This window comes from Micromonospora salmantinae, assembly GCF_022230905.1.
GTDB classification, from domain to species: domain Bacteria; phylum Actinomycetota; class Actinomycetes; order Mycobacteriales; family Micromonosporaceae; genus Micromonospora; species Micromonospora salmantinae.
On record NZ_JAKKFG010000004.1, the window covers coordinates 283,559 to 341,229 of the forward strand.

37 protein-coding genes and 1 tRNA gene (2 of these 38 running past the window's edge) are annotated in these 57,671 nt (G+C 69.2%); 18 read left to right on the plus strand and 20 right to left on the minus strand.

Going from position 1 to position 57,671, the window contains the following annotated elements; all coding sequences use genetic code 11:
- Both PSH03_RS03830 and PSH03_RS03835 read left to right on the plus strand, forming a co-directional pair.
- Positions 1-239, plus strand: partial view of a sensor histidine kinase gene (locus tag PSH03_RS03830; protein WP_238688261.1) — the final stretch only. 2,299 nt of this gene lie to the left of the window's left edge; the window shows 239 of its 2,538 coding nt (coding positions 2,300-2,538); the start codon falls outside the window, past its left edge; it ends in the stop codon at positions 237-239.
- Positions 236-658: a roadblock/LC7 domain-containing protein gene (locus tag PSH03_RS03835; RefSeq protein WP_088988684.1), complete on the plus strand. Its 423-nt coding sequence runs from the start codon at positions 236-238 to the stop codon at positions 656-658. Before PSH03_RS03830 ends, PSH03_RS03835 begins: the two co-directional genes overlap by 4 nt.
- 79 nt (positions 659-737) lie before the next feature.
- On the opposite strand, the gene PSH03_RS03840 is transcribed toward PSH03_RS03835, so the two are convergent.
- Complete coding sequence (locus tag PSH03_RS03840) at positions 738-2,081, minus strand: GH1 family beta-glucosidase (RefSeq protein WP_210781890.1); 1,344 nt, start codon at positions 2,079-2,081, stop codon at positions 738-740.
- Between the two features lie 848 nt (positions 2,082-2,929).
- On the opposite strand from PSH03_RS03840, the gene PSH03_RS03845 reads away from it, so the two are divergent.
- On the plus strand, positions 2,930-5,836 hold the full coding sequence (locus PSH03_RS03845; RefSeq protein WP_210781889.1) for a glycoside hydrolase family 48 protein: 2,907 nt from the start codon (positions 2,930-2,932) through the stop codon (positions 5,834-5,836).
- A gap of 340 nt (positions 5,837-6,176) precedes the next feature.
- Here the strand turns inward: PSH03_RS03845 and PSH03_RS03850 are convergent, their stop codons facing one another.
- On the minus strand, positions 6,177-6,812 hold the full coding sequence (locus PSH03_RS03850) for a DUF3159 domain-containing protein (protein ID WP_210782008.1): 636 nt from the start codon (positions 6,810-6,812) through the stop codon (positions 6,177-6,179).
- 197 nt (positions 6,813-7,009) lie between these two features.
- Between PSH03_RS03850 and PSH03_RS03855 the strand changes: the two genes are divergently transcribed.
- Positions 7,010-7,897 (plus strand): phosphatase PAP2 family protein, encoded by an 888-nt coding sequence (locus tag PSH03_RS03855; protein ID WP_210781888.1) that lies wholly within the window; start codon positions 7,010-7,012, stop codon positions 7,895-7,897.
- 39 nt (positions 7,898-7,936) lie between these two features.
- Here the strand turns inward: PSH03_RS03855 and PSH03_RS03860 are convergent, their stop codons facing one another.
- Together PSH03_RS03860 and PSH03_RS32345 are read right to left on the minus strand one after the other, a co-directional pair.
- Entirely contained in the window at positions 7,937-8,800 is an 864-nt protein-coding gene (locus tag PSH03_RS03860; RefSeq protein WP_238688262.1) for a DUF1028 domain-containing protein, read from the minus strand.
- A 47-nt stretch (positions 8,801-8,847) separates the two neighbouring features.
- Positions 8,848-8,976 (minus strand): hypothetical protein, encoded by a 129-nt coding sequence (locus tag PSH03_RS32345; protein WP_255750003.1) that lies wholly within the window; start codon positions 8,974-8,976, stop codon positions 8,848-8,850.
- 106 nt (positions 8,977-9,082) lie between these two features.
- Here PSH03_RS32345 and PSH03_RS03865 point away from each other — a divergent pair, with 106 nt between their 5' ends.
- Entirely contained in the window at positions 9,083-10,066 is a 984-nt protein-coding gene (locus PSH03_RS03865) for an LLM class F420-dependent oxidoreductase (protein WP_238688442.1), read from the plus strand.
- Entirely contained in the window at positions 10,063-10,854 is a 792-nt protein-coding gene (locus PSH03_RS03870) for an SDR family oxidoreductase (RefSeq protein ID WP_238688263.1), read from the plus strand. Before PSH03_RS03865 ends, PSH03_RS03870 begins: the two co-directional genes overlap by 4 nt.
- 4 nt (positions 10,855-10,858) lie before the next feature.
- On the opposite strand, the gene PSH03_RS03875 is transcribed toward PSH03_RS03870, so the two are convergent.
- The 6 genes from PSH03_RS03875 to PSH03_RS03900 form a co-directional block, all read right to left on the minus strand.
- Positions 10,859-11,023 carry a hypothetical protein gene (locus tag PSH03_RS03875; RefSeq protein ID WP_238688264.1) on the minus strand — a complete coding sequence of 55 codons (165 nt, stop codon included), beginning with the start codon at positions 11,021-11,023 and terminating at the stop codon, positions 10,859-10,861.
- 46 nt (positions 11,024-11,069) lie between these two features.
- Entirely contained in the window at positions 11,070-13,445 is a 2,376-nt protein-coding gene (locus PSH03_RS03880) for a transglutaminase TgpA family protein (RefSeq protein ID WP_372494703.1), read from the minus strand.
- The gene (locus tag PSH03_RS03885) at positions 13,421-14,620 is read right to left on the minus strand and encodes a DUF58 domain-containing protein (RefSeq protein WP_238688266.1); all 1,200 of its coding nucleotides are present in this window, start codon (positions 14,618-14,620) and stop codon (positions 13,421-13,423) included. Before PSH03_RS03885 ends, PSH03_RS03880 begins: the two co-directional genes overlap by 25 nt.
- Before the next feature lie 14 nt (positions 14,621-14,634).
- Positions 14,635-15,630: an AAA family ATPase gene (locus tag PSH03_RS03890; RefSeq protein ID WP_091404175.1), complete on the minus strand. Its 996-nt coding sequence runs from the start codon at positions 15,628-15,630 to the stop codon at positions 14,635-14,637.
- A 28-nt stretch (positions 15,631-15,658) separates the two neighbouring features.
- A complete protein-coding gene (locus PSH03_RS03895; RefSeq protein WP_238688267.1) occupies positions 15,659-18,280 on the minus strand; it encodes a fibronectin type III domain-containing protein in 2,622 nt (873 codons plus the stop codon).
- Positions 18,281-18,473: 193 nt separating this feature from the next.
- Complete coding sequence (locus PSH03_RS03900) at positions 18,474-21,284, minus strand: fibronectin type III domain-containing protein (RefSeq protein ID WP_238688268.1); 2,811 nt, start codon at positions 21,282-21,284, stop codon at positions 18,474-18,476.
- A 232-nt stretch (positions 21,285-21,516) separates the two neighbouring features.
- On the opposite strand from PSH03_RS03900, the gene PSH03_RS03905 reads away from it, so the two are divergent.
- Positions 21,517-21,603, plus strand: a tRNA-Leu gene (locus tag PSH03_RS03905).
- 198 nt (positions 21,604-21,801) lie between these two features.
- On the opposite strand, the gene PSH03_RS03910 is transcribed toward PSH03_RS03905, so the two are convergent.
- Positions 21,802-22,929 carry a Fic family protein gene (locus PSH03_RS03910; RefSeq protein WP_238688269.1) on the minus strand — a complete coding sequence of 376 codons (1,128 nt, stop codon included), beginning with the start codon at positions 22,927-22,929 and terminating at the stop codon, positions 21,802-21,804.
- Between the two features lie 339 nt (positions 22,930-23,268).
- Here PSH03_RS03910 and PSH03_RS03915 point away from each other — a divergent pair, with 339 nt between their 5' ends.
- The 3 genes from PSH03_RS03915 (at position 23,269) to PSH03_RS03925 (ending at position 27,814) form a co-directional block, all read left to right on the plus strand.
- Positions 23,269-23,571 carry a hypothetical protein gene (locus tag PSH03_RS03915; protein ID WP_238688270.1) on the plus strand — a complete coding sequence of 101 codons (303 nt, stop codon included), beginning with the start codon at positions 23,269-23,271 and terminating at the stop codon, positions 23,569-23,571.
- Positions 23,561-24,634 carry a tyrosine-type recombinase/integrase gene (locus PSH03_RS03920; protein ID WP_238688271.1) on the plus strand — a complete coding sequence of 358 codons (1,074 nt, stop codon included), beginning with the start codon at positions 23,561-23,563 and terminating at the stop codon, positions 24,632-24,634. Before PSH03_RS03915 ends, PSH03_RS03920 begins: the two co-directional genes overlap by 11 nt.
- Before the next feature lie 258 nt (positions 24,635-24,892).
- Positions 24,893-27,814 carry an ATP-dependent helicase gene (locus PSH03_RS03925; protein WP_238688272.1) on the plus strand — a complete coding sequence of 974 codons (2,922 nt, stop codon included), beginning with the start codon at positions 24,893-24,895 and terminating at the stop codon, positions 27,812-27,814.
- Positions 27,815-27,823: 9 nt separating this feature from the next.
- On the opposite strand, the gene PSH03_RS03930 is transcribed toward PSH03_RS03925, so the two are convergent.
- The 7 genes from PSH03_RS03930 to PSH03_RS03960 are packed head-to-tail and all read right to left on the minus strand — an operon-like array spanning position 27,824 to position 40,838.
- Positions 27,824-30,526, minus strand: a complete 2,703-nt coding sequence (locus PSH03_RS03930) for a site-specific DNA-methyltransferase (RefSeq protein ID WP_238688273.1) — start codon at positions 30,524-30,526, stop codon at positions 27,824-27,826.
- 23 nt (positions 30,527-30,549) lie between these two features.
- Positions 30,550-33,609 (minus strand): BPTD_3080 family restriction endonuclease, encoded by a 3,060-nt coding sequence (locus tag PSH03_RS03935; RefSeq protein ID WP_238688274.1) that lies wholly within the window; start codon positions 33,607-33,609, stop codon positions 30,550-30,552.
- Between the two features lie 53 nt (positions 33,610-33,662).
- The gene (locus PSH03_RS03940; protein WP_238688275.1) at positions 33,663-35,009 is read right to left on the minus strand and encodes an AAA domain-containing protein; all 1,347 of its coding nucleotides are present in this window, start codon (positions 35,007-35,009) and stop codon (positions 33,663-33,665) included.
- A 5-nt stretch (positions 35,010-35,014) separates the two neighbouring features.
- Positions 35,015-37,339, minus strand: a complete 2,325-nt coding sequence (locus PSH03_RS03945; protein ID WP_238688276.1) for a GmrSD restriction endonuclease domain-containing protein — start codon at positions 37,337-37,339, stop codon at positions 35,015-35,017.
- 60 nt (positions 37,340-37,399) lie between these two features.
- Positions 37,400-38,914 (minus strand): hypothetical protein, encoded by a 1,515-nt coding sequence (locus PSH03_RS03950; protein WP_238688277.1) that lies wholly within the window; start codon positions 38,912-38,914, stop codon positions 37,400-37,402.
- On the minus strand, positions 38,911-40,041 hold the full coding sequence (locus PSH03_RS03955; RefSeq protein ID WP_238688278.1) for a hypothetical protein: 1,131 nt from the start codon (positions 40,039-40,041) through the stop codon (positions 38,911-38,913). Before PSH03_RS03955 ends, PSH03_RS03950 begins: the two co-directional genes overlap by 4 nt.
- Positions 40,038-40,838 carry a hypothetical protein gene (locus PSH03_RS03960; protein ID WP_238688279.1) on the minus strand — a complete coding sequence of 267 codons (801 nt, stop codon included), beginning with the start codon at positions 40,836-40,838 and terminating at the stop codon, positions 40,038-40,040. The genes PSH03_RS03955 and PSH03_RS03960 overlap by 4 nt, the downstream gene beginning before the upstream one ends.
- Before the next feature lie 103 nt (positions 40,839-40,941).
- Between PSH03_RS03960 and PSH03_RS03965 the strand changes: the two genes are divergently transcribed.
- The 6 genes from PSH03_RS03965 (at position 40,942) to PSH03_RS03990 (ending at position 52,580) form a co-directional block, all read left to right on the plus strand.
- Positions 40,942-43,404, plus strand: a complete 2,463-nt coding sequence (locus tag PSH03_RS03965) for an AAA family ATPase (RefSeq protein WP_238688280.1) — start codon at positions 40,942-40,944, stop codon at positions 43,402-43,404.
- Complete coding sequence (locus PSH03_RS03970) at positions 43,404-43,817, plus strand: hypothetical protein (protein WP_238688281.1); 414 nt, start codon at positions 43,404-43,406, stop codon at positions 43,815-43,817. The genes PSH03_RS03965 and PSH03_RS03970 overlap by 1 nt, the downstream gene beginning before the upstream one ends.
- Positions 43,818-44,244: 427 nt before the next feature.
- Positions 44,245-45,831, plus strand: coding sequence for a TIGR02677 family protein (locus PSH03_RS03975; RefSeq protein ID WP_238688282.1), 1,587 nt, complete (start codon positions 44,245-44,247; stop codon positions 45,829-45,831).
- 1 nt (position 45,832) lies between these two features.
- Positions 45,833-47,068 carry a TIGR02678 family protein gene (locus PSH03_RS03980; RefSeq protein ID WP_238688283.1) on the plus strand — a complete coding sequence of 412 codons (1,236 nt, stop codon included), beginning with the start codon at positions 45,833-45,835 and terminating at the stop codon, positions 47,066-47,068.
- A 17-nt stretch (positions 47,069-47,085) separates the two neighbouring features.
- A complete protein-coding gene (locus tag PSH03_RS03985) occupies positions 47,086-51,270 on the plus strand; it encodes a TIGR02680 family protein (protein WP_238688284.1) in 4,185 nt (1,394 codons plus the stop codon).
- Positions 51,267-52,580 (plus strand): TIGR02679 family protein, encoded by a 1,314-nt coding sequence (locus PSH03_RS03990; protein WP_238688285.1) that lies wholly within the window; start codon positions 51,267-51,269, stop codon positions 52,578-52,580. The genes PSH03_RS03985 and PSH03_RS03990 overlap by 4 nt, the downstream gene beginning before the upstream one ends.
- Before the next feature lie 110 nt (positions 52,581-52,690).
- Here the strand turns inward: PSH03_RS03990 and PSH03_RS03995 are convergent, their stop codons facing one another.
- Positions 52,691-52,888: a hypothetical protein gene (locus tag PSH03_RS03995; protein ID WP_238688286.1), complete on the minus strand. Its 198-nt coding sequence runs from the start codon at positions 52,886-52,888 to the stop codon at positions 52,691-52,693.
- A 1-nt stretch (position 52,889) separates the two neighbouring features.
- Here PSH03_RS03995 and PSH03_RS04000 point away from each other — a divergent pair, with 1 nt between their 5' ends.
- The gene (locus PSH03_RS04000; RefSeq protein ID WP_238688287.1) at positions 52,890-53,273 is read left to right on the plus strand and encodes a hypothetical protein; all 384 of its coding nucleotides are present in this window, start codon (positions 52,890-52,892) and stop codon (positions 53,271-53,273) included.
- A 235-nt stretch (positions 53,274-53,508) separates the two neighbouring features.
- Entirely contained in the window at positions 53,509-55,845 is a 2,337-nt protein-coding gene (locus PSH03_RS04005) for a DUF4365 domain-containing protein (protein WP_238688288.1), read from the plus strand.
- A 200-nt stretch (positions 55,846-56,045) separates the two neighbouring features.
- Here the strand turns inward: PSH03_RS04005 and PSH03_RS04010 are convergent, their stop codons facing one another.
- Positions 56,046-57,671, minus strand: the 3' portion of a protein-coding gene (locus PSH03_RS04010) for a hypothetical protein (RefSeq protein WP_238688289.1). The gene runs 1,305 nt beyond the window's last position; 1,626 of the gene's 2,931 nt are visible here — the last part of the coding sequence; its start codon lies beyond the right edge, outside the window; the stop codon is at positions 56,046-56,048.

A 57,671-nucleotide genomic window follows, 5' to 3' on the forward strand; every position in this document is an offset into this window, starting at 1 on the left:
TGACCGCCGGCACCAATGAGCGGGGATTGCCGGTGCGGGTGCCCATGGCGCAGTTGAGCGCGGTCACCCGTTCGGCACAACCGATGACGGCACCGACCCGCACCGACCCGGACCCGGAGGCGGTCGGCGGCATGCTCTCGCGGCTCTACAGCGGAGTACGGCGCGCCGAGGCTGAGGACACCACCGAGATACCCGTGCCACCGTCCGGGGGGCACGACGAAGGGGGACGACGACAGTGACGACGTTGAGCCAGGAGGCGCGTGACCTGAGCTGGCTGGTGAGCGCGTTCGCGGAGCGGGTGCCGGGTGTGGCGCACGCGGTGGTGGTCTCCTCTGACGGGCTGCTGGTGGCGATCTCCGATCACCTGCCGCGTGACAACGCGGACAAGCTCGCCGCGGTGACCTCCGGGCTGATGAGTATCACCGCGGGCGCGGCATCGATGTTCGACGGCGATGTCGTCAAGCAGACGGTGGTCGAGATGGGCCGTGGCTACTTCCTGGTGATGCAGATCCGTGACGGTTCGATTCTGGCCACGCTGGCCGCCGGTGACGCGGACATCGGCGTGGTGGGCTACGAGATGGCCCGGTTGGCCAAGCAGGCGGGGGAGATGCTCACCCCGGCCCTGCGGGCGGAGTTGCAGCAGGCGCTGCCCCGCTGAGTTAGCCGGCCGAGGCCCGGACGGTCACGGCTCACCCGAGCCGAGCCGTCCGGGCCCGGCCGTCCGGGTGGCGGCGCGGTCAGAAGCCGCCGTCGGCGATGACGGAGCGGTACCAGGTGGCGGAGTTCTTGAGCACCCGACGCTGGGTGGCGTAGTCCACGTAGACCAGGCCCCAGCGTTGGTCGTAGCCCTGGTCCCACTCGAAGTTGTCCAGCAGTGACCAGACGTGGAAGCTCTCCAGCGGCACGCCGTCGGCGATGGCCCGGTGCGCGGCGGTGAGGTGGTCGCGTAGGAAGCTGATCCGGCCGGCGTCCTGGACGGTGTCGTCCGCGCCGAGGGTGTCCGGTGTGGGCAGCCCGTTCTCGGTGATGGTGAGCGGGATCGGCCCGTATTCGCGGGTGATCCTGGTCAGCAGGTCGTACATCCCCTCGGGGTAGATCTGCTGCCATTCGGCCTCGGAGGTCGCCCAGCGGTGCGCGGTGCCGCCGTCGCCGGTGACGTAGATCGGGGTGTAGTACTGCACGGCCAGCAGGTCGATCGGCGCGGAGATGGTCTGCAGGTCGCCGTCGCGGATGCCCTGGACCATCCGGCTCTGCGGGCCCAGGTCGGCCAGCAGGTCCTCCGGGTAGCTGCCCTTGAGCAGGGAGTCGAGGTAGAGGCGGTTCTCGTAGGCGTCGTAGAGGTGGGCGGCCGCGGCAGCCTGCGGGGAGTCGTCGGCGGGATAGCAGGGGTGCAGGTTGAGCGCGGGGCCGATGCGGCTGTCGCTGCCGGTGGCCCGCAGCGCGGCGACGGCGTACCCGTGGGCGAGTTGCAGGTGGTGGGCGACCAGGTAGGCGGCGTCCGGGTCCTGCCGCCCGGGGGCGTGGTGGCCGGTGAGGTAGCCGTTCTGCACCACGGTCTTGGGTTCGTTGATGGTGAGCCAGGCCGGTACCCGGTCGCCGAGGGCGCGGAAGACCACGTCGGCGTAGTCGGCGAAGCGGTGGGCGGTGTCGCGTGACTCCCAGCCGCCGGCGTCCTGGAGCGCCTGCGGGAGGTCCCAGTGGAACAGGGTGGCCATCGGGGTGATTCCGCGCTCGTGCAGGCCGTCGAGGAGGCGGCGGTAGAAGTCGAGGCCGCGTTGGTTGGGCGTGCCGGTGCCGTCGGGCTGGATCCGGGGCCAGGAGATGGAGAAGCGGTAGCTGCGCAACCCGAGGTCGCGCATGAGGTCGAGGTCCTCGGCGTAGCGGTGGTAGTGGTCGATGGCCACGTCGCCGGTGTCGCCGTTGCGGGTGCGCCCTGGGACGCGGCTGAAGGTGTCCCAGACTGATTCGCCGCGCCCGTCCTCCTTGGCGGCGCCCTCGATCTGGTAGGCGGAGGTGGCCGCGCCCCAGCCGAAGTTGTCCGGGAAGCGCAGCGGGCCGGCGGGCCCGATAGGTATCGACATGGATTCTCCTCATGGATACGGGGCCACCGCCGAAAGATTCGGGAGCGCTCCCATGATAGGGCAGACGCTGCCGGCCGGTCTGCCGGCCGTCAGGACGGCCGGCGCTGGCGGGTGGGAGGCGGGTGTGTGGCCCCGGGCAGCGAACGAGGCCGTCCGGGCGGCGCGGCGCGCCTGTCCCGTCGGCCTCTTTTCCTATCGTGTACGGGGGTTTAGTGTGGGGACGGGGGAGGGCAACCCCCGTCCCCACCGTAACTGCACACACACGGGCAAAATTTGGGTCCTGCCGTGCGTGTCGCGCGGGAGCCGGGCCACGCGAGTGGCTCTGGTTCCACCTCCCTCCCTGTGGCGGGACGATGGCTGACGACGGCGTCCGGGCTGGCCCGTCGTCGGCCCTCGGTCTGGTTCCCTGGGCTCGTCAGGAACGACCCCAGCGATCTTCTTGTTGGAACCTTGTCGATGGAAGCGCTCCCATCGACCGATGTTGCGACTGTAACGCCCGTCACGCCTTTGTGAAAGACCCAAAACGAGATCGAAACAAGGAGCTGATCCGGCGCTCCGTGCGCTTGTTGTGGGAGCGCTTCCATGGCACACTGTCGATTCGACGCGACAGGAGCCACATCGCGTGAGTGCGGGTCCACCGAGGGCAGCCGGCAGCACCAGCTCCGGTCACGGTCACCCGAGCGCAGCCGGCGGGACCCCTTCCCGTGCGGGCCGCACGCCCTACCCCGGCCGGGCCCGGGGAAGACCACCTTCCCGGCGCCTCGACATCCCCGCGGACCACCACCACCCTCGCGGGCAGGCGCCTCGCCGGGGACCATCCCGGCCTGGTCCGAGGAGACACCGCGCACATGAGACAACTGGCAATACGCCGGCGCGTGGCGCTCGCCGCCGCCGCGCTGCTCGCCGTCGGCGGGGTGACCCTGCCGGCCGGCGCCGCACAGGCCGCACCCGCCTGCGACGTGGTCTACGCGACCAACGACTGGAACACCGGCTTCACCGCGAACGTCACCATCAAGAACCTGGGTGACGCGGTGAGCAACTGGACGCTCAAGTGGACCTTCCCGACCAGCGGTCAGCGGGTCACCCAGGGCTGGTCGGCCAGATTCAGCCAGACCGGCAGCGAGGTCACCGCCACCAACGAGTCGTACAACGGCAACCTTGCCACCGGGGCCTCCACCACCATCGGCTTCAACGGCGCCCACTCGGGCAGCAACCCGAAGCCGACCTCGTTCACGCTCAACGGCACTCCCTGCAACGGCACCCCGGCCAACCAGCCGCCGACGGTCTCCCTCGGCCTGCCGGCCGGGCCGTTCACCGCGCCGGCCGACGTGCCGCTAACGGCCACCGCCAGCGACCCGGACGGGACGATCAGCAAGGTCGAGTTCTACCGCAACGGCCTGCTGATCAACACCGACACCTCCGCTCCGTACGCGTACACGCAGGAGGACCTGCCGGCCGGCAGCTACACCGTCCAGGCCAAGGCGTACGACAACGCCAACGGCATCGGTGTCGACGAGAAGGCGTTCACCGTCGGGGCCGCCAACGGCCCGACACTGGTCGCCACCCCGTCCGCTGTGAGCGTCACCGAGGGTGGCAGCGCCACCTTCAACCTGAAGCTCAGCGCCGCCCCGACGGCCAACGTGCCGGTCACCCTCACCCGCACCGGTGACACCGACGTCACGGTCTCGCCGGCCACCACCACGCTGACCCCGAGCAACTGGAACACCGGGGTCACCGTCACGGTCGCCGCGGCGGAGGACACCGACACCGTCGGCGGCGCCGCCACCATCACCGCCTCCGCCACCGGTCTCGCTTCGCTGGCGGTCAGCGCCACCGAGATCGACAACGACACCCCCGGCGGCGACAACGCCTACACCGCGAAGTTCCTCGAGCAGTACGGCAAGATCAAGAACTCGGGCTACTTCAGCCCCGAGGGCGTGCCGTACCACTCGGTGGAGACGCTGATCGTCGAGGCGCCCGACCACGGTCACGAGACCACGTCGGAGGCGTTCAGCTTCTGGCTCTGGCTGGAGGCCTACTACGGCAAGGTCACCCAGAACTGGGCCCCGTTCAACAACGCCTGGACGGTGATGGAGAAGTACATCATCCCCACCCACGCCGACCAGCCGACCGCCGGCTCCGCGGGCACCCCGCAGTACGCCGCGGAGTACAACCTGCCCAGCCAGTACCCGTCGGCGCTGAACCCGAACGTCTCGGTCGGCCAGGACCCGCTGCGCTCGGAGTTGCAGTCCACCTACGGCACCGGCGACATCTACGGCATGCACTGGCTGATGGACGTCGACAACACCTACGGCTTCGGCCGCTGCGGTGACGGCACCACCAAGCCGGCCTACATCAACACCTTCCAGCGGGGCACCCAGGAGTCGGTGTGGGAGACCGTTCCGCAGCCCTCCTGCGACACCTTCGAGCACGGCGGTCAGTACGGCTACCTCGACCTGTTCGTCAAGGACACCGGCGCGCCCGCCAAGCAGTGGAAGTACACGAACGCCCCGGACGCCGACGCCCGCGCCGTGCAGGCCGCGTACTGGGCGCTGACCTGGTCCAAGGCGCAGAACAAGCAGGCCGACGTCGCGGCCACCATCACCAAGGCCGCGAAGATGGGCGACTACCTGCGGTACGCGATGTTCGACAAGTACTTCAAGAAGATCGGCAACTGCGTCGGGGCCAGCACCTGCCCCGCCGGCAGCGGCAAGGACTCGGCGCACTACCTGCTGTCCTGGTACTACGCCTGGGGCGGCGCGTACGACGCCAGCCAGAACTGGTCCTGGCGGATCGGCTCCAGCCACAACCACTTCGGCTACCAGAACCCGTTCGCGGCCTGGGCGCTGACCAACACCCCGGAGCTGAAGCCGCAGTCGTCGACAGCTGTCGCCGACTGGACCAAGAGCTTCGAGCGGCAGCTGGAGTTCTACACCTGGTTGCAGTCCGCCGAGGGCGGCATCGCCGGTGGCGCCACCAACAGCTGGGACGGTAGCTACGCCCAGCCGCCGGCCGGCACCAGCACCTTCTACGGCATGTTCTACGACGTCGACCCGGTCTACAACGACCCGCCGTCGAACCAGTGGTTCGGTATGCAGGCCTGGTCGATGCAGCGCATCGCCGAGCTGTACCAGCAGACCGGCAACGCGAAGGCCAAGGCGCTGCTGGACAAGTGGGTGCCCTGGGCGATCGCCAACACCACCCTCGGCACCAACTGGTCGATCCCGTCGGACATGGCGTGGACCGGTCAGCCGACCACCTGGAACCCGTCCAACCCGCAGCCCAACACCGGCCTGCACGTCGAGGTGATCAGCAAGGGTCAGGACGTCGGTGTCACGGCCGCCTACGCCCGGATCCTGATCGCGTACGCGGCCAAGTCGGGCAACGTGGCGGCGAAGGACACCGCCAAGGGGCTGCTCGACGCGCTGTCGGCCGCCAGCGACGCCAAGGGTGTCTCCACCACCGAGAAGCGTGGCGACTACCGGCGCTTCGACGACGTCTACAACGCGTCCACCGGGCAGGGCCTCTACGTCCCGTCGGGCTGGACCGGGACGATGCCGAACGGCGACGCCATCGCCGCCGGCAAGAGCTTCCTCGACATCCGGTCCTTCTACAAGAACGACCCGGAGTGGCCCAAGGTGCAGGCGTACCTGGACGGTGGTCCGGAGCCGAGCTTCAACTACCACCGGTTCTGGGCGCAGGCTGACGTCGCCATGGCGTACGCCGACTACGGCAGCATGTTCCCGAACGGCTGAGACGACCCGGGGTGGGTGGCGTGGACCGCCCACCCCGGGATCCGGCCCGGGTCCGGGGAACGACGGACCGGGGCCGGCGGGACGGCCTGACACCCACGGTCAGGCCGGGGTGGGCCGGCCATCTGGCCGACGCAGCGGATCGGCTGGCCCACCCCACCGCCCGGACTGAAGCCAGCCGCGAAAAAGCCCAGAAATTCGGGCCCTCGCGGGATCACACCGAGGTCCGTGACGGAGTAACGTACGTCACCGGAGAGGCCGCTCCCCCCGTGGCGGCCTCTCCACCTTTTTGCCCCGAGTCCGGCCGCTTCCCGGCCCCGAGTCCGGCCGCGCGGGGCCGGTTTCAGCGAGGCGGCGGGGCCACCGGGTGACGCAGCCCCGGGTGCCCGGCCGGCAGCGAGCGACGCAGCACCACCCAGCTCAGCGCCAGCGCCGCGGCGACCAGCGGCCAGGTCAGCGCCACCCGGGCCACCACCAGCGCGAGCACCTGCCCACCCAGGTAGAGCGGCACGAACACGGCGAGCCGCAGCAGGTAGGTCGCCGTCCACACCCAACTGGCCCGGCCGTAGCCGCGCAGCAGCGCCGGATCGCGCCGCCACCGGGCCCGTTGGCCCAGCACCGCGCCGACCAGCACACCGAGCAGTGGCCACCGCACCACGATGCTGACCGTCCACGCCAGAGCACTCGCGGCGTTCGACAACACCTGGATCAGGAAGAAGTTCTCGGCCCGGCCGGTGCGCACCGCGATCAACGCCGCCACGCAGACGGCCAGCAGCCCGATCAGCACCGAGCGCGGCCGGTCACCCCGACGCAGCCGTACGCCGGCCACCACCGCGCCCACGGCCAGCGCCGCGCCGACCCCGCCCCACAGCGACTCGCCGCCCAGCAACCAGCCCACCGCGAACGCCAGCGGCGGCAGGGTGGCGTCGATGGCACCGCGTCGCCCGCCCAGCAGATCCGTCAGCGACTCGGCCCGCACCGGCCCACCCGGACCGGCGTCGGCGCCGGCCCGCACCGGCCCCGGATTGTCGCCTTCACGCTGCTCCGGACCGGGTTCGGCCGGGCCGCTGTCGCGCTCCGGTGTTCCACTCACCACCGCCTCCTCGCCTCCGGCACAACCTAACCGGCGATTGGCGGCGGGCCACCGGTCGGACCGCCGACACCTGCCGCTACGGTGTGCGGATGCGCGCGACGGCACGGGGTTGGACCGCGGTCTGGTTGGTCGTACTGGCCCTCGTCCAGGCGGCCGCCTTCCTCGCCGTGTGGCGGGTGGCCGTGCACCTCGAGATCGGTCAGTGGGTGGACACGGTCGCCCTCACCGGCAACCGGATCGGGCAGGACACCATCGACGGCCCGGTCGACCGGATCCTCAACGCGATGTCGGTGGTCTCGCTGCTGGCCGTCACCGCGACGATCGGGTTCATCGCGCTGATCCGGGGGCGGATCGCCCTGGCGATCACCGCGACCCTGCTGATCGCCGGAGCGAACGTCACCACCCAGCTTCTCAAGTACGGGCTGAACCGGCCCGACTACGGCGTCGACCCGGAACGCGCCGCAGTGGGCAACAGCCTCCCGAGCGGGCACGCCACGGTGGCCGCCTCGGTGGCGGTCGCGCTGATGCTCGTGCTGCCGCGCAAGGTGCGGGCCGTCGGCGCCTTCATCGGTGCCGGCTACGCCGCCGTCGCCGGGGTCGCCACCCTCTCCGCCGGCTGGCACCGGCCCAGCGACGCCGTCGCCGCGTACCTGGTGGTGGGTGTGTGGGCGGCGTTGGCGGGGTTGCTGCTGCTGGTCACCCAGCGGGAGCAGGCCGAGATCGCCCCCGGTGACGCGCACCGGGTCGCGGCACTCGTGCTCGGGCTCGGTGGTGTGCTCGCCCTGGTGGTCTGCGGACTCTCCCTGACCTGGTTGCTCGACCTGCGCGGCACCGGGCCGGAGGAGCTGGCCCGCCGCCCACTGTTCGTCGGGTACGCGGGCAGCGCCGCCGGGATCGCCGGCACGATGGCGGTGGTGATGGCGTTGGCGCTCACCGTCGTGCACCGGCTGGTGCCCCGGGTCAAGGGCTGAGCCAGCCGGTGTAGCCGCCTCGGGTCAGGGCGGCCGGGGTCAGCTCGCGGCGCGGGGTGCGGGGACGTGCGGGGCGACACCGCGCAGGTGCGTCAGCACCACCGGGTCGATCCGCCCCGGCACCAGCCGCTCCTCCAGGTTCTCCAACCCGGCCCAGGAGATCAACGCCGCTTCCGTGCCGTCCTCGTGCACCGGATGGCCCAGCGCGCCGAGCAACGCCGCCACCTCGGCGGCGACCGCGCCGCTCAGGTCGAGCAGTGTGGCCGGGTCGGGCCGTCCGAACAGCATGGTGTGCACAGTGAGCAGGCGCCCCAGCTCGGCGACGGGGTCCGGGTGGTCGTCCACACGCAGGTCCACCACCACGTCGCTGGTGCCGCCGTACCCGCCGCCACGCTCGACCACCAGCAGGCCGGCGCTCTGCCGGCCACGCCGGTCGCCGCCGGCCTCGTCACCGGACCGCAGCGCGGCGACCAGCCGCTCGGCGAACGGCAGCGCCGATCCCGCCAGCCAGGCCTCACCAAGGGCGTCGACGACCTCCGGGCCGGTGAGCACGTTGCCCTGCGCGGCCCAGCCGTCGCCGGTCCGCCCGCCGGCCCACGGGTGGCAGGCCGGCCCGGTCCAGGTGGCGCCCGCGCCGGTGGCCCCCACGACGCCGAGCTGGCGGTGCTCCCGCTCGGGGTCCGCGGCGATCAGCCCGGCCACCACGTCGGCGGCGGCCACCCCGGTGCGCAGCAGGGTGAGGCCCTGCGGGCGGTAGGCCAGGTTGACGTGCGCCTGGGTGGCCAGCGCGCCCACCTCGGCGGCGGCGGCCGGCACCAACGCCCCGGCGGCGAGGAACTTGCTGGCGACTGCCACACCGTGCAGGCGGCCGTCGGCGGAGCGGGCGACGAGCGAGAAGGTCACCGGCCGAGAGTAACCGTCCACGCCGACGCGACATCGACGCGCGAGTCTCAGAACGGTGGCGCGGCGGCCTCCGGTGCGGCGCCGTGGGCGCGACGGGCGTCGACCACCGCGACCGCGGCCAGCACCACCATTCCGACCGCGGTCGCGATCACACCGGGCAGGTACAGCAGCGGCACCTCCCACCGGCGCGCACGGCCGGAAACCGGCGATTCTGCCCAACCCGGGGATCTTGCTCGGGCCCGCGTCAACGGGCACGATCGACCGGTGACGAATCGATGGGGCATGACGGTGCCGCTGGGCGGAATCGCGCTGGCGCAGCACGACGCGGCCTACGCGGCCCTCGACCGGGCCGGGTTCACCGACGTCTGGTCGTCCGAGGTCGCCGGGACCGACGCGTTCACCCCGCTGGCGCTCGCCGCGGCCTGGCAGCCAGGGCTGCGGCTCGGCACCGCGATCACACCGGTCTTCACCCGGGGCCCCGGGCTGCTGGCGATGAGCGCGGCGGCGCTGGCCGAGGCCGCGCCGGGCCGGTTCTCGCTCGGCATCGGCGCGTCCTCACCCGTGCTGGTGCGGGACTGGAACGCGGTGCCGTTCGACGAGCCGTTCCGCCGCACCCGCGACGTGCTGCGCTTCCTGCGCGCCGCGCTGGCCGGCGAGACCGTCGACGAGGCATACGACACGTTCACCGTCCGCCGGTTCACGCTGGAACGACCGCCGGCGGTGCCGCCACCGATCCTGCTCGCCGCGCTGCGCCCCGGGATGCTCCGGCTGGCCGGCGCGGAAGCCGACGGGGTCATCCTCAACTGGCTCAGCGCCGACGACGTGCCGCGCGCCCTCGCCGAGCTGGGCGAGCGCCGCGCCGGGTTCGAGGTCGCCGCCCGGATCTTCGTCTGCCCCACCGAGGACGCCGCGTACGCCCGGGCGCTGGGCCGCCGGCTCATCACCAGCTACCTCACCGTTCCGGCGTACGCCGAGTTCCACCGTTGGCTCGGCCGCGACGAGACGCTCGCGCCCATGTGGGCGGCCTGGGCCGCCGGTGACCGGCGCGGGGCCAGCGCGGCGGTGCCCGACGAGGTGGTCGACGCGCTGGTGCTGCACGGCTCGCCGGAGCGGTGTCGCGCCGAGGTGCGCCGCTACGCCGACAACGGGGTGGACGTGCCGATCGTCGCGCTGCTGCCCACCCCCGAGGTCACCGCCGGCGGCGCCACCGCGCTGCTCGGCCTCATCGCCCGGTTGGGCGCCAACTCCGTGGAGGCGTCCGCGTGAACCTCACCGACCGGATCGTGGTGGTCACCGGCGGAGCCGGCGGCATCGGCGCGGCGCTGTCGCGCCGGTTCGCCGCCGAGGGAGCTGCCGCCGTGGTCGTCGCCGACCTGGACGCCGACGCGGCCCGCGCGGTGGCCGAGGGCATCGGCCCGGTCGCGCACGCCATCGCCCTCGACGTCACCGACGAGGAGCAGGTCCGCGACCTGGTCGCCGACACCGAGCAGCGGTACGGCCGGATCGACCTGTTCTGCGCCAATGCCGGGGTGACCACCGGCGGGGGAGTGGAGGTCGACGACGCCGGCTGGGACCGCTCCTGGCGGGTCAACGTGCTGGCCCACGTCTACTCGGCCCGCGCGGTGCTGCCCGGAATGCTCGCCCGGGGTGGCGGGCACCTGCTGCACACCTGCTCCGCGGCCGGTGTGCTGACCGCTGTGGGCGACGCCGCGTACACCGCGACGAAGCACGCCTCGGTGGGGTTCGCCGAGTGGTTGGCCATCACCTACCGGGACCGGGGCATCCGGGTCAGCGCGCTGTGCCCGCAGGGGGTGGACACCCCGATGCTCGCCGATGGACTCGCCGCCGGTCACCTGGGCGCCCGGGTGGTCGCCGCGTCCGGTGCGGTGCTCACCCCGGACCAGGTCGCCGACGCGGCCATCGCCGGGCTGGCCGAGGAACGGTTCCTGATCCTGCCGCACCCCGAGGTCGCCGACTACGCGCGCCGCCGCGCCGAGGACCCGGACGGCTGGCAGGCCGGCATGCGCAAACTCATCCGCCGGCTGACCACCTGACCCGCTACCGCTCCGGAACGTGCCCGACGGCCAGGAGATGGGCGCTGGCACTGATCAGCGCCTGCTCGCTGCTGTAGAGCCGGGCCAGGTCCAACGCCGCGGCGAAGACCGCGTCGGGCGCCGGCCCGCTCGCCGCCCCTCGCGCCGCTGCCCTGCCGTCGGTGATCAAGAAGTTTGCGTCAGAAGTGGGCCCGCAGTCGACGCAAAGCTCTTGATCAACGCGGGGAACGGCGGGCGCGGCGCAGGGGAGTGGGGTGCACGGACCAGAGGAGGCGGCGCCACCAGGGGCGGGCGGAGCGCAGGGTGGACACATAGGCGGTGGCCACTTCGGCGGCGCGAGCCGCCTGTTCGGGCGTGGCGGCGCCGGGGGCGAAGCCGACCTGATTGAGCAGGGCCGCCAACTCGTCGACGGCCGGGCTGGACGCGTCTGCCGCCGCCGTGCCGCCGGTGGACGCGACGGCGTCCGAGTTGGCGGTCGTGTCGTCGCCGATCGTGGCCGCTCGGGCGTCGGCGAGGGTCTGGCGGGCGTGCCCGGCGACCTCGGTGGCGGCCAGGTCGTCCCCGACCGGTCTTCCGGCCAGCCGGAGCGCGTCGGTGACCTCCCGCCAGGCGCCGGCGATGCGCTGGCCGGGGTCGCCGCGCACGAGTCGGCTGCGGGTGAGGGATCGGCGCATCGCCAGCAGGGTGAGCAGGAGTGCCCCCACCACCAGCAGCAGGCCGCCGCTGCCGCCGGCGACCAGCACCGGGGTGGAGACCCCGTCCGAGCCTGGCGGGGCGTCGGCGGCGGTCGCCGGTTCCGGTGCGGCGCTGGGCTCCGCGGTTGGTGCCGGCGCCTCCGACGGCGGCGGGTCCTCCGGCGTCGGGCGGAAATCCTCCTCCACCGGTCGCGGCTCGTCGTTGGGGCGGGGTAGCGGGTCGAAGGCGACCCAGCCCAGCCCGTCGAAGAGCACCTCCGGCCAGGCGTACGCGTCACCGGCCAGCACCGGCCCCTGCCCGCTGGTCCGGAAGCCCACCACCACCCGCGTGGGCAGCCCGGAGAGCCGGCCGAGGACCGCGAAGGCCGCCGCGAACTGCTCCGAGGTGCCTTCCTGCCCGCCGCCGTTGCGGGGCCCGAACAGGAAGAAACCCAGATTCGGGTACGCGTGCCCGCTCGGGGCGTCCGCCACCACCCGGTAGTGCTCGGCCAGGAACTGCTCGATCGCCGACGCCCGCGCGTACGGCGCGCCGTTCTCCTCGGCGAGTTGGGTGGCCAGCCGGCGCATCGGGTCGGGCACCCCGTCGGCGACCCGCAGCACCCGGGCCACCTCGTCGCCGGCGGGCACGTTCGCGCTGGCCAACAGGTTCTGGTCGGGGCGTTCCTCGGCGGAGGTCACCGTGTACCGCAGCCCTGGCGTCAGTCCCTCCGGCCGGATCAGCGTCCCGCTCGCCGGGTCGTACGCCACCCGAGCCCCACTGACCTCCCGGGGTGTCGCCACTGCGGGCAGCAGCCGGCCGCTCAACTCGGCCACGCTGATCTGCTGCCGGACCGTCCGCACCGTGCTGTCGCGGGCCGCTGTCGCGGCGGGCAGGATCCGCCCGGCGTTGCGGTACGTCGCGCCGACGCGCCAGGTCACCCCGTCGTAGTCGCTGAGCACCGCCAACCGGATCCGCACACTGCGCGCGGTGTCCGCCGCCGGGTCGGCCTCGGGCGGTGCGTCGGCGGGCGGCGCGTCGAGGCGTTGCGTGCTCACGTCGAGGAGCTTCTGCTCCGGGTGCAGCGCCCAGCCGGAGATCCGGATCAACGGGTTCTCGTCGAGCGTCTGCACCTGCGGCGGTTCCACGTACCGGCGCGGGTCCACCGGCCGGCCGTCGACCTGCTGCGCGACGACCGGGCCGAGCAACGCCACCAGCCCGACCACCAGTGCCACCCCGAGCGCCGCGCTGGTGGCCAGCCGCAGTCGCACCGCGGCGCGTACCCGGGGGGTCAGCTCGGCGGTCGGATCGCCGCCGCCTGCGGCGGTCCGGGTGGGGGTCGCCAGGCCGAGGGCCGCGACCGCGACGAACGCCAGCGTCGACCCCAGTGCCGGTTCGGCGTTCGGGCCGACCACGTAGAGGGCGGCGGCGTAGAGCCCCGCCGCCGGCAGGTAACCCAGCAGCACCCGGCCGGTGCGCAGCGCCACCTCCGCGCCGGTCAGCCCGGCCAGCCAGGCCGCGACGACCGGCACCAGCACCGTGTCCGGGGTGGGCTCCACCGGGATCATCGCGGTGAGCAGCCGGGGGATGCCGTTGCGGGCGGCGTCCGCGGTGACCTCCAGCAGGTCGCCCGGCAACTCGGCGCGGGTGGCTGCCAGCCGCAGCGACCACAGTGTCCAGCCGGCCATCGCGGCCACCGACACCGGCGCCACCAGCCAGGACGGCAGCCGCCGGGCGGCCACGCTGACCAGCACCGAACCCGCCGCCGCGCCGACGACCAGCCAGGTCAGCAGACCACCGGCGTACACCCGGCCGAGCACCACCCCGGCGAGCGCCGTCAGCCCGATCAGCGCCAGCGGAAGGACCGACGCTCGCAGCACCCGCACGGCGACCGTCACCACCGGCGTACCCCGTCCCACTCGGCGGCGAACTGAGCGCCGTCCGCAGCGTCGACGATTACCAGGCCGGCGGTGCCCGGCGGCGTCGGCTCGGCCGCGCCGAACACCCCGACCACCACCGACGGGTACGCCCCGCGCAGCGCCCCGACGTGCCCCAGCTCGTCGCGGCCCCCCGGCCCGGTCAGGAAGATCAACGTGTCGCCGAGCCGGTCCTGCCGCAGCCTGGTGGTGGCCGCCCGCACCGCGTCATCGTCGGCGGACAGGTCGGCGGCGGCGAGCCGGTCCAGCGGCCCGAGCGGGCCGTCGGCCTCGCCGTCGGGCCCCGTGACCTGCGCCGGCTCCGCCGGCCTTGTCGGCTCCGCCGGTTCCGCGGCGGCCACCAGCAACAGCACGGGCAGGTCGGCGCGGTGCGCGGCGGTGACGACCGACGCGGCCGCCTCGCAGGCCGACTCGAACGACTCCGCCACCCCGCCGACCCGCTGCGGGTGCGCGGCGACGCGGTTGTCCAGCAGGACGACCAGGCGCGGCAGGCTGGTGTCCACGTTCTCCCGCACCATCAGCTCACCCACCCTGGCGCTGGTGCGCCAGTGCACCCGGCGCAGCTCGTCGCCGACCACGTACTCCCGCAGCGAGTCGAACGTGATCGACCCGTGCGGGACACCGTCCACCCGGCCGTCCAGGCTGCGCCCCGCGCCTCGGGGCACCGCCGTCAGCGGATGGATGCGGGGGTGCACCCAGACCGGCACCGCAGCGCCGTACGGGCGGGCCAGCGCCACCAACCCCAGCGGGTCGCGTCGGGTCACCCGCAGCGGACCGACCGGCACCACCCCACGACGGTCGGTCGGCACGTCGTAGCGGACCTCGGTGTCCCGACCGGGCCGCAGGCGCAGCACCGGCACCGGCACGGCCCGCTGCCCGCACCGGTCCTCGGCCAGCAGGTTCGCCGAGCGCAGCCGCCCAGTGTTGCGCACTGTCAGCGTCATGCTCGCCGGCTCGCCGCGCGCCACCCGGTCCGGGTCGGCGCGGCGGGTCACCGTCAGCCGGGGCCGCCAGGCCGCGACCAGCGCGGCGTAGCCGACGGCCGCGCCGGCCGCCGCGCCGAGCAACGTCAACTCGGGGTACGCGAACCGGAAACCCACCCCCAACAGCACCACGGCGGCGACGAGCAGCCCGACCCCACGGGCGGTGATCCCCATCGCGCTGCTGCCGGTCAGCCCTGCACCGGAGCGGGTTGCCCCGACGGCAGCGGCACCGGCACCGAGGCGACGGCCTGACGCAGCACCTCCGCAGGGGTCATCCCGCGCACCTGGGCGTCCGGGGTGAGCAGCAGCCGGTGCGCGAACACCGCCTCGACGAGCGCCTTCAGATCCTCCGGCATGATCCAGCCCCGCCCGTCGATCAGCGCGTACGCGCACGCCGCACGGGTCAACGCGATCACGCCCCGGGGGCTGACCCCGACGCGTACCTGCGGGTGGGTGCGGGTGGCCGCTGCCAACCGGACCGCGTACGCGTAGAGCGGCTCGGCGATGTGCACCCGGCGGGCCATCCGGACCATCTCGCCGACGGTGGCGGTGTCGGTGACCGGGGCGAGCGCCTCGGGGGACCGCACTGTCGCGCCGCGCAGCACCTCGACCTCGACGGCCTCGTCCGGGTACCCGACGGAGAGCTTCACCAGGAAACGGTCCAACTGCGCCTCGGGCAGCCGGTAGGTGCCGTCCATCTCCACCGGGTTCTGGGTGGCGACCACCAGGAACGGCGACGGCACCGGGTGCCGGACCCCGTCCACAGTGACAGTGCGTTCCTCCATCACCTCCAGCAGCGCCGACTGGGTCTTCGGCGACGCCCGGTTGATCTCGTCGGCGATGACGATGTTGGCGAAGACCGGCCCCGGATGGAACTCGAAGTCCCGGGTCGCCTGATTGAAGATCGTCACGCCGGACACGTCCGAGGGGAGCAGGTCGGGGGTGAACTGGATGCGCCGCCACTCACCCTTCACAGTGGCGGCGACGGCCCGTGCCAGGGTCGTCTTACCGACCCCGGGCACGTCCTCCAGCAGCACGTGACCCTGGGCGAAGAGCGCGGTCAGCGCCAGCCGCACCACCTGCGGCTTGCCGAGCACCACAGCGTTGACGTTCTCGGCCAGCCGGGCGGCCAGGGCGGCGAAGCCCTGCACCTCCGGCTGGGTGAGCGGCTCGTGGGTGTTCACGGTCGGTGGTGCTCCTCGCCTGGTGTCCTCAGCAGGTGGGCAGGACGTTGATGTTGTCGCCGCCCTCCAGGTTGAGCCAGGCCCAGGGAATGTAGTTCTTCCCCTCGTAGTTCACCTGCACCCACCAGGTGCTGCGCTTGTCATTGTTGTAGATGTAGGCGTAGACCTCTTCGCCCGACTTCTTGCAGTACGCCTGCAAGCGTCGGCCGTTGGGCACCCAGCCGGCCTGCCGGTCGTTGTCCTGCCGAGTGACCTCGAAGATCTCGTTACCGTTGCGCTCACCGGGAATCTCCCGGGTGCAGTAGCTCGCCTCCGGGCCCGACGCGCCGTTGCGGCAGGTCGCGATCCCGTACAGCGGCTGCGTCTTCTGGGCCCGCGTCGCGGTGCCCTTGCCGGCGGCGTTGCTCGCCGTCACCGTGAACGTGTAGTTGGTGCCCGGGGTCAGGCCCGTCATCGTGATGCTGGAGCACGCCCCGGCCTTCGCCGGCTCGCCCGTCGTGGTCAGCGTGCAGGTGGCCTGACCGCCACCGGCGTCCACCGTGAACGTGACGGTCGCGCCGGTGGCCGTCGACGAGGAGCCGGTCACCGTGACCCGCGGCTCGGCCACCGTGCGGGCGGTGGCGGTGGCCTCCGGGCCCGGCCCCGCCTCGTTGACCGCCTTCACCCTCACCGTGACGTTCTGGCCGTTGCCCAGCCCGGTGACGGTCGTGCGGGTGTCGGTCACCTCGCTGACCCGCCCACCGACGTCCACCAGGTACTTCGTCACGGGCCGACCGTTGGCTTCGGCCGGCGCCCACTGCACGGTCACCGCGCCCGGCTGGTTGGCGACCGTGCCGGCGCGCAGGTTGAGCGGCCGACCGGGCGCCGCGAAGGGCACCACAGTGTTGCTGACCGGGGACGCCGCCGACCCGGCGCCCTTGCTGTTGACCGCCACCACTGTGAACGCGTACTGGGTGCCGAACTCCAACTCACCGGCGGGCACCACCAGCTCCGTCTTGGTCGACTCGCCGGCTGGGGCGTTCGTCCCCGCCGAACTGGCCGTCACCGCGTACCTCGCGATGGTGTTGCCCTGCCCGTTCGCCGCCGGCCACTTGACCAGGACCGTGCCGTCCGGTCGCTCCTGCGCGGTGACGCTCGCCGGTGGATCGGGGACCGCGGCGGTCGGGGTCACCGGGTTGCTGTTGCGCGGCGGGCCGTCGCCCTTGGCGTTGACGGCGTGCACCGCGAACCGGTACGTCTCGCCGTTGGTGAGGCCCTTGACCTCCACCGCACGCTGATTGGCGCCCACCTCCAGGCGCTGCCCGGCGCCCTGCACCACGTACTTGATGATCTCGGCGCCGTTGGCGGCGGCCGGGCGCCAACTCACCCGCGCCTGGGCGTTACCGGCGGCGGCGGTGACGCTGCGCGGCGCGCTCGGCTTGCCCACCCGCGGCTTCTTCGGCGGAGGCGGCGGCGGGGGAACCGGCGGCGGGTCACCGCCGAGCACGTCGTTGGCGTACTTGTTGACCTCGCGCACCTGGTGCTTGTCGTCCACCACCCGGGCGGTCGCCGAGTCGGGGGAGTTGATGAACAGGTGGTTCTCCCGGACCTCCAGCTCCAGCGGCCCGTTGGCCCGCCCACGGATGGTCTCGACCAGCTGACCCGCCGCGTCGAAGGAGTAGATGGTGCCGGTGGCCTCGTCGGCGCAGTAGAACCGGTTCGCCCAGGCAACCGCCGGCCTGAGCCGATCCCCCTCACCCGGCACGGTGAACCCGCTCTCCTGCCCACCGTCACCCACCAGCAGCACCCGCCGGTCCGCGGTCACCGTGACCGGCACCCGGGGGCCGCTGGTGCGCGCGGGCAGCGCCGCCGGGCCGGACAGCGTCAGCGCCGTCGGGTGCACCTCACCGTGCTGCACCCGCACCAGCTTCCCGGCCGTCCGGTCGAGCACCGCCACCCCGTCGTCCAGTGTGGAGACCACCAGCTCGTGGCTGGCGTCGGCGACGTCGTACGACTCGACCCGCTGCGGGCTGAGCCCGGCACCCGCGGCCGACGCCGGCGCGGACGGCAGCTTGGCGGCGGTGATCGCCGAGACGGTGCCCTGGCTGGGCACCGCGATCCAGAGTCGACCCTTACCGTCGAAGGTGCCGCCGGTGATGCCCGGCGGATAGCGCACCGGCTCGCCGACCGGGGTCAACGATCGTGGGTCGAGCTGCCGGACGATGCCCTGCACGGCGTCGACGACGAACGCCGCGTCCTCGTGCAGGGCGACACTCACGCCCAGGCCGGGGGTGGTCCGGGTGGTCGCGCTGAGCTGGAGGGTGGCCAGATCCAGAGAGCTGACCTGCCCGGTCTGCAGGTCCCGCAGGATCAGCAGCCGGTCGGTCTGGGTGATCTGCATCGGATGCTGGCGGGCGCCGGGGATCTCGGTGCGGGTGTCCACCCGGGCGGTGACCCCGTTGACCCGGGCCAGCTCGCTGCGCGCCGCGCTCCACAGCCAGGAACTCGCGTCGTAGTTGGCCACCGCGTTGTCCGCCGCGCCCAACCCGAGGACGGTCAACCCCATGGCCGCCAACAGCGCGGCCACCGTGCCGACGGTCACCAGCCCGCCGCGCAGCCGGGACCGGGAGCGGGGGGCCTCGGTCTGTACGGCGTCGTCGATGCTGGCCACAGCCGGCTGCCTCCCCTGAGTCGTGGCAGGTGGCGCGCCTTCCGGCGACCCCTCCCCTGAGCCGGGTGCCATCATATGGCGCTGGTGGTGGCGGGGGAACCCGCACCGTCACCCCTGTGGATACCGAGAGTGTGCGTTGTGGACCTCCAGCTCAGCCCGGTTCCCGCTCGACTCCGCGTGGTTTCGGCTCGGCTCAGCGCGGCGACGCTCGGCCGGAGGGCTCCCCGCTCGACGTGGCTTCGCGTTCCCGCGCGGTGCAAACCTGCCCGGAAGTCGCAAAGCTGTCAGTGGAGTAGACCGCCAACACGGTGAAACAGTGATCCACTCGGGAGTTCAACCCGTTGACCGTGTAGCTGGTCCGGCCCGGGTCCACGGTGGCGATCACGCCCAGGGCCTGCCCGGCCCTGCCCGCGGCAACCATGAACGGCACCGCGCCGCCCGTCGGGTCCGTCCAGGTCAACGTGATCGTGGCCGAATCGTCGCGCAGCTCCAGGTCGCCCGGCGGAAGCCCGGCCACCGTAGGTGCCGCCGCCGTCGGCGCGGTCCCGGGCGGCGGCGGATCGTCGCGGGTCAACATCACCGCACCCAGGCCCGCCACCGCCACGACCGCCACCCCGGCCGCCACTACCGCGCCGATCAGCGCCGCCCGGTTGCGGCCCGTCGACCCACCGTCATCGGCGTACGCCGGGTGGTACTGCTGGCCCGGGTACGGCGCCTGGTGCTGGTCCTGGGTCGGGTACGGCGCCTGAGGCGGCTGGTGGTGGTACTGCTGGCCCGGTGGCGGTGCGGCTGGCGGTGCCAGCGCCGGGTCGGCGCTGACGGCCGGTGACCAGGCCGGCTGCGCAGCGGGGCTCGGCTCCGCGGTAATCGGGCTTGCCTGAGTGTTGCTCTGGTTTGTCTGGGCGGCCGCGGGGTGCGTCTGCGCCGCGGTGACGTGCGTGTGCGCGGCGGTGGGGTTCGTCTGCGGGGCCGTCGGGGTGGGCTCGGCGGTGGCGGGCCAGCCCAGATTGGCCTCGACCGCACCCCGGCCGCCCTGCGCCGGAACGGACGGCAACACCACGGTCTGATCGGACAGCGCGCCACGGGCCCGCTGAGTCGGCACCACCGGGGCGTCGAGGATGCCCAGCCCGGAGTCACCGTCCGCACCGGTGCCACCCGCGTCCATCATGGTCTGCCCGGCGGGCGTGTCTCTCCCAGCGGTGACGGCCTGCGCAGCCGCCGTGGTCTGCGTAGGCGTCGTGGTCTGCGTAGGCGTCGTGGTCTGGGCGGCGGAGTCGGCACCTGGAGTTGGCAGGGACTGCGGTGGGGCACTGCTGCTCCAGGGCGGTGCGGTCAACCCCCAGGGCGGTACGGGTGGTGCGCTCACCGGAGGGGCAGAGACGGGTGGTCCGTAGGGCGGCCCCGAGACGGGCGGCCCGAAACCGGGCGGCGCGGACACCGGGTAGGTGTGGCCGGGTGGCCCCGACACGGGTTGGCCGTAGCTGGGCGGTGCGGACACCGGTTGGCCGTAGCCGGGTGGTCCGGACACCGGGTAGCTGTGCCCGGGTGGTGCGGAGACGGGTTGGCCGTGGCCGGGTGGTCCGGAGACCGGGTATGGCTGGGCCGGTGGTCCCGAAACCGGGTACGGCTGGCTGGGGGGCGCGGAGATCGGAGGCGGAGTCACCGGCGGGGCGCTGATGGGCTGGGCCGGTGGGCCGCTCACCGGGTACGCCGGCCCCGGGTGGCCAACGGTCGGGGAATGCCCGCCCGATGATGTCGCCTCGGCGCCGGACACATTGTGCGATTCGCTCGGCGCGGTTGGTCGGGCGGCGGCTCGGGCGGCCTCCTCGGCGAGCAGCGGCTCGATCTGCCGTACCTGGATGGTGGGGTTGTCCCAGTGAGGTTCCGGCACCCCCGGCACCCCCGGCACCCCCGGCACCCCCGGCACCGCCGGCGGAGCGGTCGATGCCGGGGCGGTTGGGGTCGACATCGTGGGCGGCACGTCGACCGCCGGCGGGGTGGCGTGGCCACCAACCCGTTGACGTGGTGCCACGACCGGCCCGGACGGCGGTCGGTCTGGTGACCGCTGCCCGGTCGGCGTCGTCGGCGGGCCTTCAGCCCTCGGTCGGGGCATCGGACCAACCGCTGGCCGGGACGGTCCAGACGCCTGCTCGTCGAGGCGTTGACGGGGTGACATCGCATTCGCCGGCGGTGGCGCGTCTGCGCGCGGGCGGGGCGGCGTCGCAGGTCTGGGTGCGGCCGTCGGCGGGCCGGGCTGCGCTGGCGCGATAAAGGAAGCTGCCGGCTGAGCGGGCGCCGCCCGAGGGGCTGGGACCGGCGCCGGGGTGACGTCGCGGGGCGACGTGGGTGTGGCTGGTGCGCGTACCGCTGGCGAAGTTTTTTGGGGTGCGGCCGGCGGTTGCGGCGCCCACTGTGAGACGGCGGGCGGTGGGCCACCGGCGGAGGGCCGCATCGCGGCGAGGGTCGCCAGCGACAGGGTCGGGCCGGAGAGCGCCGACCGGGCGCCGGGCTCGGTCACCGGGCCGACCGGGGCCGGGCCGGGCGTCGGCGCGGGGTGCTGCTCGCCCGGCGTCGACGGGGGTGGGCCGAGGTAGTCGCGGGCTGCGCGTACCGCCGGGTGGTTCTCCCCCAGTGCGGCGGGCCCGGCGGTGGCGACGCGGGTGTAGTTGCGGCGGGCCTCGTGTCGGTTGCCGAGCTCCTCCGCCACCTCGGCAAGCTCGAAGGCGAGCGCGAGCATCAGCGGGTCGGAGTGCTCCCAGCGGCGCTCGCCCGCCGCGAACGCCTCCTCCAACAACCGGCGGGCGGCGAGCGGGTCGTCCCCCTCCCGGTGCAGCCGGGCCAGCAGGTGCGCGGTGTGCAGCACCTCGGGATGGTCGTCACCGTACGGCGGGGGAGCGGATTCGACGGCCTCCGCGAGCAGTTGCCGGGCGGCGCTGAGGTCGCCCGCGGCGCGTAGGGCGAGGGCTCGGTGCTGGGCGGCTGCCAGGGGGGAGGGATGGGACACATGGCAATGCTGCCGTCACAGGGCCGCCGGACGCTACCCGGACACGCCTCGACGGTGTGTCGGTGTGGCCGTTTTGAGGCGGCTTGAGCAGCGGCAGGATCGCCGGGGGAGAGGCGCCGGAAGGCGATGTGCATGATCCACGAGCGGCGTGTACAGTAACTCCCCGTGCGGCCCGCTGTGCCGACCACCGGATGAAAGATCATCTGGTCGGCGAGGTAGGCTGAACGTGTAGGTCCGGGTGGCGGAATGGCAGACGCGCTAGCTTGAGGTGCTAGTACCCGTATAGGGTGTGGGGGTTCAAGTCCCCCCTCGGACACCAAATTTCGTGGAAAATCACGATAAATAGGACAGGTTGACTGTCCTATTTGGGCTTACTTAGACCTAAATGTTATAAGTCTTGGAAGCGGCTGCCTGGGCTATGGTTGGCCGCATCTGTCCAATTCGATGACAGAAAATGGCGTCTCTTCGGCGCGCAGACGTCGCAAATTCTCGGTGGTGGGCGTGCTGGGTCTGCGCCTCAGCGTCGGTACGGGTCGACGATCTCCTTGGGGCGTAGCGCGGGTGCGGCGAGGTCGCGCAGCGTCGGCGAGGTGAGGTAGAACCTGCCTCGGGTCTCGCCGTGCTGTTCGAGCATGCCCGCCCGGACGAGGGCGCGAAGGTCGCGGGTTGCTTGGTCGTCGGTGAGGTTCTCGTCGCGCTGATAGAGGGTCCGGCGGACTCGACCGCCGGTCGCGGCGAGGTGCAGGGCGCTGATGACCCGCTCGGGTAGCCCGTGGCGCCGAACCCAGGTGTCGAGCAGTTCCCAGAGATGCGCGGCCTGATCGAGGCGTTGCCGGACCAGTTGGGCTTGTTGGTGGTGCGCGCTGAGGCAGAACCGGATCCACCTGCTGGTGTCGTTCTCAGGCTGCCAGGTTGGGCCGCCGACCTCACCGAGCGCGTCGTAGTAGGCGTAGGTGTTCCGGCCGACGCCGAGCCACTCCTCGATCGAGGAGAACTCCGGGGCGAGGACACCGTCCCGGGCGAGCACGAGGGTGTGCAGGCAGCGCGACATCCGGCCGTTTCCGTCCCGCCAGGGATGGATTTTGACCAGGTTCAGATGAGCCATCGAGGCCCGTACGAGCAGTGGGGTCTCCGGTTCGCCGTCGGCCAGCCAGTCGATCAGCTCGGAGATCAGCGACGGAACGTCGTCAGCGTCCGGCCCGGTGTAGACCCGTCGGCCGGTGTGCGCCTCGTCGATGTGGATGTCGCCTGGACGGAATCGGCCCGGCCACTTGGTGAGGTCATGCCGAAGCATCATGAAGTGCAGCGCGTTGAGCAGCATGTGCTGCCAGGTGAACTCGCGTGAGCGGGCGAGTTGTTGCACGTAGGTCAGTGCGTCCCGGTAGCCGGTGATGACTTCCCAGGTCTGCGGGTTCGTCTCCACCGGTTCGTCGCCGGCGACGGCCGCGGCCGCGTCGTCCAGGGACACCTGGTAGCCCTCGATCGAATTCGAGCCCTGGATAGCGTGAGCGATCAGAGTGCGTCGGAGTTGCCCTGTCCAGCGGTGCGGCTCGGCGATCTGATACCGCAGGTTGTCCCGCATGGTGTCCAGTTCGCCGAGCACGCGCTTGTCGTCGTCGGTGAGTGCCGGGGCCCGATACAGCATGCGCCAATCCTACAATGCTTTCCGTTTGATGCTGGAATCATTTCAGCATTTAGAAGGAGGCGATTGGTTGGCATCTCGATGGGATGGGCGCGAAGGGCGGCAGGAGGTCCCGGACACGCTGTGTCTCGTTGAGCACTGTCTCACTGTGATCGTTCGGTTATGACACGACCTATCCGGCCGAAAGAACAGCTCGTTGGTCCACTCGTACCTGCTGCCCTGCCCGCGCGTGCGGGTTCAAGCCCGATGCCGATGCCAGCTCTACCTGCCCAGATGCTCCCTCCGGCGATCATCGGCGCCGCTCTGTTGCCGTGGATGGCGCTTCCGGCGCACTGTGGCCGGGTGAGCGCGCAGCACCTTCTGCGCGCACTGGACTGGCCACCGCGCCACCGCATCGACATTCAGCCGCGCCACGACATGCTCGTCATCCGCTCGGCCAGCGACGGCCGCCACCAGGTCGGCAGCCGAGGTGATTTACCGTTGCCGGCGAATGCCCGGCACATGTGTCGCATCGCATCCGGTCAACCTGTGCTGCTCGTGGCGATTGTCACGCACGACCTGCTCGTCGTGCATCCCGTCGGCACCGTCGTACGCCTGCTCGTCGACCTGCACTCTCACCTGACGGGAGGCGGCGATGAACGCTGACCGCGCAGCCGTCGCTGCCGCTCACCAATTTCTGGCTCACCTGGGCGTCACGGTGACCGATTTGCAGGCTCACCCCGCGACGCCTGCCGTTCTGCCGACGGTCGTCGAGTACCTGCCCCGTGTAGTCGCCGCTGCCGGGCCCGGAGCACGCCGCACCTACGGCACCTACTGGGACCGGATGGCCGCCGCGTGGCCCGAGCGGCCCTTGGACACCATCGCCGCCAGCGACGTCGAGGCCCTGAAACAGGCGATGATCGCCAGCGCCGTGTCGCGGCGCAACAGCCGCAACGGCCGGCACGCCGGTGAGCATGTCATCGCCGCAGCCCGCGCGTTCTACCGACGTGCCATCGCCGACGGGCTGATCGACGCCGCCGCCAGCCCGGCGCACCTTGTCGCGAAACCCCGACGCTTACCCGGCACCCGCCGCGCGTTGACCGAATATGAGTTGGAGGAGATCAACGCGATGGCGCGCACCAGCGGGAACGACGTCATCCTCGACGCGCTGATCCTGCGACTGCACACCGAGACCGCGTGCCGCCGTGGTGGCGCCCTGGCCCTACGGCTGGTCGATCTCGACAGGACCAACGGACTCGTCCGCCTCACCGAGAAAGGATCCACTGTCCGCTGGCAGCCCATCACCCTCGAACTCGCCGGACACCTGGGGGAGCACGCCGATGCTCGCGGCGCGGTCCTGCCGACCGATCCGCTTCTGCGCGCGCGCAACGGGCAGCCAATCACCAGCCGCCGCTACGACCACCTGTGGAAACGCTTGGGTGAGCGCCTGCCCTGGGTGGCCGTGCACGGCATCTCGGCCCACTGGCTGCGCCATACCACGCTGACCTGGGTGGAACGGCACTTTGGCTACGGCATCGCCCGCGCGTACGCCGGACACACCGACAGTCCTGGATCCTCGACCATCACCTACATCAAGGCCGATCTGCACGACGTCGCTAAGGCCCTGTCCGCCATGACCGGCCAACCACACCCCATGGCGGCACGCAGAGACGATTTTCAATCGAGCGCTAAGCTCCTGCCGGCTGACCTTTCCCCACCATCGAGCTGAACTACCTGCTCTCGGCGGTGCGGAGCACAATCCGCACCGCCGTGAGCGGCGCCGGCGAGCACTTCCACCAGGCGGCTGGGCTACGCCGCCCGCAGGATGGTCGGTCCTTCATCTTCGAAACGATGTCGGTTGCTATGGCGAGTATCCTGGCCGGTGATCTCGCTACCGCTGGCGAGTACGGGATGAAGGCGGTGGGACTGATGGCTGACGGCGCGCGATTGCTCTGGCCAACGACGCGTCTGAACCATGTGAAATCTGATGCTCAGCCCCATCGACATCTTCGCTCGCAGCCCGGCGGAGCCCGCAAGTTGGGCCACAGGATTCGATCGCTCTGTTCTGACGATCCCAAGGCCACACGGCATCCCTACCTGTAGTCCCTGTGTACCTCGGCGCTGGCTACGCGTAGCCAGCCATCGGACAGGAGACGTCGTGTCAGAGCGAGCTGGAAACGGACTTCCACAGCTGACGGGTTCAGCCTTGGAAGCGGTGCGCCACCGAGGCAGTCACCTCCAGATCATCGCCTCTGCGGGCGCAGGAAAGACCGAGGTTGTGTCTCAGCGAGTCGTGGACCTCTTGGCCGAGGGCGTGGCTCCAGAAGCGATCGTCGCGTTTACCTTCACAGCTCGGGCGGCAGAGGAGCTCAAGAACCGGATCGTCCAGCGAGTCGAAGGACGCCTGGGAAAGGCAGCTCTCGACCGGTTGAACGGTCTGTTCGTCGGCACGATCCACGCCTTCTGCTTCCGCCTCCTGCAACAGCGAGTGCCTCGATACGAGACGTACGACGTGCTTGATGACAACCAGCTCACCGCCTTTCTCTCCCGAGAGGCGAACCGACTCGAGCTGCGTCAGCTCGATCCCGGGAACCGACTCTTCGCGTCGATCGCGGCGTTCCTCAAGGCGGTCGACGTGGTCGAGAACGAGCTGCTCGACACTGGTCCTTTGCCCGACCCGGTCAAGTCTGTCCTCCACAACTACTACGAGACCCTCGACCGCTACCGGCTGCTGACCTACGGCCAGCAGGTCGTTCGCGCCGTGCGGGAACTGGAGCGCCCGGCGTTTGCAGCCGAGATCCATACGACGCTGCGCCACCTGATCGTCGATGAGTACCAGGACGTCAACCCGGCGCAGGAACGGCTTATCGAGTTGCTGACCGGCCCGGAGGTGGAACTGTGCGTCGTCGGTGACGACCAGCAGGCCATCTACCAGTGGCGAGGTTCCGACGTTTCCAACATCGTGACGTTTCCGCAGCGTTACCCCGACGTGGCAACTTTCGAGATCACTGCTAACCGGCGCAGCCGTCCTCAGATTATCGGCGTGGCCAACCGCTTCGCCGAGACAATCCCCGAACGCATTGACAAGCAAATGTTGCCCCACCGACCCTCCGCCGACAGCCCGCAGTCGGAGGTTGCGGTGTGGACGGCTGAAACGGAGACCGAAGAGGCCGGCTGGATCGTCAGCTACATCCTCGACTTGGTAGACGACGGTGTGCCGCTGCGAGACATCGCTGTGCTCGTCAGAAGCAGGGCCGCGTACCCACGCTTGGTGGAGCAGTTCGCCACCTTCGGCATCCCGGTGCAACCCGGAGGCCGATCCGGGCTCTTCGATCAGCCGGAGGCGAGGGTTCTCGGCCGTACCTTCGCCTGGCTCGCCGACACTGAGTGGCGTGGCGTCTTCGGCACGGGCCAACCGGTCGGAGACGTGGACCTGTTCGACGAGTACGAGCGGGTCTTCAACCTGTCGGGGCCTGGGCGGCGTCAGGTTGTTCGACTCCTGCGGGAATGGAAGGCCGCCGTACCGCGGACAAACCGCACCGCGAACCTGGTCGGCGAGCTGTACGAGCTGTTCCTCGAGCTGCAGGTTCGAGGCTGGGACCTCACCGAGGAGGTGACCATCAACCGCCTCGGCACACTGGCCCGCTTCACGTCCCTGCTCGCCGACTACGAATCGGTTAGGCGCCGCGCCCGGCCCGACGCCGACGCACCCACCGAGCAGGTCGGTGGCCAAGACCGCGGCATGTGGTACTACCGGAACCTTGCGCTGCACATCGTCAACTACGCCCAGGGCGCCTACGAAGGCTTCGACGGGGAGGCGGACTTCGCCCTGGACGCCGTCGATCTGACGACGGTGCATCGAGCTAAGGGCCTGGAGTGGCCGGTGGTGTTCGTACCGTCGATGACCGCCAGCCGGTTCCCCTCCAGCCGGACGGGACAGCCCCAGCCGTGGCTTGTTCCTCGTGATCAATTCGACGCCGTGCGCTACGAGGGCTCGGACGCTGACGAGCGGCGTCTCTTCTACGTCGCGATGACCCGCGCACGAGATTGGCTTTCGATCTCGCGCCATGAGCGGGTTACGACGCGGCGGGTGGGGCGCAGCCCGTACCACCAGGAGATCGGGCAGGTTGAGGTAAAGCCGGAGAACGTCGCCTTCCCGCCCATCGAGAGCATCGGACACGGCAGCGACGAGCCGATCTCGATGACCTACAGCCAGCTGGCCGCGTTCATGGACTGCGGTCAGGCGTTCCGGCTACGGGAGCTGATCGGCTTCCAGCCGCGCCTCGCTACCGAGCTTGGTTACGGCAAGGCCGTACACCACGTCATGCGCGCAGTTGCTGAGGCCACAAAGGCCAGCGGCCGGGTGCCAACCGTGACTCAGATCGACGAGATCCTGAATGCAAGCTTCTTCCTGCCCACCGCTAACAAAGCCGCACACCGCCAGCTTCGGGACGCCGCACGCCGGCTTGTCTTGGCGTACTCGACGAATCACGAAGCTGACCTGTACCGGGTTTGGGAGACGGAGCGTCCCTTCGAGCTGCACCTCGATGGCGTCACCGTCGCTGGCAGAGCCGACGTGATCCTTGACAAGGAAGGCGGCATAACGAACGCCCTCGCGATCGTTGACTACAAGACCTCCGTCTCGGCGGGCGAATCTGAGCATGCATTGCAGCTTCAAATCTATGCCGATGCTGCACGACGAGAAGGCCTCGACGTGCGTGCGGCGTACGTTCATGACCTCAAGGCTTCCGCTCGCCTTCCAGTCCTCGTAGATGCGGAGGCCGTGCAGCGGGCAGAGGCAGCGGTGACCGAGGCCGCCGCGCGCGTCAAGGCGCGCGACTACAAGCCCAACCCCGGTCCCCGTTGCCGCCGCTGCGAGGTACGGACCATCTGCGGATCCGCCAAGTGAGTACGCCTGTTAGACAGTGAAGACCTTCATCACCTCGTCGCCGTAGTCGTTGATCACCTTGACCGCGATCTTGCCCGTGTCCGGCCGGGCAAACGGCCGTGACTCGGTGCCGTAGAGGCTGTCCCAGGCGTCCCGATCGATGTCCGCCTTGAGCGCCGCCTTCAACCGCTTGTACGGGTCCTGTCCACCAGTGAAGTAGCAGTGGCGGACGAAGAACGACTCGCCGTTGTAAGCCGTGTCGATCATCCACAGTGCGATCTGGTCGGTGTCGTTGCTGCGCAGCTCGCCGGTGTTCGGATCGTAGACGTCGACCCCGTGCAGCAGCACCCGTAGCTCGTCGTCCTCCCGCTTGACCTCGATGTCCGGCTCACCGAAGACGGTGAACAGGTTGCCGGCTCCGGTCTTCTTGAGCTCCTCGCCCATGACCAAGTCGGTGTTCATCCGCACCAGCAGGACCGGTACCCGACCGAGCCGCCGTTCTGCAGCGACATTAGCGAAGCCCTCCTCGGAGGTCACGTAATCGTCGTCAGCAGTACCCAGCACAGCTGGGTCGAAGGCGAAGGCCAGGACGCAGAGCAGATCAACGTCCCGTGTGCGGTTAGCCTCCCGGGCAGCATCCTTGATGAAGGTTGGGCCGACTGTCCCATACTGCGGACCGACGGTGATGCCGACCCGCTTGGGTGTGCCGTCGGTCGCGTCTTCGCGGACGGCCACGGCCTGGATGTACGGCGACGCGTAAGGCTCGACGGAGTCGAAGGTCAGACGCTCGTTCTTTCGGCCGTTTTGAATTCCGGCGGCGCGGAGGTTGGCGATAACCGTCTGCTCGAACTCGGCGCTACCGTCGAAGGCGCCCTCTTCGTTCAAGCTGGTTGCTTCCGGATCGTCCACTGCGCTCCCCGCGAAGGCGAGCGACCGGTGAGGTGAGAGGCTTTCGACCGTGAAGGGTCCGGCGACTCGGACTTTCCTTTTGTCCTCGTGCGGCCTGTCGTAGAGCAGCTCGTATTCGGCATGCCGCTTTATCGTCGCGTCGATCTCGGCCCGGCTCATCCCCTCGCGGATGTCCGGATTATTTGCGATTGACTTAAGCGTGATATGCTGCACGCGCTCGTTAACAAAACCATGCCGAATGTCGCCGGTTGTCGCGGCAGGGGGCAATGGGGTACTCGAAAGCTCGCTCTCCTTGGCCCTTCCCTCTACCGAGTCGGCCAGCAGGTACCACGGGAAGCGCCCTCCCATTAGCCGTTGCCTGGCCAACGCGAGCGCCACCCTCGAGGTGTCTACCGTGATCCATCGCCGTCCCCATTGTTCTGCGACGAAGGCCGTAGTGCCCGAGCCGCAGGTCGGGTCCAATACGAGGTCACCCGGATCCGTGCACATCAACATGCAGCGTTCAATGACCCTCGAGTTGGTCTGAACGACGTAGACCTTATTCATCGCCGAACCGGACTGGGTGTCATCCCATAGGTTGTTCAGGGGAATGGCAGGGAAATCGTCGTGGAAGCGAACGTAGTTGATGTTGTTGCCGGACGGTTCTACGCGGCGAGCGGCAATAAGCCTCGCCATCCCGACCTCGTTTGTCTTCCATCGAGCCTGCATAGATGGACGGAACGTCCGGCCATCAATTTGTACAGGGAACCATGAGGCTGCGCCCTCCCCCTTAGCGCGACCCTGGCTCTGTGAGGTAAGAAGCTGCAGGCGGTAGAGGCGGCCATCCTCGGGACGATAAGAGGTCAATTCCGTTCGGCGGAGTCGGACTCGGGTGCCGTCTGAACGCTCGAGAAGGGAATACGTCTCGTCGCCGCCCTCGCCGATGTGGCGCGGTCGATAGAGTGGCCTGAATTTCGCGACCCGCCGGTCCTTGGCGTACCAAAGGAGGTAGTCGGTGGTACCCCCGATAAACTCGCTAGTCGCCCCACTGGTTGTCTTGAATGTGATCTGCGAAATGAAATTTTCGCTGCCGCAAACCTCGTCCAAAAGACTACGAACCAGGTGCACGTTTTCGTCGCCGATCTGGACAAAAACCGATCCGCTCTCGGTCAGCAATTCCCTGGCGGCAGTCAGCCGGTCTCGCAGATAGGTGAGGTACGAGTTAATTCCGTACTCCCACGTATCCCGGAAGGCCTTAATCTGCTCGACCTCGCGGGTGGCGTCCTCGAGTTTGCCGTCCTTGACATCACGCTTGCGGGCCGACACCTGCCAGTTGCTGCCGAACTTGATGCCATACGGCGGGTCGAGGTAGATCATCTGGACCTTGCCGCGGAGGCGCTCCCGCTCCGCGAGGCTCGCCATGACGTTCAGCGAGTCGCCCAAGATCATGCGGTTCGACCAGTTCGCCTCGTGCTGGTAGAAGTCGACCAGATCGAGTTCGGGCAAGCCGTCGAAGGCGTCGAACAGGGTCAGCTCAGGCTCTTCCTCAGGTCGTGCTGACGTCTGGCGGAGGTTCTCGATGAGCACCCGCGGATCGATCTTTTCCTGGATGTAGATCGGAGGAGCGTTGCCCTCGAGGTGCTCCGCAAGGTCCTGTTCCTCCTTGCCGCGCCACACGAGTTGAGGGCTGTAGAGCGGTCGCGGGTACTTGAAGACGAACGGGCTTTCGATTTCGGGATCCACAAAATCGTGTGCGTCGGCGGTCGGCAGGTTCGTCCGCTTGTCGTTGTAGGTGATGGCGTCGACGGGGGTCGGCCTGGTGGTGGCCTTCTTCCGCGGTGGCATAGGTGCGGGTTCCCTTCGCAGGATCAGGCGGGCAGGCCGATGATCGGCCGGTCGGCGTACAGGTTCTCGATGGCGGTGTGGAGCACAGCGTGCGCGTCGAAGGGGTTGCCGACCTCGATGTAACCCCAGCGACCAAACTCGCCAGCGTTGTTGACGGCGGCGCACCACTGGTTCCGGGCTGTGTCGGCCTTGGCCCACGTAGGGCCGGGGGACTTCCGGCCGCCGGACACCTCGACGATGAGCGTGCGCTCGACGTCGCCCGGCTCCGTTACGAGCCGGACAAGGAAGTCCGGCACGTACTCGTGGCTACGGCCTTCGAACACGTAGGGGATGGTGAAGCCGAGTCGCTCGTTCTTGACGTACGAGTAGACCCGCTTGTCGCGCTCGAGCATGTCGGCGAGGGCTTCCTCCCAGGTGTTGCCCCGCACCCCATCCAAGACGACGTGGTTGAGGTGCGACTTTTCCGGCGGAGGATCCATGACTGCCTTGCGGGTCAGGTAGCGGACGTCGTCCGTGGACCCCTCACTGTCCATGCGTCGGACGACCGGCATAAGTACTGCGTTGCGGTTGTCCTGCAGCCGGATGATCGAGGAGTAGACCTTCTCCGCGGCTCGGGCGCGCGCCTGTGTCAGCAGCAGGTGCCCCTTCGTTACCTCGGGGTCGGTCGTGACCCAGTGCTCCAACCACTGTTTGCAGATGTCGATCAGTTGGGGGAACAGCCAGGGCCGCTCCACGCCCGCGTGCGCTGCAAAGTACCGCTCCTCTTCGATCAGTCGCTTGGCGATCGAATAGGCGATGCGCTGGGAACGCGCGAGACGGATGTCTTCCAGGTCGATGTCACTGGCGGCGCCCACCACGCCCTGGTTCTGTACCCACAGGGCGACCTCGCGCTGGTCGAGGTGTAGGCGGGACTCGGTCGTGAAGTCGGCGTGCAGAGTCTCGTCGGGCAGCTCGACGCGGTACCCGTCCAGCTTCGGGAAGCGAATCGCCAGATGCGACCGTTCGGGCAGCGCGCGGACCTCGACCGCCGGCCGGGTCAACTTTGGCTTCGGCATGGCCCGGTCGCTAGGGATGAATGCGAACGGGACGCCGTACACCTCCGCGTACTCCGGCTCGAAGCGCCCCTCAGCGTTCACCGCGTAGCTGCGCCGGCGGAGTCCGCGCCCGACCACCTGCTCGCAGAGCAGTTGGCTGCGGAAGGGGCGTACGCCGAGGATGTGGGTGACGGTGTTGGCGTCCCAGCCTTCCGTCAGCATCGCGACAGACACGACGCAGCGGATGTTCTCTCCCAGCTTGCCCTTCTTGCCGATGGTGTTCATCGCCTCGCGCAGCAGGTCGCCGTCGGTGAGGGAGTCGACGTCGGCGCCGGGGTTGCGCAGGCGGTAGGCCTGCTTGAACGCCTCGATCTCGCGAGCGGCGTCCTTGCGGAACTCCGGACCGAGCGGGGCACCGGATTCCAGCGCAACGGAGTCGACCAGGATCGTCCGCTGACGGGGTGTCCATACGCCGTCATCGACATTGCTGAGCAGCGGCAGATTTCCCGCGGCGAGGCGAGTCGATCCGTCGGGGTGCTCGACCTCGCGGCCCGCGATCCAGTCGAAGACCCACTTGGAGACGATCGTGTTGGGGCACACCACGATCAGCACGGGCGGCGGTTCGCCAGCCGCGGCCAGGGTCTCCTCGTACCGTTGATGGTTTTGTTCGTAGCTCCGGTAGAGGCTGCGGAGGGCCCCTTCCAGTGTCTCCGGCATGATCCAGCCCTGCGGCCCGAAATCTGCGCCCTTGTTGCTCCGACGCTTGGGCAGCGGTGGCTTGATGTTGTCCCAGAGGTTGAGGTACACCGGCTGCCGGGTGGCTGCGTCGTCGTCGACGGGTACTCGCGGAATCTTGACGATGCCCGATTCGATGGCGTCCATCAGCGAGAAGTCGCTGACGACCCAGGGGAAGATGTAGCCCTCGTTGTAGCCGGAGCCCTTCAGGTAGTACGGCGTCGCCGAGAGGTCGAACACCGACTTGACCTTCGTCTTGCGGCTCAGATCCAAGAGGCCGCGGAACCATACGCGGGCCTCACGGTTGCGCTCCTCGTCCTCCCTGTCGGCCTCGTCGTCGGGGTGCTCCAGAAGCTTGTCCTGATAGCAGTGGTGGGCCTCGTCGTTGAGTACGACGAGGCCACCCTCGGTGGACCCGAAGGGCCGTAGCACTCGGTCGGCGACCATCTCCGGAGTCTCCCGGAAGGCATCGGGCATGTCCGGTCGTCCACCGCGGAGCAGCTTGCGGGTGTTGCTGGAGACGCCCTGGATCTCCTTGGCATCCCGGGGCAAAAAGGTGTGGTAGTTGACGACCTGGACCTGGGCTTGAAGCAGCGGTTCCCACAGGTCAGACGGAATCAGGTCCCGCTCGCGGTAGTAGTTGTCGTCCCGTTCGGGGTGGAGGACGCCGAGGCGATCGCGGATCGTCACCCCCGGCGCCACCACGAGGAAGCGCTTGGCGAAGCGCGTGTCCCGTGGCGTCATCACCTTGTTGATGGTCTGCCAGGCGATCAGCATTGCCATGACCACCGTCTTGCCAGACCCCGTCGCCATCTTGAGACCGACCCGCGGCAGCCCGTCGTTGTGTAGCCGATTCTCCGGCTCCAGGCGTCGCCGGTAATCGGCCGTGCCGTGACGCCCAGCGACCTCGGCGAGGAAGATCGCGGTCTCGACCGCCTCGCGCTGGCAGAACAGTACGGCGTCGTCCCGATGCGGACCGGGCGCCCAGTGGGCCAGCAGCTTCCTGGTGTACGGCGTGACGCCGTTCCAGTTGTTCGCGCGCCAGCGCTCCACGGCAAGCCGGATGTCGTTGATCAAAGAGTTCGACTCGCGCCGCTCACCGGTGACGTCGAAGTCGAAGGCCTGCTGAACCGCGTCCTTGCGTCCCTTCTTGCTGACCGGAACCGGGATGAAGGACTCGCTTGGCCGGCGACCGGGAAGGAGATTGCCGGTGGGGCCGTGCTCACCGATTTCGAAGTAGTGCTCCGGCGGTTGATACGGCGAGTTGATGATCGGATTGCTGAGGTCCGGGGTGAGCGTGGAAGGGTCTGGCATGTTGGCACCTTTGGTGGATGCTGGTTCAGGAACAAGCGTTAGCTGGAGCGGGATCAGTGGCCGGAGATGCGGTGCCCTGCCAGGTGCGCGAGCACGGCCTGGTTCGCCTCCCAGCCGTCGGGGAACTTCACCGGCACGTTGAGGTAAACCGGCTCGCTCGACGGATGCGCGTCGAGCAGTTCGGCGATCCCCGCCCGCGCCACCACGATGCAGGCTTGGCGATGCCGTGACGTCAGCACGCAGAGCCGCCCCGATTCCAGGTGGAACGCGTTGGCGTCCCGCCGTCCCGACAGCGGGTGCAGCACGATCGTCACGTCATACTCCCGGCCCTGCAGCCGGTTGGCGGTGTCGACGGTGACGTCTTCGCCGGCCGCGCCGAGCTGATTGCGGATCGCGGCGACCTGGTCGCGGTGGGCGGCGCCGATCGCGATCCGAGCCGCGGTGACGGACGCGCCACCCGGTTCGCGTTCCGAGGTCGCGATCGCTCCCCGCTCCAGCACACGACGTGCCAGGGCTGCGCACGCCGCGACCGCCTCCGCATCGGTACGGAGCGTGTGCCGCGCCGGGAGCTCGTAAAGCCCCCACCCCGTCGCTGCGGCCGTTTCCACCGCCGCGTCGATCGGCCCGTGTCCGAACGCAGAAGTGGTGAACGACAGTGACCGCTCGCCAGGGTCTGTACCGGCCCGGAACCCGGTGAAGGGATAGAAGGCCTCAGCAACCACCGGCGCCGCCGAGAGAGGCAGTCGCCATGACACCGGCAGCCGGTGCACTGGCAGGTCTGGGTTGTGCCGTAGGAGGGCGGCCACCGCGGACTGCATCGGGTCCCAGGTCAGCCCCGTCCACCGCTCGGTCTCGACGGTGGAGAACGGGTCGAGCTGGCCCGGATCACCGACGAACAGGGCCCGCTCGAACCGGCCTGCCACGCGCAGCAGTGCGTCAGAACGCATCTGGTATGCCTCGTCGACGATGGCCCACGACCAGCGCCCCTCGGACACCATGGCCCACTTCGCGGCCGTACCGATGATGACGGACGGACCACCGAGGTCGGCGACCTTCGCGGCGACCCGGACCGTGGCGTACTGCTTGATCCGGTCGGTCGCCACGTAGTCGGTCGCCGAGAGCCGCCCGATGTGCAGGTCGGGTGCCTTCTGCGCCAGACGGTCGATCAGGTCGTCGACCTGCTCGTTTGTCTGCGCGATCACGATCAGCGACTCACCGGCGCGGGCCAGCTCATCGGCGGCGCGGACGACGAGGGTCGACTTGCCGGCCCCGGGCGGGGAGTCGACCACGACGCCCTGGTGCAGGCCGGAGCGCAGGTCGGCCAGTACCTCGGTGATGACGCGCTCGGCCTGGACCGACGGCGGGTCCGCCGGCGCGTCCGGCAGGAGCAGAGTGGTCATGGTGGTCACCGCCGCGTCGCGGTGTCGAAGTCGAACTGCCGCAGCCGGTGGCGGGCGATGTCGAGCTCGTCCGGGGTGAAGAGCGACTCGTACTCGTCCTTGACCACCAGGGCCTCCACCGTGAGGTCAAGTCGCCCGCGCTCCCACAGCGCCGCGAACCCGTCGGAAACGACCGGGCTGGCCAGCAGCTTTCTGGCGGTGGCGAGTCCACCGTGCTCGGCGATCATCCCGAGGAAGTAGGTGGCGTTGTAGCCAGCCTCGCGCCGCGCCGCCTCGTACACCCCGCGCATCGCCCGCTCGAAGTCTGGGGCCGTCCCCTGGTCGCCGCCGGGCTGGGTCGGCACGAGAGCCGCAGCGGCTTCGGTTTCCGGCTCCTCACCGAGAACCTCACCGTCGGCGTCGCTGAGTCCCGCTGCCTGTTCGTTGCGCCGGGCCACGTAACCACGAAGGGCGTCCACCGAGGTGAAGACCTCGTAGCCGAGCTCCTCCATCCGAGCCAGCTCCGGGTTGGTGTCCAGCTCCAACACGACCGGGTTACCCAGCCCCGGCTGCAACCCGTCCGGCCAGTACGCCTCGGCGATGCCCAGCGACCGACCGGTGGCCGGATCGGCAATCTCACTGTCCAGCGCCGGCTCAGCACAGCCAGCGCCGACGAGCTCCTCCACGAGGGCCTTCACCTGCCCCGCGCGGACGTCGTCGACCTCCTCCTCGGTGACCACGACCACCGGCCGCAGCGGCTCGGCGGCCGGCTTCGTGCCGTCTCGGAGACCGGCGAGGAAACCGTTGGCGGCGTTGGCCAGCAGCTCCCGGCGGGCAGCGAGGAAATCCAGGTAGCGGTCGGGCCGCCAGAGCTGCGGGTCCGTCGGGATCCACTGAGATTCGAGCGCACCAGGGTGCTTCTCCTGGGTCTCGGCGAAGTAGTCCTCCGGCGGCCGCTTCCCGATGGCGAGGTTGGTCTGCTGGGTCAGGAAGGAAAAGTTGGCGACGGCGTTGACGTCGGATCGGCCGTAGCCGTGCTTGTAGAGCAGCGCCTTGGGGAAGATGTGGTGCACCTGCAGCGAGGTGAGGTAGCCCAGCATCTCGCTCTTGAGCTCTAGGCCGGAGCCGAAGTCGCGGGCGGCCAACACCCGGGTGAGCAGGTAGAGCAGCGGGTAGAAACGGGAGCCGCGGCCGAAGCCCTCGAAGTCCTGCCCATCGATCACCAGGTTGCCGCCGCGCCAACGGGCCAAGCTGGTGATCAAGCCGTCGACGCCGCTGCGGGCGACCGTGTCGTAATCCTGGGTCAGGATCGTCTCGGTGGAGCCGGCGAAGCGGCCCCACAGCGCGGCGTGGATGTACCAGAAGAGCATCCGGTCGCGCTGGGTGGCGTCGGCGAACGTGCCGCCGTTGAGGTGCAGGAAGCGGGAAACCACCGGGAAGGCGTAGCGACCCATCAGCACCCGGTCGTGGTCCAGACCGAGCCGACCCGAGACCACATCGAGGAAGCCGCTGAGGTAGCGCTCGCTCGACGTCAGCGCCTGCGCGAACTCAGCCGAGCCGACCCCCTCCAGGAACTCGAACTGGGCCCGGCCCGTCGCCACCGCGTTCACGTTCCGCAGCAGCCAGTCAAGGCTGAACTGGAACCCGGCGGTCGACCAAGTGCCCAGGTGCTTGCGCATCGTCGAGCGGGCCTCGGGCCAGTCGGCACAGATCTTGGCGAGGGCAAGGTCGCCCTTGGAGAGCTTCGTGCCGCCCGAGTTGACTCTGTTGAAGATGTCGACGACGACCTCGACACCCATGTCCGCGCCGGTGATCTTCTCTTGGTGGAACTCTCGCTCGAGGATGTTGCGCAGCCGGATGAGCCGACCCATGTACGTCGCGAAGTGCGGCATGGTGTCCGGGTGCGACGTGAGGTTGCCGATCTGCGGTTCGATGCCATCGACGAAAAGCTCAGTGACATCGACCCAGGTCGGATCGTCCTTCATCTTTGCCGGCGCGTAGAACTCGAAGGTCTCCTCTTCGACGTTGAACCGCAGGCCGGTGAAGGCTGCGGGGTCACCCTCGAAGAACGCCGGCGGCTTGCCGCGGACCACCCCGTAGAGGGAGGTGATCCGCTGCTGCCCGTCGAGGAGCAACAGCTTTACGCCGCCGCCGACGTGGGTGCTTCCCCGCACAGAGCCGTGGTCGGCTTCCGTCTCCCACACCAGCAGCCCGCCTACGGGGAAGCCGAGGTAGAGCGAACGCATCAGGCCGCGTACCTGATCCCGGTTCCACACGTAGCCGCGCTGGAACTCGGGCAACAGCACGGTGCCAGAGTCAATCTGGTCGAGGATGGTGCCCAACTTGCTCAACTCAGCTCCCCCACGGATCTGAACGGTTGATCGTTGACTAACGGTGCTGCGGGCCGAACATCACGACCACTCCTCGCGGGCGTCATCGGCGGTTGGTGCACTGTCTTCGTACGGCGACGGCGGGCCGCCGTGGGTCCACGGCGTCTCCTCCCGAGACGGGAAGGCGCCCGGCGGCATGAAGGAGTCGGTAAGTGTGGTGTAGCAAATCCGCTTTCCCACCTCCGGCACAGTGCCGGGGGCCGGGGTAAGCGAGCGGCCCATCCCGCCGGTCAGCTCCAGCACGACCGCCGTCGTTCCATCGTCCTTCTGTGCCACCGACATCACCCGGGCCTTCTGCCCACTGGGCTGCTCGGGTGAGAACAACGTCGTGCCCCGCGTGACCAACACTGGGTCGGCGGTGGAAACCGCGATCCATGGCCGCAACGCCCGCCGCTTCCCGCTATCGTCAATCCGCGTCGGGTGGGCGGTCGTCACCTCGCCCACGAACGCCTCACCGGTGAGCCGGTAGTCGGCCATCACCATCGGATCATCGTAGGCGCGCTGCACGTCGTACGAGGTCAGCGCTCGCTCCATGCGGTGCAGCTTTCGGGCCGCGACAACCGCTCCGTCGCGGCGAGGCTGCGGGAACCCGCCGTCGTCAAGGTACGCAGTGAAGTTGGTGAAGGCATCCCGGTCTTCCGCCCAACGGCTGGGCACGTGCGCTCCGGCGGGCAACTCCCGCAGCAGCGAGATTGCCTGCCACATCTGCCGCCAGGTCGGCTCAAGCTGCGAACGCAGGATGTCTTCCAGCTCGTCGCGACGCCGAGCCACCTGCGAGTCCGCGGCTACCGCCCGGTCGTACGCGGCCATGGCCGGAGCCAGCACCTCGTTGTCGAAGGTCGGGTCGGTGGCCGGACCGGCTGGCGGCCAGGTCACGGGATCCTCGGCCGCGGCGGCCGCTTCGGCGCCGGTCATGCCCGGCGGGGGCGTGATCCAGGCCAGGAGCGCGGCCAGTTGGGCGTCCTCGATCGGGCTCTGACCGGTGGCCCAGTGCGTGGAGAGCGACTGAGTCATCGCCAGAAGCGTCGAGGACCCCGGGTGCTCGGCACGCTCGAAGAAGTACGTCAGCCACCGCCCGAGCAGCGGCACCGACGGATCCACCGGGTAGTCGCCGTCGGTGCGGCGGAACCGGGTGGACCGGCCGAAGAGCCGGGTAAAGCCCACCCCACCAGGGTTGGGGACGAGCAGCTGTGGCGCGTCGGCGTACCGGTGGCGAGTGTCCTTGCCCCTGTTCGTCGGCACCGCTTCCACATCGCTGTAGAAGCTGTGGACGTAGGGAACGACGACCCCAGCCAGCTCGGCGGCGAACGCGAACCGCTGGTCACGGTTCCGGGGCTGCGGCACGATCAGCAGCGTCGGATCGTTCCGGTCATCGCCAACCATCGCGGCAAGCGGCGCGTTGGCCTCGCCCGCCATGGTGAGCGGGATGAAGACCAGCGGTCGATCGGCGACGTGCAGGTGGCGCACGGTGGTGGTTCGCTGGGCGATTCCCTCGATCACGGCCTCGGCCCGCGCCAGGCTGGTCAGCGTGCTCATCCGGCCACCCCGCTGATCAACTCAGCCCGCAACCGCGCGGCGGCGCGGAGCAGCTCGGCGGCCTCCTCCTGGTCCTCCGATGGCGCGAGCTGGTTGCGGGCGATAGCCAACGCCGTTTCCACCCGCTCGATGCCGCCCATCTCCTCCCGAGCGGACTTACCCAGCGCCGCCGTGCAGCCGCGAGCCTCATGCCGACAGAAGTACGCGAGCTCGCAGCTGGCCAGACACTCCGGCGAGTACCGGGCCTCGACGGCTTCGAGCGCGGCGACCAGCGAGGCCGGCGAACGGGTGGGCACTCCGCTGTCGTCGGGCGCGAAGTCGAAGGTGAGGGTGGCCGGCAGATTGGCCAGCAGCGCGTCGATCCGGGTCATCCGGGACAGCTGCCGACGCAGTACGGCGAGCTGCTTGCGGACGTCGATCCGCACCGCCATCGGTTGGTTCGAGAAGTCTCGCGGGCAGACAAGCACGACATCGTGCGACACGATTTCCGGGTCGAACCCTGCGTCGCCGAGCAGCTCACGCATGGCGAGCACGTAGACGGCGGCCTGGATCGCGGCGCCGGCCACCTTGCCCGAGTCTGCCTGGCCATCGATGACCGCGAACGACTTGATCTCCACGACGTGGAACTGACCGTCGTGCTGGAACGCGATCAGGTCCGGTTCTAGGTAGGCCTGCTGGCCGGCTACCTCGAGACGAAGCAACGGGTGGTCAAAGAGCGTGCCAGCTCCTTCGGCCTGGGCCGCAGCCCGGGTGAGCAGGGCGCGTGAACGGGCGTACCGGACGTCCTGGCTCTCACGGCCGGCGACTGACTCCAAGTCGTCGTAGGAGACCTCGGGAATCTCCAGGTCGAGCCGCTCTCGCAGCAACTGCAGCAATTGGGCGCAACCGTTAGCCTTGACCTGCGCCTCGAAGGCGTTGCCGCGCGTGATGGCGAACTGTGACTGACCGAACCGGGCCGGGTAGTCGATGTAGGCGGCCAGGCGCTGCTTGTCGACACTGGCGCAGTCAAGCACCGCTCTGCGGGCGCAGCCCGGGTTAGTGGTCAGGGCGGCGATGGTTCGAGCGTTGTGGCGACTCGCGGCACCACCACCTCGGATCGTCGCCAATCGCTGGCCGACGTTGGTCATGCCGTCCCCCTGAGTAGGTGCAGCTTGCTGCCGAAAAGCTGCTCGGCCTCGTCCATCTGCCGGCGGGCACGCTCTGCCGCAGCCGTTCGCTGCAACTGGTCGGCGGCCGCGTGCACCTCGAGCTCGGCCCGAGCCGCCTCCGTGACCGTGACCGCGTCTACCCCTCCATGCGGTTTGGCCGCCCCCGGAATCGTGGTCGCAAATCTCCAGAGGAGCCTACCGACGCTCGGATCTTGCTCAGACATCCTGGTCGCCCGTTCCGCCACTCTGATTGCAGCTGTCAGGAAATCGACACGCGGGCTTAGTGGCCCGATGATGCGCCGATCGAGTGGCCAGGTAGATACGGCGAGCAGGCCGCGGGCCGGCGCCAGGTGCTCAGCGGTCAGCGCCGAGCAGAGGTAGTACGGCCGGGAATGCCGCGCCGTGCGGAAGGACCGCTCTTCGTCGCGGCGCAGGTGGGTGAGCTTGCCCGCCGCGATCCCAGTAGCTCCGGCACCATAGAAGGCGGCGTGCACTTCGGCGATCAGTTTGGGTGCGGCCGGCACGGACAGCAGGGTGAGCGCATGGTGCACCTGCTCGCGCACCGGGACCAGCGGCACGCCAGACTTGGCAGCTGAGGCGTGATCCTCTGCTGAGTCGGCCAAATTCGCGAGCGCCTTCTCCCACTCACTTTCGGCGTCTCGTAGCTCAGCCCGCATCGCTCGCGTTCGGGCGGCGTCACGCGCGATCACGGCCCGACGAACCGCTGTTCGCAGGTCTTCAATCCGACGCTCCAGGCTTTCTATGGACTCGGCCATGAGGAGCATGGTACAAGTTCCAGTGTATTCCAGCAATCACCCGTCGGGGAGGTTGTTGGTGTGGGCAACAGTACTTACCGTCGGCCCTTGAAGGGAGACCCGTATGGCTCCGGACCAGTCGCTACTTGACCAGGTTTTCGACCGGTTGGCCGAGGACAACGTCCCCGACGACCTCGTAGATCTCGTGCTCGCCGCGTACGTCGGGGATGAGCAGCTTGCGGCCGTTCTGGGTGGAGATGCCGTCGAACTGCCTGCCCGGGACCCGTCGACGAGACCGCGTCCACAGCCGCTCTACCTCGAGTCGATCTTCGTCGCAGGCTTCCGAGGAGTTGGTCCACAGCAGAGCCTCCGGCTGCAGCCGCACGCGGGGCTCAGCCTCGTCGTGGGTCGAAATGGCTCGGGCAAATCGAGCTACGCGGAAGCCGCCGAGCTGGCCCTGACCGGCGACAGCGTGCGCTGGGCCGACCGCAACAGCGTTTTCAAGGACGGCTGGCGAAATCTGCACTGCGGGTCGCCCTGCGAGATCGAGGTGCTGCTGCGCGCCGATGGAGCCGCGAAACCCATCCGCGTACGCCGTTCGTGGCGCGATGACCACACGCAGGCACACCAGGGCGTCAGCAACATTCTTGCCGATGACGGCAACCGCTATGAGAAGACGGCCGAGCTGGGATGGCAGCAACCGCTCGAGGTCTACCGGCCGTTCCTCACCGCGAGCGACCTCGCCCGGCTCGTCACTTCCACGCCCAGCGGGCTCTTCGACGCGTTGGCCCCGATCCTCGGCATGGACCCGATCCTCGACGCCGACAAGCGGCTGATGTGGATTCGCAAAGATCTCAGTGATCAGATCGCCCTCGTCAGGTCGGCGCGCGACGCGCTCCGTGCCGTGCTCACCGGTGTCGACGACCCACGGGCCCAGACAGCGCTCGCGCTCCTCGCGAAGCGGGCTCCCGACCTCGATGCACTCGACCAGCTGCTCGCCGACGCCGGCAGCGACGTCAGCGACCCGGTCGCGGTCGCGGCCCGCCGCCTGGTCGCCGTAGCGCTTCCGGACGTGGCCTACGCCAACGAGGTGTCGAATGAGCTGACGGCCGCGGCAGCACAGGCCGCCGACCTCAGCGCCACCCGGGCCGGCACGGCCGACCAGGCGGCCCAACTGCTCCGCATGGCAGTCGCCTTTCACGACGAGCACGGTGACGGCCCTTGCCCCGTCTGTGGCTCGGGGACACTGGACGCCGACTGGCGCACTCACGCCGGCGACACTCTCGAGAAGCTTCAGCGCGACGCCGTCGCCGTGGAGGAGGGGCACCGACGGCTTCAGGACGCCCGTGCCCGGGTCGCGAGGCTGCTCGACCTCGACCGGCGGATCAGTACCGACGATTTGGAGGTGTTGGCTGGCGCCCTCGACCAGTCTGACGTGGTGAAGCGGTTCCGTTCACGGGCGGATGAGCTCCGCCCTGCTACCGGCCAGCTTTCAGACGACCAAATCGCCGGAGACCTTCAGGCGACCTATCCGCCGCTGCTCGAGGCCCTGACGGATTTGCAGGAGGCAGCGAGCGCTTGGCTTCGGCACCGCCACGACACCTGGCGTGAGCACGCCGTAGCTCTGGAGGACTGGCTGGTCCGGGCACGGGTCGCCGCCGAGAACGAGGCGAAGCTCAAGCGCGTCAACGCTGCCCGGGACTGGTTGAAGAGCGCGATCAGCGCGCTGCGCGATCAGAGGTTCCAACCGTTTGCTCAGCGGTCCCAGGAGATCTGGGACGAGCTACGTCAGGAGAGCAACGTCGAACTGAGCGGGATGCGCCTCGACGGCACGAACACCCGCCGAAAGATTTCCTTCCCCGCCAAGGTTGACGGCACCACCACCTCCGCCATGGCGGTCATGAGCCAGGGCGAGCTCCAGGCTCTCGGTCTGTCGGTGTTCCTGCCTCGTGCCTGCGCCGACGACAGCCCGTTCCGTTTTGTCATCATCGACGACCCGGTCCAGAGCATGGACCCGTCGAAGGTCGACGGCCTGGCGCAGGTGCTGGCCAGCCTGGCGGAGACCCGGCAGGTCGTGGTCTTCACCCACGACAACCGGCTGCCCGAGGCGGTACGCCGGCTGCGCATCGAGGCCACCATCTGGGCGGTCACCCGGCGGGACGAATCGGTAGTGGAAATCCGGAAGAACAGCGACCCTGTCGAGCGGTACCTCAATGACGCCAGCGCGATCCTCAAGGCCGAGGAACTGCCCGATAACGCACGCTACCCCCTGGTTTCCGGGTTCTGCCGCTCGGCTCTTGAGGCCGCCTGTCATGAGCGGATCCGGCGGGAGCGGATCGCGCGCGGCGAACGACACGGCGACGTGGAGGAACTCATCGAGAAGGCGTTGACGCTCAACCAGGTAACCGCACTGGCGCTCTTCGGCGATCTGCACCGCGGTAAGGATGTGCTCGGCCGAATCAACCGTTTCGGTGGTTGGGCCGGTGATGCGTTCCAGGCCTGCAAGCAAGGCGTACATGGGCCGGGCACCTTCGATCTCGAGGTGCTGGTGCGGGACGCACGCCGACTTGCGGAGCACCTGCGATGATGGCCGGTCAGCTCGTGGCCGTCCCGCAGAACTGGCTGGAGGCTGCCGACCAGCTGCTGTCCAGCGTCGTACGGGGCACCCGCGGCGCCTGGCCACGAGCCTGCGCCTGGCTCCTTCGGCTCGCGCTCGAGGCTGCCATGGACGACTACTGGCGGCGCTGTCACCCGGAGGTCTCGCCGATGCGGGCCCGGTCGCCCCAGTTCCTGATCCTCGACCGCTACGCTGGCCGGTCGGTCGCCGCCCGCGCCGGATACGCCTGGTCGGCGCTGTCTCGAGCAGGCCACCACCACTGCTACGAGCTTGGCCTCACTGCAGGGGAACTGCGCCGTCTGCGGGAGATGGTGGCAACGATCATCAGTGACCTCGCTGCGGCACGGGGTGGGCGCGAACGGGGATCCGATGACCAGGATTGACGTGGGACGCACGCGGTGCGTCGATGACCGGAGGCCGCCTGCGGCCGCCAGGTCGGTGGGCGGTGGCGGAGTCCGGGTGCAGTCGCGGCACCAGCGACCTCTCGCCGCCTGCGCCAGAGACTCCACTCAGCACCTGGGGGATTCGTTGCGGACGTGGTCCGATATCTGAGCCAGATCGCTATGCAGAGCATGACCAGGGCGGGATGTGGGGGCGCCTGCGTCAGCGTGTTGGCGCGCTGCGCGGGCCGCAATTGCGGGGCTCCGCGGCGGGCGCTCCGGTTGGGTGGCCGGCGCCTCTTGGTCGACGGCGCCGAGAGGAGCATCCCGGTCTACGGTAGCCAATCGAGTACCTTCAGTGGCTGGTCGGGAGTGTCAGAGGCTCACCGTAGTGTTCGCGGGCAGCGACGCGGTGGCATCAGGGAGTGTGATGGGCGACGAGTTTGGCGCTGATGATCGCGTTGGCGTGGGGGACCCTTCAGATCTCGATCGCCTCGATCTGTACCGGTATGCGACCGCGGACGACCCGGCTGTGCGCGGCCAGTACATCGCGATCATGGGATTGTTTGCCGACACCCTGCTCACCGACCTGTCGGCCGCCGAGGTTGCCGCGCAACTCGCTGAACGGGGAATCGGCCTCGCTCTCGACGACGTGGAGACCAGGTGCCGGCAGCTGGAGGGGTGGGGCAACCTTGTTCGGTCGGTACGCGACAGCCGGGTAGCTACGGTTGCCGATTTTCTACGGTCTCGTTCTCGATTTCAGGTATCCAAGCTGGGTGGCCGGGTACACCGCCAGGTCGCGGACCTGCTGCGTGCCACGACCGGAGTGCGGGAGGTCGCTCGTGAGCTCCTCGGCGGCATGGTGGAGACGCTCGACCGCATCCAGACCCGGCTTTCTGACGCGCCCGGATCTGTGGATGCCGAATCGCTCGCCGCCGACGTCACCACTTTGTTCACCAGCCAGCAGTTGTTCACCGACAGCGTCCGCGACTTCTACGCCTACCTACATCAGGTCCTCTCCCGTTATGACCTGGTCGGCGACGAATATGCAGCGTTCAAGGAACTCCTCCTGTCGTACGTCGATCTGATCACTGCGGACGTGGCGCGGCACTCACCGGCGGTCGCAGCTCGCGCGGCAGCCCTGGTCGACCACCTCGACGCACTGCTCGAAGTCCTCGCGACGCTTCCGATGATGACTAGCCCGGACGGCTCGCCGGCCGAGCGGCTACCCGGCCGGATCCGCGCCGACTGGGAAGAGTTCGCCGCCTGGTACGGCGGGCACGACGGCCGGTCCGGCCCGCAGCAGCTGCGCGCCGCAGCCGAACAGGCCCTCGGTCAACTGCTGGCCAATGCCAAACGAATGCTGGCGGCCGCAGGCACTGGTGTGTCGCGCCGCGGAGATCTACTGCGACTGGCTCGCTGGTTCGCCGATGCCGACACCACTGCGGAGACAGAGAAAGGCCACCGGCTGTTCGCCGCGGCGTTCGGTGTCTATCCTGCCCGGCATTTGCTGCTCGGCCCGGACGAGGTCAGCCCGCGTGCCAGCGCCTCGACTTCGTGGTGGGACGCCGACCCGGTCGACGTGCCGGTGTCGCTGCGCGAGCGAGGCGATCGCGCAGCCCGAGGGAGGACCGCCCGGGTTCCCGATGTGGCGATGGAGCGCGAGATCCAGCTCGCCGAGGCACGCGCCGAGCGTGAGCGCGACGAGGCCGCAGCGGCGGAACTCATCGCAGCCGGCGTCCTTGACCGGGTGCGGATCGCGCCCGCCGCCCGCGACATGGCCCTCGACCGGCTTGGCGAGCTGCTCGCCATGGGCCAGGACGACAGCGACGCGCTCGAATGGGCCGACACCGACCTCGGATTCATCCTGCACGTCCGACGCGCACCCGCCCGGTCCAGCGTGATACACGCCCTCGACGGCGATCTGACGATCGACGGCCTGATCCTCGAGGTCACCGCCATCGACAGCGTCGCATCGGGAAGCGCTCCCGGTGCGGCAACCGGAACGGACGGCTGAAGTGGCGGTATCGATTGTTGCCCATGAGGTCACCCAACGCAGAGACGCCGCACGGTCGCTGCTGCGCACACCGCTGCTGACCGCGGCAACGGACCCGGACGCCCTCGCGCTGATTCGCCACCACGCCGCAGCGCTCAAGAGCAGCTTTGCGACCGCGCTTGGCTACATCCTGGTCGTTGAGCCGACTTTCGCCCGCCTTGTCAAGGCTCCGCTACCGGCCGCGGCACCTGTCCGGCCGGCCCGCCGCAACAGCGGCGGAGAGTTCACGGCTCGCACCTACACATACCTGGCATTGATATGTGCCGCGGTACTCGCCCCCGACACGGGCGAGCAGGTGCTCGCCTCTGCCTTGGTCGAACAGCTGCGCGCCGACGCCGCCACGGTGGGCATCGACCTCGACGACTCACGCATCGAACAACGGCATCTCGTCGCCGCGCTACGCCAGTTGATCGCCTGGGGTGTGATCGAGGAGACGGACGGCAGCGTCAGCGGTTGGGGAGAGCGTCAGGAAGAAGCCCTGTTGACCGTTCATCGGCAGATGCTTCCGCACTTGCTGGCTCGGCCTCTTGCCGCGCTCGACGGCCCAGAGGCGCTGGTCACATCGAGCCCCGATGTGACGGAGCAACCTCGACGCAGCCTGCGCCGCAAATTGGTTGAGAACCCCCTGGTGCGCCGTGAAGATCTCACCGACGCCGAGCGCGACGTGTTGTCTCGGGAACGCACTGACCTGACCCGCACGCTCGACGACCTGTTTGGCCTGGTGCTCGAGGTCCGCGCCGAGGGAGCACTCGCCTACGACCCCGACCGGCACCTGTCCGATGTCGAATTCCCCGGTCCCGGCAAGGTGAAGCAGGCCGCGCTGTTACTCGTTGACGAGCTGCTGCGGGTCCACAAGCCGACCGCAGGTAAGACCGCAGAACTGCACGGCCGCCAGGTACCCGGGTTGCTGTGCCCGTGGCCGCAGGTGACGGAGATTGTCGGGGACCTCGCGGTTCGCCACGAGAAGATGTGGGGCCCAGAGCACGTTTCCCACCCCAGCGTGCTGTGCAGGGATGCCATATCCGTCCTCACCTCGCTCAGCCTCGCCGACCCCACCGAAGACGGCCTGGTCCTGCACCCGGCCGCCGCTCGTCACCGTCCTGACGTGCAGCTCGCGCCGTCTCAGACCCGCGCCCACGAGCGTCTGGAACCCGACGCCCCCGTCGCACCGTCCCTGTTTGACTTGGAGAGTCTGTGACCCCCGCCGTCCCGACCATGGCCGCCGAGGACCTCGACCAAACTCCCCCCAGGCACCACCCGTCGCGATGGCGCATCAACCGTGGCGGCATCGTCAACGTGTGGTACTACTACGACTCCGAGTTCACCTGCTCCGGTGGGCGGATCATTTGGCGCGGCACGAATGGCGCCGGTAAGAGCCGTGCGCTGGAGATGCTTCTCCCTTACCTGCTGGACGCCGATCGACGCAACATCGACGCTTCCGGGGCGAAGAAGGTTCGCCTTGAAGACCTCATGGCTGCTGGCGCAGGTGAAAAGGCTGGCGGTAATCGCGTCGGATACCTGTGGCTGGAACTCATCGGCGAGTCCGATGACTCGGAAACCGAGTACCTTACGCTCGGCGCCTTCATCCGGTTCTCGAAAGCCACTGCCGAGGCGAAACCTTGGTACTTCATCACACCCCTGCGGGTGGGAGTCGATCTCCACCTGCTGGACGACAGCCGCGAACCGCTATCGCGTGACCGGCTTGCCGAAAAGATCGGCTCTGACCGGGTCACCGACACCGCAGAGACACACCGCGAGCGAGTGCGCACTCAGGTGTTCGCCCTTACCGGTGACTCCGGTCGCGAACGTTACGCCGGATTGCTGCAATTGCTGCACGTACTGCGCAACCCCGACGTCGGCAACCGCATCGAAGCGGGCCTGCTGCCGGCGATCGTCTCTGACGCGCTGCCGCCGCTGTCCGAGGCCGCGTTGGCCGCCGCCGGACAGCAACTCGATGCGCTGTCAGACACACGCGATGCCCAGCAGCGGCTGGAGAAGGCGGCCAACGATGTGGGCACCTTCCTGGCGACCTACCGTCGATACGCCGCTGGGGTGCTGCTGGCCGCCAACGACCAAGCGAAAACCACAGCCGCGAGTGCGCGCCGGAGCGCGCGGGACTCAGACGACGCCCACAGCCAACACGAGCATTTGCAGGCGCAGCATAAGCAGACTGCCGACACGCTGAACCAGCTGGCGGACCGTGCCGGTGAACTCGACGCGACGATCCGCGGCATCAAGGCATCCCGTGAGTACACAGACGCCCAGCAGCTCATCGAAACCGAGCGACGTATTGCGGCACTTCACCAGACTGCCGAACGGGCACTGGCCAACGCTCGAACATCACGGGACGCCGAAGCTGCTCTGGTCGCCACCTCCGACGAACGCGCCGGTGAAGTGATCGCCGCCGCCGACGCCGCTGCGCAGACCCTCACCGAAACGCGTGACCTGCTCACGAAGGCGGGGCTGACCGCCGACCTCCTGCCCGCCGCAGCTAGCGCCACCATCGACGACGAACCCGCCACCACCGAAAGCGTCCGCACCGATTGCGAGAGCGCGCCCAGCCCGTTCGAACGTCCCACGCCCAGAACTCTCACCTTCGCCCCTGACGAGCCGAGACGGGCAGCCGAAACCGCTCGCCACGTCGCGCGCGCCGCCAAGGACCGAGCCGGTCAGGCGCGCAACCGACATGCAACCGCGGTGGCGCTGCGGGACCAGATGCGCAAAGTCGAGGCCGCGGAGGACCGTGCCGGCGACGCCAGAGACGAAGCGGACACCGCCGCCGAGGAAGCCGGTCAAGCAGCTGCCCGGCGCGACGACGCCGCAGCCAGCCTCGCGGTGAACTGGCGAAATTGGGTCGCCGATCCCGCCACCGAAGAACTCCTCGGACCAGTCGGCTGGCACACAACCGCACTCGCTCAGGTCTTGGCTGACATCGACGCCCTCGCCGGTGACGACGGTCTGCCGCTCGACGGCTTCGACCGGGCAGCCGACGAGGCTGCCCGGCCGGCCCGGCAGCGGATATCTGAAGACCGCGCCGACCTCAAGCGGCGGAAGAAGGACGTCAGCGACCGCCGTCAAGCGCTGAACGCCGAGGCAGCCGACCTCCGCCGGGAACGGGACCCCGAACCGGCACGGGCGCCGTGGCAAGCTTCTACTCCCACCGGGGGTGTGCCGCTGTGGCGTGCCGTCGACTTCACGGACCCGAAGCTCAGTGACGACGACAAGGCCGGAATCGAAGGAGCGCTGCACGCCGCCGGACTCCTCACCGCCGACCTCACTTCCGACGGGGCCGTCACCGCCGCCGATGGCCAGATCCTGCTCACCGCCACCGGTCCGACCGTCAACCGACCGCTGAGCAACGTGCTCGCACCGGACCCAACCTGCCCGATCGAGCCCGGACTCTCCGCTAGCGTCCTCGCTCGGATCGCCCTGGACGACCACGACGCCCCTGTCTGGGTCGCCCGCGACGGCAGCTGGGGCAGCGGCCCGCTGACGGGACGGCATCGCGTACCCGCCGCCTCGCACATCGGTGCACAGGCCCGCGCCGCCGCACGCGCTGCCCGCCTCGACGAGATCGCCACCGAACTCGGCGCACTGGCTGACATCGACAGCCAACACAAGGCCGAAGGGGACGCGCTGGGCGATCGGGAACAACAGCTCGACTCCCACCTCCGCACCGCACCCCGCACGCGACAGCTGACTCAGGCACGAGCGGACGCTGCCGCCCAGGCTCAGCACGCCCGCAACACCACCGGCAAGGCCGCGCGTCTGCATGCAGAGGCCGAGGGGATGCGCCGCGATCTCGACGCCCGCCGTCGACAACACGCTGAAATGTGCCGCGCGTCCGGCCTGCCGACCGGCGTCGAGGAACTTGCTACAGCGCGGCAAGCCGCCGAATCCGCTGCGGGCTCCTGCGCGCGGCTCGCCGACGGCTTCACCCACCTTGGCGAATGCATCGACCGACACATCCGCGGGGTCAGCGAAGTGCAGAAGGCCACAGCAAACCGGATGAAGGCCGAGTCGACCGCTGACGAGGATTGGGCGCTATGGCACCACGAGGCAGCAGAGTTGAGCGCTCTACGCGAAACCATCGGCGCTGATCCCGAAGCGGTCTTCACCCGACTGAAGACCGCCGAAGACGAAGCCCGCCGGACCAAGCGCACACTTTCAGACACCCGGAAGGTTGAAGGTGAACTGGGACGTCAAGTCGCCGCCGCAGCGGTGACTGCCAAGCACAAGAAGGATGAGGCCAGCGCTGCGCGGAGGGCATTGGCGGACGAGGTAGCCCGGCTGCACCGTGTCGCCACCCTGCCCGGCATCACCCAAGCCGCCCTGAACCCAGGCCAGTCCCTCCCGCACCTGCCGGCCGCAGATCCTGTCTCCATCGACCCGGCGACAGTGGAGACCGCGGCCCGACAACTTGCCGACACCGTCGACCGCAGTGGCCCAACCGTTGACGAAACCGCCGTCGTACGCGCACAACAACGCCTCGAACAGGACCTCACCGGCACATTCGACGTGCAACCCACCGTGACCGACGGAGTACGGCTGGTCGACCTCGTCGACGCCGCCGGCACCCACACCATCGCCGCCGCACACACCACATTGCAGCGCAAAGTCGACGAAGGCCGGACGGCTCTGTCTGACCGGGAACGTCAAGTGTTCACCAAGTTCATCCTCGACGGTGTCGCCGACGAGCTTCAGCGACGACTGGGCCAAGCTCATAAGCTGATCAAGGCAATGAACGCCAGCCTGCGAGCCATCCACACCTCGCACGGCATCGGCGTCCGGGTGCAGTGGACGCTCAAATCCGACGCCACATCAGCCCTGACCCGGATCAGCGAACTCATCGCCGTTGCCAACGACGTTCGCTCCGAGGCTGACAACGCCGAACTCATCGACCTGCTCAAAGCCCGCGTTGACGGACAGATGAACGTCGACGCGAACGCCGGGTACACCGCTCACCTCAAATCCGCCCTTGACTACCGGTCATGGCACGATGTCGAAGTCATCATCCGCGGCCCCGCGGCAGGACAAGAGCGGCGCATCAGCAAACGGTCGAAGCTCTCACAGGGCGAGACCCGCTTCGTGTCCTACGTGACCCTGTTCGCGGCCGTCGACGCCTACCTCTCCGGCCTGCCCGACACCTCCAGAGCACTACGGCTCATCGTCTTGGACGACGCGTTCGCCAAAGTCGACAACCGCACCATCGGCGTACTGATGGGCCTACTCGTACGCCTCGACATCGACTTCGCCATGACCGGCCACGCCCTCTGGGGCTGCTACCCACAGGTGCCGTCGCTCGACGTGTACGAGGTCCGTCGCCGTGAAGGAAGCGCCGCAATCACCACCCACGTGCACTGGGACGGACACAGCCGGCACCTACGGTCAGTGGCATGACCGAAGCCCCGTTGCCCGACCGCCTGCGCGCCTACCTCGGACACCAGTCTCTGATCCCGGTATGGGAACGCGCCCGGCACCGACTGGAACGCAACCGGCTCCAGCTCACCGGAGCAATCAGCGTTGACCTCAATGAAGAGGCAGCAACCCGGCTCGGCGGTCTGCTCCGCCGGCCATATGCCGCAGGCTCGGCAAGACTACAGCTGGCGGCACTCGACGAGGCGCTACACCGCAGCGCCGCCGCAGCCGGCCTCGTCGCTGTCCTCGGCGCCCTCACCGGACCGCTCGTCGACCGTGCTGCTGTCCGCGACCAGAAGGCGTCAGCCTGGTCGCAGGTATGGTCCGCACTCGACACCGGCCTCGCTGCGGCAGGCCTCGCCAACGCGTCATGGGCGCCCGCGTTCGCCGACAGTGTGCGACGCTCCGGGCTGCTCACCCGGGCCGGCGCACCGGCCGCGCACGCAGCAGTCAATGCAGCCGTCGCCGTCCTGGTCGAAATCGCCGACGGCACCGTGCTCTCGGGAGGCGAGAAGTTGGTCGAATCCCGGTGGGAGCTGGGCGAACTCGCTAGCACAACCACCGGAGACGCGCACGGGCTCGACGACGGCACCCTCACAGCCGCCCTGGTGATACGCGCAATCGCCCAGGCCGCACGCGAACCCGCACCCAGTTCACCGAGCGAGCGCCGCGCTCTGTGGGAGACGGTCGGCGTAACAAAAGATCAGGTATCGGGCACCGTCATGGTCTGGGCGCTGCGCCCGCCAGGTACACACCGATGGTCGACCATGATGACCGACCGCGCCGACCTCGGACTGGTCACCCATCTCACCCTGCACGAGCTGCGCGCCATGGCCGACCTTCCTCTCGCCAAACCAGGCCAGCGGGTGTACGCATGCGAGAACCCCCAAGTGCTGCAGGCCGCCATCCGCGCCAGTGCCCCGGAGCCTCTGCTGTGCTTCGCAGGTAACCCGGCCTCGGCCGGCCTCGTACTGCTGTCCCGCCTGATCGCAGACCGTGCGACCGTGAGCTACCACGGGGACTTCGACTGGCCCGGAGTTCGCATCGCCGCCCGGTTGTTTGATCGCGGCGCAACGCCGTGGCGGATGGGAGCACACGACTATATAGACGCAGTAAACAATCTGAACGCCAACGCCCGCCTCGCTCTGTCCGGGGCCGGCGCAGCCACACCGTGGGAGCCTGGACTTTCTGCGGCAATGGAGCACGAAGGCATTGCCATCCACGAGGAAGCACTTCTGCCCACACTGCTTGCCGACCTCTCCGGGCGCGCCAACTCGCCTGTGCAGAGTTGAACCGCACTGCCGACCAGATGCAGGCCGCGACGACAGCAAGCGAGGCCGACCCGGCGCCCAACACTGCCAAACGGGAAGCCTGGTCCCGGAACCCTTGGGCACGGCGATGCTCACCAGCTTCGGCGCATCCGCCGGCGACTCCTGTCGTCCTGGCCGCGCTGACACGATGGCCGATCCACCCGGACGACGACCACCTCGTGACCGTCACGCACGACGAGGCGCTCGACCACTTCCTCGACTACACCGATCTCGGCGAGTCGCCTGATGGGCATGCCCGCGCCGCTGCCCTTTACGATGATCACGAGCACCGTGACCAACCTTCGCGACGCCGACTGGCGCCCGTGGCACGCCCGCAGCCGCAAACGCCGCCTGCTCGTCCAGCCCTTGGCTGAACTGCCCGACGGCACGATCATCATCGCCCCGAACTTCTGCTACGCCGCCACCTCGGTTTACCTGAGATGCTTTTCAACAAGGCATGCTGCCGTGGAGCCAGCCGGAACCACGGCCCCGGTCAGCCGCGCACTGGCCTGTATCCGCGACGACCGCAAAGCACTCGAAGACGACCTCGCCGATCTGCTGTCCGACGCCGGGTACAGCACCCCTCAACCGGGTCAAGGAGACGGCCCCGCAGCGCATCGGCATCCTCGCCGGAGCCCCGGCTCCCGCACGATTTGGCTGCTGGCGGTCGAATGACGTGTGGGGGTGAGCGGGTCAAGGATCGTCCGGTGATCGGCGGCGAGTTGTAGGCGGTCGGCACCGAGCGCAGAAGTGACCTCTGTCGGTCTTTTGTCGATATCGGAATCGATGACCGGCCGACGAGGCGCACCGGACCTACGAGACTTCTGGCCCCATCGCGGCCAAGAACATCTCAATGTCGTACCCGCCGGCTACGGTGTCGCTGCGTGGACAGCCGCACCCTCGGCTGACCGTGGAACCCACGACCAAGACGAAACGCGGTTGCGACGTGGCCGAACCCGGAGAGGAACTGGCCTGTATGACCCGGACAACAGCACAGAGCGAGCGCATCGGCGTCTCCGCCGTCGAAGGCGCTTTCAGCATCATGGGCTGGGCCTTCCGGGAACAAATTGTGTCCGACCACGGGATCGATGCCCTTGCCGAGGTCGACGGGCTCACAGCCGAGCCGTCGGGACGGTATCTTGCCGTGCAAATCAAGTGTGGGCCGTCCTACTTCAAACGCCGGACCGCCGGCGGCTGGCGGTTCATGGGAGAACCACGACACCTGCGGTACTGGCTTGCGAACCTGATGCCCGTGATCCTGGTGATCGTCGACGCCGACACTCGGGCCGGCTACTGGGTCCAGATCACGCACGACGCCGTCCACTACACCGACAAGTCCTGGTGGATCGAGATACCAGAAGCGCAGATCCTCGACGGCCGAGCACAGCTGCGGCTTCGCGAGCTCGCGCTCGCCACCGCCCCGGCAATTGCGGACCCCGTCGAGCAGGCGCTGCCGTTGCTGCCGCCGTCTGCGGTGGAGATGCTGTCGGCGCTGCGTCCAGTCGACCCGGACGGGGCACTTCGCTTGGCAAAGTTTTTGAGCGAGGGTCGCGAACAGTCCCGGGACACGGTGGAGGCGCTGCTGGACGCGAGCCGGGGCTGGTCGCACGCGAGCACGTTGCGGCTGGCGACGATCGGCGCGTATGCCAACGAGCACGGCCACCGTGACCTGGCAATGAGAGCGTTCGCGTTGGCCTCCGCCCGGACCGTGCCCGAGGCGGCCATGGCCGAACGGGTCCGGCTCGTCGGCGTCGCGGCCGTGATGGCGATGGTGGCCGACGACCGCCAGCACGCGAACGACCTGCTACGGCTCGCCCGCGAACACGCCGGGGCGAGCCTGCTCGCCGACGTTGCAGTCTGTGCCTTCGACGCCGACGAAGCAGGCCGTGAAAATGCCCTCGAAACACTGCTCCGCAACGCTTCGCATGAACAACTCGACGCCGAACCCACCTGCCTGCTGTTTCTCGCCGAACGCGCGTTCGCACGGGGAGATCTCCACCAAGCGCTGACGCTGTACGACCGGTCTTGCCTAAGGTTCCCGCGCATCGTCGGCGGCAGACTCGGGCAGGCGCGCGTGCTGATCGAACGCATGGTCCGAGGCAGTTCGGTGGTGCCGCACCACGACCAGCGCCGCGCGGTCGAGCTGGCCGTAGCCGTCCGCGACGAGATGCGCCGGTGGGCCGGGCCCAGCGAGGACGCCCACCGGCTTGTAGTGCAGGAACGCATGCTCGCCCAGGCCTTCACCGAGGTCATCGAGCTGGCCACCCCCGTGGACTTCGGCGGGCAGGCCACTGATCGGGAGGCTGCCGATCCCACGGTCGCCATCGTCGGCGCCCAGGCCAGCATCGCCCTCGGCGACCGTGCGCGGGCCGCTCGGTTCGCCGACGCGATGCGTGACACCACGACCGAACCGCTGCTACGCGCCCTCGCCGCCGATCCCCGTCAGCCCCGGGAGCAGACGGTCATTGCGTGGAGGGCCGCGCTCGAGGCCGCTGACACCGCGTTCGCCGCCCGGATCAGCCTGCATCGCCTCGCCGTGCACGGAGCCCTCGCACCGGCCGATCTCGACCGCTTGGGTGCGCTGGCGAACCTCGACGACGACGATCGGCTCCTGTTCACAGCCCGCCACACCGCCGCGGCCGGAGACCTCGATGCCGCAGTCGCGATGCTACGGTCGCAGCCCTCGCCGGCTGCGGGGGAGATGCTGGTCGAACTGCTGCACGAGGCGGGTCGTTTCGACGAGGCGCTCGCGGTCTGCGATGAGATCTGGAGAATCTACGGGGCGATTAAAGGCCTCCAAGACAAGATCAACATTTTGGCATCGCGCGGCGACTTCGACGGAGCCGAGGCCTGCGCCGCACAATTGCTCGCCACCGGCGAGCTCCCCGCCGAACATCGTCGGCAACTGCACCGCCGCATGATCGAGCGACGCGCGACGCTCGGGGACTGGACGGGCATGGAGGCGGTCTGCCGCACCGCGCTGCGCGACCGGGCCGGCGACGCCGAGTACGGCTGGGGGCTGATTTACGCCCAGCTCAACCAGGACCACTGGGACACGGCCTGGACCACGTACTGCCAGCTACGCCCAGGCGTCTTCCACCCGAGCGTCGTGCGCGCATGGGTCGAACTGCACCTGAAGTTCGGTGTCGGCCCGCAGTGTCAAGCCACGGCCATGACCTTGATGGACCGCTTCGAGTCGGATCACGATGCGCGTGATCAACTTGCGAGGCTCGAAGCCCAGGACTGAGTTGCGGGAGTCGCGGATGAACGGAGCAGACGGCAAGTGGACGCCCGATAATATTGCTGCCATGATCGGCGAACCTTTCTATGCCGTAAACATCGACCCCGACCTGTTGTCGCGCACGATCCGATAATTCGTCGAAGCGGTCCACCGGTTCATGCAAGCTCCCAGATTCTCTGTGTGCTGAGCATTTTGGCTTCGTCAGTTCAGCTGAGGCCGGGAGCCGCCTCGTGGCGGGTCAGCAGGCGGCGGATGTGAGGGTCTCGCTGGGACAACAGGTCGTCGATCAAATCCAAGGCCGCCGTACGCACGCTCGGAGTATCGGCGGAGGCGTAGGCGCGGATCGCCATGTCGGATACAAGTCCCTGGTGGGCATGGCGTGTGACTCGGCGAGGACCGGGCCGCGGCTCGTCGGTCATCAGAAGGCGGATCGCGTCGATGACGACAGCTGACCCGATGTGGTCGGAATCGTCCAAGGCCTTGAGAAGGGGCCACGGGTCGTCCAGGTAGGCAGGGCTCGCCAGGAACGCCGCCAGGAGGGTTCGGCTGGCCGGGTCTGCCTCAGTGAAGGAATGGACCCATTCAGCAGCTGCATGACGCACCGTCGGGTCCTCGTCGTGGAAGAGCTGGCCCAACCACTCCGCGCACCATCCTCGTACGCGAAGGTCGTCTGACTCAAGAAGAGCTGCGGCGACTTGCGCCACGCCTTTCCGTGACTCTGGCCAGCGTCCGACCGTGCCGTTCAGTAGAGCCGCCGAGCCCGACTCCAAGGCCATCTGGGCGGCAAGGCGACCACCCGCCTCGCGGGCGCCCGGGACCCGCGACTGGGACATCCGGCGCACCAAGAACCACAGGCGTGGCCCCGGCTGCGCCTTGAACCTCGCGATGCACCGCTCGACGTACGGCGTGGCCAGCACACGATAGTGAGCGCCTCGCACGAGCACGCCGAGGAGCTCCCGTGCGAAGTTCTCGTCGTGTTTCGCCACGGTGAGTACCGCGACGGCGGCGCACGCTCGCACAGCTCCGAGCCGATCGCTACATATGCTTCGCAGTGTGTCCGCGAAGAACGGCAAGCGTTCGGGACGAGGCCAGAGAAGAGCACTGATCGTCTCAGCCGCAGCGCCTCGGACGCTGTTGATGCCGGCCGTGAGTGGGTCTCCGTCATAGGGAGCGCCCTGCTTGTCCCGGGACAGCCACGAGTCCTCCTCAGGGTCAGGGTCCTCGGTGGCATACCAACGCACCAACTCCAGCACGTCGTCCGGGATTTCCATGTCGGCCAAGCGAGCGAGCGGCTTGCCGATCCAGCGACCGCCTGGGCGACCGGGTAGCTCGTGGAGTCGTCGCAGCGCCGAGTACAAGGCTTCGGCCTCGGTAGCGCTTACGGAGTCACCGGCGCCGATCAGGATCGCGGACGGATACGCCTCGTGCACGTCGCCTGGCATCTCGCGCACAAGGTTAAGGAAGCGACCGGGATCTTTTCGTGCCTCCTCCTGCAACACGTTGGACAGCTCGTGAGGGCCACCTTTTAGCCACCCTTCCCTATCGTCAGAGTGGTACCGCCGCATGGCGCCGAGCCACTGATCGTCAGTCATCCGCGCAGCGGAGGGCGGCTCGATCGGCGACGGAACGAAGCCGAACTCAACGCCCTGCGGAGGCGAGGGCCTATCGCCGAACTTCCGCTGGAGTTCGGAGCGACGCCGGAGGGTGTCCGGCGCCATGAGGGTTGCGTTCAGGCCGTCGAGCAGAACGAACTGCGCTGATCCTTGGGCTGCACGTCCGCGTGCCGTCCGTTCCCAGTCGGGGTAGAAGCCGAGGATCGATTGCTCGAGGGC

What these genes read in the sequence shown, in the direction of transcription:
- PSH03_RS03950 (WP_238688277.1), bottom strand. Translation starts at nt 38,914, where the DNA reads ATGAGCACGCTGACCAGCCTGGCGCGGGCCGAGGCCGTGATCGAGGGA.
- PSH03_RS03910 (WP_238688269.1), bottom strand. Translation starts at nt 22,929, where the DNA reads ATGCTGTATCGGGCCCCGGCACTCACCGACGACGACAAGCGCGTGCTC.
- PSH03_RS03885 (WP_238688266.1), bottom strand. Translation starts at nt 14,620, where the DNA reads ATGGGGATCACCGCCCGTGGGGTCGGGCTGCTCGTCGCCGCCGTGGTG.
- PSH03_RS03935 (WP_238688274.1), bottom strand. Translation starts at nt 33,609, where the DNA reads ATGCCAGACCCTTCCACGCTCACCCCGGACCTCAGCAATCCGATCATC.
- PSH03_RS03970 (WP_238688281.1), top strand. Translation starts at nt 43,404, where the DNA reads ATGGCCGGTCAGCTCGTGGCCGTCCCGCAGAACTGGCTGGAGGCTGCC.
- PSH03_RS03845 (WP_210781889.1), top strand. Translation starts at nt 2,930, where the DNA reads ATGAGACAACTGGCAATACGCCGGCGCGTGGCGCTCGCCGCCGCCGCG.
- PSH03_RS03990 (WP_238688285.1), top strand. Translation starts at nt 51,267, where the DNA reads ATGACCGAAGCCCCGTTGCCCGACCGCCTGCGCGCCTACCTCGGACAC.
- PSH03_RS03965 (WP_238688280.1), top strand. Translation starts at nt 40,942, where the DNA reads ATGGCTCCGGACCAGTCGCTACTTGACCAGGTTTTCGACCGGTTGGCC.
- PSH03_RS03920 (WP_238688271.1), top strand. Translation starts at nt 23,561, where the DNA reads ATGAACGCTGACCGCGCAGCCGTCGCTGCCGCTCACCAATTTCTGGCT.
- PSH03_RS03975 (WP_238688282.1), top strand. Translation starts at nt 44,245, where the DNA reads ATGGGCGACGAGTTTGGCGCTGATGATCGCGTTGGCGTGGGGGACCCT.
- PSH03_RS03955 (WP_238688278.1), bottom strand. Translation starts at nt 40,041, where the DNA reads ATGACCAACGTCGGCCAGCGATTGGCGACGATCCGAGGTGGTGGTGCC.
- PSH03_RS03930 (WP_238688273.1), bottom strand. Translation starts at nt 30,526, where the DNA reads ATGCCACCGCGGAAGAAGGCCACCACCAGGCCGACCCCCGTCGACGCC.
- PSH03_RS03840 (WP_210781890.1), bottom strand. Translation starts at nt 2,081, where the DNA reads ATGTCGATACCTATCGGGCCCGCCGGCCCGCTGCGCTTCCCGGACAAC.
- PSH03_RS03940 (WP_238688275.1), bottom strand. Translation starts at nt 35,009, where the DNA reads ATGACCACTCTGCTCCTGCCGGACGCGCCGGCGGACCCGCCGTCGGTC.
- PSH03_RS03985 (WP_238688284.1), top strand. Translation starts at nt 47,086, where the DNA reads ATGGCCGCCGAGGACCTCGACCAAACTCCCCCCAGGCACCACCCGTCG.
- PSH03_RS03865 (WP_238688442.1), top strand. Translation starts at nt 9,083, where the DNA reads ATGACGGTGCCGCTGGGCGGAATCGCGCTGGCGCAGCACGACGCGGCC.
- PSH03_RS03960 (WP_238688279.1), bottom strand. Translation starts at nt 40,838, where the DNA reads ATGGCCGAGTCCATAGAAAGCCTGGAGCGTCGGATTGAAGACCTGCGA.
- PSH03_RS03925 (WP_238688272.1), top strand. Translation starts at nt 24,893, where the DNA reads ATGCTCAGCCCCATCGACATCTTCGCTCGCAGCCCGGCGGAGCCCGCA.